At 44.9% G+C, this 55,740-nt stretch carries 58 protein-coding genes, 2 tRNA genes, 1 rRNA gene and 1 pseudogene; 1 reads left to right on the forward strand and 61 read right to left on the reverse strand.

Annotated features, from left to right (window positions below):
• Positions 1–284 precede the first annotated feature (284 nt).
• The 47 genes and pseudogenes from lysS to metG all read right to left on the reverse strand — a co-directional run bounded on the left by lysS (position 285) and on the right by metG (position 45,164).
• A complete protein-coding gene (gene lysS / locus LQ247_RS21495; RefSeq protein WP_023855967.1) occupies positions 285–1,784 on the reverse strand; it encodes a lysine--tRNA ligase in 1,500 nt (499 codons plus the stop codon).
• Positions 1,785–1,868: 84 nt separating this feature from the next.
• Positions 1,869–2,870, reverse strand: a complete 1,002-nt coding sequence (gene dusB, locus LQ247_RS21500; RefSeq protein ID WP_020449833.1) for a tRNA dihydrouridine synthase DusB — start codon at positions 2,868–2,870, stop codon at positions 1,869–1,871.
• Positions 2,871–2,886: 16 nt separating this feature from the next.
• On the reverse strand, positions 2,887–3,096 hold the full coding sequence (locus LQ247_RS21505) for a helix-turn-helix domain-containing protein (protein WP_031304995.1): 210 nt from the start codon (positions 3,094–3,096) through the stop codon (positions 2,887–2,889).
• The gene (gene folK, locus LQ247_RS21510; protein WP_020449832.1) at positions 3,048–3,548 is read right to left on the reverse strand and encodes a 2-amino-4-hydroxy-6-hydroxymethyldihydropteridine diphosphokinase; all 501 of its coding nucleotides are present in this window, start codon (positions 3,546–3,548) and stop codon (positions 3,048–3,050) included. Before folK ends, LQ247_RS21505 begins: the two co-directional genes overlap by 49 nt.
• Positions 3,545–3,907, reverse strand: coding sequence for a dihydroneopterin aldolase (folB, locus tag LQ247_RS21515; protein WP_023855968.1), 363 nt, complete (start codon positions 3,905–3,907; stop codon positions 3,545–3,547). Before folB ends, folK begins: the two co-directional genes overlap by 4 nt.
• On the reverse strand, positions 3,900–4,757 hold the full coding sequence (folP, locus tag LQ247_RS21520) for a dihydropteroate synthase (protein ID WP_035337486.1): 858 nt from the start codon (positions 4,755–4,757) through the stop codon (positions 3,900–3,902). Before folP ends, folB begins: the two co-directional genes overlap by 8 nt.
• 5 nt (positions 4,758–4,762) lie before the next feature.
• Complete coding sequence (pabC, locus tag LQ247_RS21525; protein WP_096747836.1) at positions 4,763–5,632, reverse strand: aminodeoxychorismate lyase; 870 nt, start codon at positions 5,630–5,632, stop codon at positions 4,763–4,765.
• Positions 5,629–6,213, reverse strand: a complete 585-nt coding sequence (gene pabA, locus LQ247_RS21530) for an aminodeoxychorismate/anthranilate synthase component II (protein WP_020449828.1) — start codon at positions 6,211–6,213, stop codon at positions 5,629–5,631. The genes pabC and pabA overlap by 4 nt, the downstream gene beginning before the upstream one ends.
• On the reverse strand, positions 6,210–7,640 hold the full coding sequence (locus tag LQ247_RS21535) for an anthranilate synthase component I family protein (protein ID WP_025809565.1): 1,431 nt from the start codon (positions 7,638–7,640) through the stop codon (positions 6,210–6,212). The genes pabA and LQ247_RS21535 overlap by 4 nt, the downstream gene beginning before the upstream one ends.
• 198 nt (positions 7,641–7,838) lie before the next feature.
• Positions 7,839–8,762: a cysteine synthase A gene (gene cysK, locus LQ247_RS21540; RefSeq protein ID WP_020449826.1), complete on the reverse strand. Its 924-nt coding sequence runs from the start codon at positions 8,760–8,762 to the stop codon at positions 7,839–7,841.
• Between the two features lie 75 nt (positions 8,763–8,837).
• On the reverse strand, positions 8,838–9,728 hold the full coding sequence (locus LQ247_RS21545; protein WP_026578991.1) for a peptidyl-prolyl cis-trans isomerase: 891 nt from the start codon (positions 9,726–9,728) through the stop codon (positions 8,838–8,840).
• Positions 9,729–9,780: 52 nt separating this feature from the next.
• The gene (gene hslO / locus LQ247_RS21550; protein ID WP_020449824.1) at positions 9,781–10,650 is read right to left on the reverse strand and encodes an Hsp33 family molecular chaperone HslO; all 870 of its coding nucleotides are present in this window, start codon (positions 10,648–10,650) and stop codon (positions 9,781–9,783) included.
• A gap of 11 nt (positions 10,651–10,661) precedes the next feature.
• Entirely contained in the window at positions 10,662–11,438 is a 777-nt protein-coding gene (locus LQ247_RS21555) for a type III pantothenate kinase (RefSeq protein ID WP_003178242.1), read from the reverse strand.
• A gap of 200 nt (positions 11,439–11,638) precedes the next feature.
• Positions 11,639–13,558 (reverse strand): ATP-dependent zinc metalloprotease FtsH, encoded by a 1,920-nt coding sequence (gene ftsH / locus LQ247_RS21560; protein ID WP_020449823.1) that lies wholly within the window; start codon positions 13,556–13,558, stop codon positions 11,639–11,641.
• Between the two features lie 96 nt (positions 13,559–13,654).
• Complete coding sequence (gene hpt, locus LQ247_RS21565; RefSeq protein WP_003178236.1) at positions 13,655–14,194, reverse strand: hypoxanthine phosphoribosyltransferase; 540 nt, start codon at positions 14,192–14,194, stop codon at positions 13,655–13,657.
• The gene (gene tilS / locus LQ247_RS21570) at positions 14,178–15,608 is read right to left on the reverse strand and encodes a tRNA lysidine(34) synthetase TilS (protein WP_144499167.1); all 1,431 of its coding nucleotides are present in this window, start codon (positions 15,606–15,608) and stop codon (positions 14,178–14,180) included. The genes hpt and tilS overlap by 17 nt, the downstream gene beginning before the upstream one ends.
• 102 nt (positions 15,609–15,710) lie before the next feature.
• Positions 15,711–16,745 (reverse strand): protein kinase domain-containing protein, encoded by a 1,035-nt coding sequence (locus tag LQ247_RS21575; protein ID WP_231006589.1) that lies wholly within the window; start codon positions 16,743–16,745, stop codon positions 15,711–15,713.
• Positions 16,714–17,451 (reverse strand): vWA domain-containing protein, encoded by a 738-nt coding sequence (locus tag LQ247_RS21580; RefSeq protein WP_020449820.1) that lies wholly within the window; start codon positions 17,449–17,451, stop codon positions 16,714–16,716. The genes LQ247_RS21575 and LQ247_RS21580 overlap by 32 nt, the downstream gene beginning before the upstream one ends.
• 76 nt (positions 17,452–17,527) lie before the next feature.
• Positions 17,528–20,017: a stage II sporulation protein E gene (spoIIE, locus tag LQ247_RS21585; protein WP_020449819.1), complete on the reverse strand. Its 2,490-nt coding sequence runs from the start codon at positions 20,015–20,017 to the stop codon at positions 17,528–17,530.
• Between the two features lie 210 nt (positions 20,018–20,227).
• A tRNA-Glu gene (locus LQ247_RS21590) sits at positions 20,228–20,299 on the reverse strand.
• 10 nt (positions 20,300–20,309) lie between these two features.
• Positions 20,310–20,383: transfer RNA gene (locus tag LQ247_RS21595), tRNA-Met, on the reverse strand.
• 150 nt (positions 20,384–20,533) lie between these two features.
• Positions 20,534–20,932 carry a S1 domain-containing RNA-binding protein gene (locus LQ247_RS21600; protein WP_003178226.1) on the reverse strand — a complete coding sequence of 133 codons (399 nt, stop codon included), beginning with the start codon at positions 20,930–20,932 and terminating at the stop codon, positions 20,534–20,536.
• Between the two features lie 79 nt (positions 20,933–21,011).
• Positions 21,012–21,389 (reverse strand): FtsB family cell division protein, encoded by a 378-nt coding sequence (locus LQ247_RS21605; RefSeq protein ID WP_025809568.1) that lies wholly within the window; start codon positions 21,387–21,389, stop codon positions 21,012–21,014.
• Positions 21,390–21,405: 16 nt separating this feature from the next.
• Positions 21,406–22,032 carry a spore cortex biosynthesis protein YabQ gene (gene yabQ, locus LQ247_RS21610; protein WP_020449817.1) on the reverse strand — a complete coding sequence of 209 codons (627 nt, stop codon included), beginning with the start codon at positions 22,030–22,032 and terminating at the stop codon, positions 21,406–21,408.
• Positions 22,029–22,337 carry a sporulation protein YabP gene (gene yabP, locus LQ247_RS21615; protein ID WP_011197470.1) on the reverse strand — a complete coding sequence of 103 codons (309 nt, stop codon included), beginning with the start codon at positions 22,335–22,337 and terminating at the stop codon, positions 22,029–22,031. The genes yabQ and yabP overlap by 4 nt, the downstream gene beginning before the upstream one ends.
• A 76-nt stretch (positions 22,338–22,413) precedes the next feature.
• Entirely contained in the window at positions 22,414–22,677 is a 264-nt protein-coding gene (locus LQ247_RS21620; protein WP_003178218.1) for an RNA-binding S4 domain-containing protein, read from the reverse strand.
• A 6-nt stretch (positions 22,678–22,683) separates the two neighbouring features.
• Positions 22,684–24,153: a nucleoside triphosphate pyrophosphohydrolase gene (gene mazG / locus LQ247_RS21625; RefSeq protein WP_020449815.1), complete on the reverse strand. Its 1,470-nt coding sequence runs from the start codon at positions 24,151–24,153 to the stop codon at positions 22,684–22,686.
• Positions 24,143–25,735 carry a putative polysaccharide biosynthesis protein gene (locus tag LQ247_RS21630; protein WP_231006590.1) on the reverse strand — a complete coding sequence of 531 codons (1,593 nt, stop codon included), beginning with the start codon at positions 25,733–25,735 and terminating at the stop codon, positions 24,143–24,145. The genes mazG and LQ247_RS21630 overlap by 11 nt, the downstream gene beginning before the upstream one ends.
• 224 nt (positions 25,736–25,959) lie before the next feature.
• Entirely contained in the window at positions 25,960–26,496 is a 537-nt protein-coding gene (spoVT, locus tag LQ247_RS21635) for a stage V sporulation protein T (protein ID WP_020449813.1), read from the reverse strand.
• A gap of 137 nt (positions 26,497–26,633) precedes the next feature.
• On the reverse strand, positions 26,634–30,167 hold the full coding sequence (gene mfd, locus LQ247_RS21640; protein ID WP_144499166.1) for a transcription-repair coupling factor: 3,534 nt from the start codon (positions 30,165–30,167) through the stop codon (positions 26,634–26,636).
• Positions 30,168–30,231: 64 nt separating this feature from the next.
• Positions 30,232–30,462: an anti-sigma-F factor Fin family protein gene (locus tag LQ247_RS21645; protein WP_003178210.1), complete on the reverse strand. Its 231-nt coding sequence runs from the start codon at positions 30,460–30,462 to the stop codon at positions 30,232–30,234.
• A gap of 56 nt (positions 30,463–30,518) precedes the next feature.
• Positions 30,519–31,085 carry an aminoacyl-tRNA hydrolase gene (gene pth, locus LQ247_RS21650; RefSeq protein ID WP_020449811.1) on the reverse strand — a complete coding sequence of 189 codons (567 nt, stop codon included), beginning with the start codon at positions 31,083–31,085 and terminating at the stop codon, positions 30,519–30,521.
• Between the two features lie 116 nt (positions 31,086–31,201).
• On the reverse strand, positions 31,202–31,828 hold the full coding sequence (locus LQ247_RS21655) for a 50S ribosomal protein L25/general stress protein Ctc (protein ID WP_020449810.1): 627 nt from the start codon (positions 31,826–31,828) through the stop codon (positions 31,202–31,204).
• A gap of 80 nt (positions 31,829–31,908) precedes the next feature.
• Positions 31,909–32,859: a ribose-phosphate diphosphokinase gene (locus tag LQ247_RS21660; RefSeq protein ID WP_020449809.1), complete on the reverse strand. Its 951-nt coding sequence runs from the start codon at positions 32,857–32,859 to the stop codon at positions 31,909–31,911.
• A 20-nt stretch (positions 32,860–32,879) separates the two neighbouring features.
• On the reverse strand, positions 32,880–34,250 hold the full coding sequence (gene glmU, locus LQ247_RS21665; RefSeq protein ID WP_144499164.1) for a bifunctional UDP-N-acetylglucosamine diphosphorylase/glucosamine-1-phosphate N-acetyltransferase GlmU: 1,371 nt from the start codon (positions 34,248–34,250) through the stop codon (positions 32,880–32,882).
• 301 nt (positions 34,251–34,551) lie between these two features.
• Positions 34,552–34,845 (reverse strand): septation regulator SpoVG, encoded by a 294-nt coding sequence (spoVG, locus tag LQ247_RS21670; protein ID WP_003178198.1) that lies wholly within the window; start codon positions 34,843–34,845, stop codon positions 34,552–34,554.
• A 180-nt stretch (positions 34,846–35,025) separates the two neighbouring features.
• Complete coding sequence (gene ridA / locus LQ247_RS21675; RefSeq protein ID WP_020449807.1) at positions 35,026–35,403, reverse strand: 2-iminobutanoate/2-iminopropanoate deaminase; 378 nt, start codon at positions 35,401–35,403, stop codon at positions 35,026–35,028.
• Positions 35,401–36,254: pseudogene (purR, locus tag LQ247_RS21680) on the reverse strand (pur operon repressor); the annotation flags it as partial. The gene ridA and the pseudogene purR, both read right to left, overlap by 3 nt.
• A 56-nt stretch (positions 36,255–36,310) precedes the next feature.
• Positions 36,311–37,180 carry a 4-(cytidine 5'-diphospho)-2-C-methyl-D-erythritol kinase gene (ispE, locus tag LQ247_RS21685; protein WP_025809574.1) on the reverse strand — a complete coding sequence of 290 codons (870 nt, stop codon included), beginning with the start codon at positions 37,178–37,180 and terminating at the stop codon, positions 36,311–36,313.
• A 236-nt stretch (positions 37,181–37,416) separates the two neighbouring features.
• Positions 37,417–37,602: a small, acid-soluble spore protein, alpha/beta type gene (locus LQ247_RS21690; protein ID WP_003178189.1), complete on the reverse strand. Its 186-nt coding sequence runs from the start codon at positions 37,600–37,602 to the stop codon at positions 37,417–37,419.
• Positions 37,603–37,758: 156 nt separating this feature from the next.
• The gene (gene veg, locus LQ247_RS21695; protein WP_003178187.1) at positions 37,759–38,019 is read right to left on the reverse strand and encodes a biofilm formation stimulator Veg; all 261 of its coding nucleotides are present in this window, start codon (positions 38,017–38,019) and stop codon (positions 37,759–37,761) included.
• Between the two features lie 224 nt (positions 38,020–38,243).
• Positions 38,244–39,125: a sporulation peptidase YabG gene (gene yabG, locus LQ247_RS21700; protein WP_023855980.1), complete on the reverse strand. Its 882-nt coding sequence runs from the start codon at positions 39,123–39,125 to the stop codon at positions 38,244–38,246.
• Positions 39,126–39,284: 159 nt separating this feature from the next.
• The gene (rsmA, locus tag LQ247_RS21705; RefSeq protein ID WP_020449803.1) at positions 39,285–40,163 is read right to left on the reverse strand and encodes a 16S rRNA (adenine(1518)-N(6)/adenine(1519)-N(6))-dimethyltransferase RsmA; all 879 of its coding nucleotides are present in this window, start codon (positions 40,161–40,163) and stop codon (positions 39,285–39,287) included.
• Complete coding sequence (gene rnmV / locus LQ247_RS21710) at positions 40,156–40,716, reverse strand: ribonuclease M5 (protein ID WP_020449802.1); 561 nt, start codon at positions 40,714–40,716, stop codon at positions 40,156–40,158. Before rnmV ends, rsmA begins: the two co-directional genes overlap by 8 nt.
• A 167-nt stretch (positions 40,717–40,883) precedes the next feature.
• On the reverse strand, positions 40,884–42,080 hold the full coding sequence (locus LQ247_RS21715; protein ID WP_020449801.1) for a G5 and 3D domain-containing protein: 1,197 nt from the start codon (positions 42,078–42,080) through the stop codon (positions 40,884–40,886).
• Between the two features lie 244 nt (positions 42,081–42,324).
• Complete coding sequence (locus LQ247_RS21720; RefSeq protein WP_231006591.1) at positions 42,325–43,092, reverse strand: TatD family hydrolase; 768 nt, start codon at positions 43,090–43,092, stop codon at positions 42,325–42,327.
• An 83-nt stretch (positions 43,093–43,175) separates the two neighbouring features.
• Entirely contained in the window at positions 43,176–45,164 is a 1,989-nt protein-coding gene (metG, locus tag LQ247_RS21725) for a methionine--tRNA ligase (RefSeq protein ID WP_020449799.1), read from the reverse strand.
• A 507-nt stretch (positions 45,165–45,671) separates the two neighbouring features.
• Between metG and LQ247_RS21730 the strand changes: the two genes are divergently transcribed.
• Positions 45,672–45,962, forward strand: a complete 291-nt coding sequence (locus LQ247_RS21730) for an AbrB/MazE/SpoVT family DNA-binding domain-containing protein (protein WP_085959887.1) — start codon at positions 45,672–45,674, stop codon at positions 45,960–45,962.
• Positions 45,963–46,011: 49 nt separating this feature from the next.
• On the opposite strand, the gene rsmI is transcribed toward LQ247_RS21730, so the two are convergent.
• From rsmI to rrf, 14 genes are all read right to left on the reverse strand, one after another.
• Entirely contained in the window at positions 46,012–46,887 is an 876-nt protein-coding gene (rsmI, locus tag LQ247_RS21735) for a 16S rRNA (cytidine(1402)-2'-O)-methyltransferase (protein WP_123032510.1), read from the reverse strand.
• Entirely contained in the window at positions 46,862–47,155 is a 294-nt protein-coding gene (locus tag LQ247_RS21740) for a GIY-YIG nuclease family protein (protein WP_144499162.1), read from the reverse strand. The genes rsmI and LQ247_RS21740 overlap by 26 nt, the downstream gene beginning before the upstream one ends.
• Entirely contained in the window at positions 47,142–47,885 is a 744-nt protein-coding gene (locus tag LQ247_RS21745) for a tRNA1(Val) (adenine(37)-N6)-methyltransferase (RefSeq protein ID WP_020449796.1), read from the reverse strand. The genes LQ247_RS21740 and LQ247_RS21745 overlap by 14 nt, the downstream gene beginning before the upstream one ends.
• A 64-nt stretch (positions 47,886–47,949) precedes the next feature.
• On the reverse strand, positions 47,950–48,312 hold the full coding sequence (gene yabA, locus LQ247_RS21750) for a DNA replication initiation control protein YabA (RefSeq protein WP_020449795.1): 363 nt from the start codon (positions 48,310–48,312) through the stop codon (positions 47,950–47,952).
• A gap of 14 nt (positions 48,313–48,326) precedes the next feature.
• Complete coding sequence (locus LQ247_RS21755; protein ID WP_020449794.1) at positions 48,327–49,154, reverse strand: PSP1 domain-containing protein; 828 nt, start codon at positions 49,152–49,154, stop codon at positions 48,327–48,329.
• A gap of 2 nt (positions 49,155–49,156) precedes the next feature.
• Positions 49,157–50,146: a DNA polymerase III subunit delta' gene (gene holB, locus LQ247_RS21760; RefSeq protein ID WP_020449793.1), complete on the reverse strand. Its 990-nt coding sequence runs from the start codon at positions 50,144–50,146 to the stop codon at positions 49,157–49,159.
• Positions 50,147–50,157: 11 nt separating this feature from the next.
• A complete protein-coding gene (locus LQ247_RS21765) occupies positions 50,158–50,598 on the reverse strand; it encodes a YaaR family protein (RefSeq protein ID WP_020449792.1) in 441 nt (146 codons plus the stop codon).
• Positions 50,599–50,609: 11 nt separating this feature from the next.
• Entirely contained in the window at positions 50,610–50,939 is a 330-nt protein-coding gene (locus tag LQ247_RS21770) for a cyclic-di-AMP receptor (protein WP_003178156.1), read from the reverse strand.
• Between the two features lie 74 nt (positions 50,940–51,013).
• Complete coding sequence (gene tmk / locus LQ247_RS21775; protein WP_020449791.1) at positions 51,014–51,652, reverse strand: dTMP kinase; 639 nt, start codon at positions 51,650–51,652, stop codon at positions 51,014–51,016.
• Positions 51,649–53,091, reverse strand: coding sequence for an aminotransferase class I/II-fold pyridoxal phosphate-dependent enzyme (locus LQ247_RS21780; protein ID WP_144499161.1), 1,443 nt, complete (start codon positions 53,089–53,091; stop codon positions 51,649–51,651). The genes tmk and LQ247_RS21780 overlap by 4 nt, the downstream gene beginning before the upstream one ends.
• 139 nt (positions 53,092–53,230) lie before the next feature.
• Positions 53,231–54,424, reverse strand: coding sequence for a toxic anion resistance protein (locus LQ247_RS21785; RefSeq protein ID WP_079289489.1), 1,194 nt, complete (start codon positions 54,422–54,424; stop codon positions 53,231–53,233).
• A 16-nt stretch (positions 54,425–54,440) separates the two neighbouring features.
• Positions 54,441–55,058: a 5-bromo-4-chloroindolyl phosphate hydrolysis family protein gene (locus tag LQ247_RS21790; protein ID WP_023855986.1), complete on the reverse strand. Its 618-nt coding sequence runs from the start codon at positions 55,056–55,058 to the stop codon at positions 54,441–54,443.
• Positions 55,059–55,270: 212 nt separating this feature from the next.
• Positions 55,271–55,462: a sigma factor G inhibitor Gin gene (locus tag LQ247_RS21795; protein WP_020449787.1), complete on the reverse strand. Its 192-nt coding sequence runs from the start codon at positions 55,460–55,462 to the stop codon at positions 55,271–55,273.
• 169 nt (positions 55,463–55,631) lie between these two features.
• Positions 55,632–55,740, reverse strand: a 5S ribosomal RNA gene (gene rrf / locus LQ247_RS21800); the annotation flags it as partial.

Here is a 55,740-nt window from a genome sequence, read left to right on the forward strand (position 1 = left end):
ACTACGCACATTCGCATGTACGATTTATTTAATGAATTAACAGGTACGTTTGTCTTGTTTAGTTTTCAAAGATCATTATTAAAGCGACTTTTATATTATATCCAATCTCGGATATTAAGTCAAGAACTTTTTTTAAGTTCTTTTTTTCTTTCGCCGCCGTTTTGCGGCAACGAATAATAATATACCACCGTATTTATGATTGTGCAATACTTTTTTGAGAAAAAATTTAATTTGTTTTAAATGCGCAGCAGCCGCTTGTTACACGGCTGCTGCCCAAACGTCATTTAACGATGTCTCATTTGCGGGAATAGTAAAACGTCCCTGATTGAAGGAGAATTCGTCAAAAGCATAATCAGTCTGTCAATGCCGATTCCAAGACCGCCGGTAGGAGGCATTCCGTACTCCAGTGCTTCGACAAAGTCTTCATCCATCATATGCGCTTCATCGTTTCCTTCTTCACGTTCTTTTAATTGAGCTTCAAAGCGTTCTTTTTGGTCGATAGGATCATTTAATTCAGTAAATGCATTCGCGTGTTCACGGCCGACGATAAACAGCTCAAAACGGTCTGTAAATCGAGGGTCTTCAGGGTTTTTCTTAGCAAGCGGAGAAATCTCCACAGGGTGTCCGTATATAAAAGTAGGCTGAATCAACGTTTCTTCAACTTTTTGCTCGAAGAACTCATTAATGATATGTCCTACTGACATGCTTTCAGAAATTTCAATTCCGTGTTCTTTCGCGAATGTTCTTGCTTCTTCTACCGATACTTCTTTCCAGAAGTCTACACCGGTGGCTTCTTTAACAGCATCGACCATATGAAGTCTCTTCCATTCAGGCTTGAGGTCAACTTCATAATCTCCGTATTGAACGGTTGTAGTGCCAAGCACTTCTTGTGCAATATGAGCGATAAGGTTTTCCGTCAAGCTCATAATATCTTTATAGTCAGCATAAGCTTCGTAAAGTTCAATCATTGTAAATTCAGGATTGTGCCGTGTGGAAACTCCTTCATTTCTGAATACACGTCCGATTTCATAGACTTTTTCCAATCCGCCGACAATCAGCCTTTTCAAATGGAGCTCGATAGCGATCCTCATGTAAAGCGGCATATCAAGCGCATTATGATGCGTAATGAACGGACGGGCAGACGCTCCGCCCGGAATCGCGTGCATCGTAGGCGTCTCAACTTCTAAGTATCCGTGGTCATCTAAGTATCTTCTCATCGATTGAATGATTTTGCTGCGCGTAATAAACGTATTTTTGCTTTCCGGGTTTACGATCAAGTCCAAATAACGCTGACGGTAGCGCTGTTCGATGTCTTTTAATCCGTGATATTTGTCCGGAAGCGGACGAAGTGCTTTTGTTAATAAATCAAAGGATGTAGCTTTGACAGACAATTCGCCAACATTCGTTTTAAACATGACGCCTGTAACGCCGACAATGTCCCCGAGGTCAGAGCTTTTAAACCATTCGTACTGCTCTTCACCGACACTGTCTTTCCTGACATAGATCTGAATCTGGCCCTTTAAATCCTGAATGTGCGCGAATCCCGCTTTTCCTTTTCCACGCTTTGTCATCATCCGGCCGGCAATCGTCACTTCAATTGCTTTTTCCTCTAATTCTTCTTTTGAGAATTCATTATATGATTCAATGAGATCAGTTGATTGATGGGTGCGGTCAAAACGCTGCCCGAAAGGATCTTTCCCGTTTTCTCTCAATTGATTCATTTTATCGCGTCTGACTTGCAGCTGGTCGTTTAATTCTTCATGGTTATGCTCTTCATGACTCATCATATATCACTCCGTTACTTTTAGTCTTTCAGGAAAAAAGCAGAAAAACTGCCAGTGAAAACTGGCAGTGAGCAGAGGTCGGATTTATCCTACTTTTGCATCCTGAAGCTCTTTTGCCTCGGCTTCAATCGTAAACGCGTCTAAAAGCTGAACGAGCTCATCCCTCGTTTCGCAATGATTAATTTCATTCCGGACCTTTGCGTTTCCTCTTATGCCTTTTAGATACCAGGCTGCGTGCTTTCTCATTTCGCGAACCGCAACATTTTCGCCTTTCAGTCCGATTAATCGGTCAAGGTGAAGTTTGCAGACAGACATTTTCTCACGCACTTTCGGCTCATCTTTCAATTCGCCTGTTTCTAAATAGTGAACCGTACGGTAAATCATCCACGGGTTACCCAGCGCTGCACGGCCGATCATGACACCGTCAACCCCTGTTTCATCAAGCATGCGTTTTGCATCTTGCGGAGTTTTGACATCACCGTTTCCGATTACCGGTATTGAAACGGACTGCTTCACTTCTTTGATAATATCCCAATTTGCCGTTCCTTCGTACATTTGCACGCGGGTCCGCCCGTGAAGAGCGACCGCTTTTCCGCCTGCGCGCTCTACAGCTTTCGCATTCTCAACGGCAAAGATATGGTCTTCATCCCAGCCCATTCTCATTTTTACGGTCACCGGCTTGTCAACAGCCTCCACTACTGCAGAAACCATTTCATAAATTTTATTCGGATCAAGCAGCCATTTGGCTCCTGCATCACATTTTGTAATCTTTGGCACCGGACATCCCATGTTTATATCAATAATATCCGCAGTTGTGTTTTGGTCAACAAACCTCGCCGCTTCGACAAGCGTTTCTTTTTCGCCGCCGAAGATCTGCAGGCTGAGCGGCTTTTCACGTTCATCGATATAAAGCATTCCCATTGTTTTTGCATTATTGTAAAGGATCGCTTTATCGCTGACCATTTCGGCGCAGACCAAACCCGCTCCGAATTCCTTAACCGTCAAGCGGAAGGCGGAGTTGCAGACACCGGCCATCGGCGCAAGCACAACCCTGTTTTTTAATTCTATATCACCGATTTTAAACATTTTTAGTCCTCCTTTCTTATTCTTCTGATGGAGATAATTCCTCCACTGTTATATTTAAAGTATTGGCTACATCCCTGAGCATGCTCTCCGACGGCATACGATTCCCGCGTTCTACTTCACCAAGCACAGAAACGGATATACCCAATGCTTTTGCAAACCCTTCTTGAGTATAACCCTTCAGCTTTCGATATGCACGAATTCGTCTACCCCAGATTTCTGCTTCCATACTCTTACACCTTCTTGATTTTTCGCATGATTGACAGCTCCCTCAAGCTCGGGATAAATCTCCAGCAGCGGGATGAGCACAAACAAACGTTCATGCATTCTAGGATGAGGAACGATAAGTTGCTCTGTCTCAATATTTTCACGATTATACAACAAAATGTCAAGGTCTGCAGTTCTCGGCCCCCATCTGATGTCGCGTTTGCGGCCGAGTTCTTTTTCAATACGCTGAGTCAAATCAAGCAATTCAAACGGTGAAAGAGATGTTTTAACAGCTGCAGCCATGTTTAAAAATAGATCTTGGTCTGTATACCCGACAGGATCTGTTTCATAAATCGACGAGATGTCTGTCACCTGTACAGACGGATGTTGATGGAGGAGAGAGACAGCTTTTTTTAAATATTCTTCCCGCTGGCCGATATTCGAGCCGAGCGCTATATATGCCGAATTGTTCATTGTCGTTTCCTCGTCATCTCGATGGCCACCGATTTATAGTGTCCCGGTATAGGCGGGTCAGGCTTGACGACTTTGACCGTGCATTCCTGAACCGCTTCAAAATGCTTCAGCACTTTTGCGGCAATCGTTTCTGCGAGGGTCTCCACAAGGTTGACCGGCTCTCCCTCCACAACCTCTTTGCACAGCTTATACAAATCAGCATAATTAATGGTGGCATCAATACGATCCGTTTTTCCGGCTTCGCTTAAGTCTAGAAATGCTGTCAGATCAACGCGGAATCTTTGGCCAAGTTTGTTTTCTTCTTTGAAAACACCGTGATATCCGTAAAACTCCATGCCCTCTACATACACTTTATCGATGATAAACGCCTCCTTTATCAATCATGGCATCCATCATTTTTGCCATCCTGGAAATTTGCTTGACGTCATGCACCCTGACGATATCGCACCCTTTTTGAATACCGAGGCATACCGTCGCGCCCGTGCCTTCCGCCCTCTCCTCAGGCGGCAGATCCAGAACACGGCCGATAAATTTTTTGCGTGACGTCCCCAATAAAACCGGGTATCCGAGTTCGCTGAATTTCTCAAGCTGGTTCATGACCGCCAGATTGTCATGATACGTTTTGGCAAAGCCGATACCCGGATCAAGTACGATGTGATGATCTTGAACGCCTGCTGATTTTGCAATGCTCACACATTCCATCAAATCAGACAGCATGTCCGGGATCAAGTCCTTATAATTCCGTTCCTCGCGGTTATGCATCAAGATAATCGGCACATTATGAGCGGCCGCAACCCGGGCCATGTCAGGGTCTGCTTTTGCTCCCCAGACATCATTGATAATCGTTGCACCGGCCTTAAGGGCTTCATCCGCCACTTTTGCTTTATAAGTGTCAACAGAAATCGGCACGTCGATTTCCTGAACAAGTTTTTCAATTACAGGTATGACCCTTGACAGCTCCTCATCAAGAGAAACCTTTTCCGCCCCCGGCCTCGTTGATTCTCCTCCGATATCAAGGATATGGGCGCCGTCTTCGATCATTTGCTTTGCATGAATAACGGCGCGGTCGATGCTGTTATATTTTCCGCCGTCTGAAAAAGAATCGGGCGTCACATTTAAAATCCCCATGATCAATGTTTTATCTTCATAAGACAATGTGTATTGCTTTGCGGTCAACTTCTTTGAACGCACCGCTGTTTGAAGCGCCATATCCTTCACCCTTTAATTGAAATATAGTCTTTTGCTGCTTTTCTATCGTTAGTGTATGCCTCTTGCAGACGTTTCGACAAATTTCCATCCTTTCCCGGAAATTGAGTGCTGCCGATTCTCCGGAATGGAACGATTTCCTGAACGGAATTGGTCATCCATGCTTCGTCCGCAAAGAGAAGCTCCTTTAAAGGGTATACCCCCTGCATAACTTCGATTCCCATATCTGCAAGGCGCTCGATGACATAACGCCGGGTGACGCCGCCTAATATGCCGGTATCAAGAGAAGGTGTATACACACAACCGTCTTTTCCCCAAAAAATGTTGGAAATGATCCCTTCGGCTACAGCTCCGCCTTCGGTAAGAAAAATCCCTTCTTTGGCAGCGTCTGGTCCGAGCTCTCTTTTTCCGAACAGATTATTTAAAAAGTGATGTGATTTCAAGCGGAACGGACCTTCTGGCGTATTGCGTCGGACCTGTAAAATGACACCCTCCTTTTCAACCGGAACCGATTCAGGATGAAAAGGATTCATCATCACCATAACACCGGGTTTTTTGTATGAATCAGGAAAAAGACCTGAGTCACCGGGACCGGCAGATATATTTAACCGGACCTTGGCATCCAGATTTGGGGGCTGATTCAACTGAAGCAGCCTGTCAAGAATGGCAAGCACTTCGCTTTTTGTCAGCTCAAGCTCAATTCTCAGCTGTTCCAAAGCGTTGTTCAGTCTGTCCATATGCCAGTCTAAAAGGAAGGGCTCCCCTTCATAAAGGCGGAACGTTTCAAATACCCCGATTCCGTATAAAAAACCATGGTCAAAAGGAGAAAGTCTTGCTTCCTCCTCCTTCACATATTGACCGTTCAGGTAAATGATCATGTGTTCACTTTCTTTCGGTAAGTCTCAATAAAATTCTTCAGCATTTCTTTTCCGGAGGCAGTCATAATCGACTCCGGATGGAACTGAACGCCTTCAATAGGCAGTTCTTTATGCCTGATGGCCATAATCTCCCCTTCTTCCGTCCAAGCCGATGTCACAAAACAACCGGGCAGCGTATCCGGTTTGACGATCAACGAATGATACCTCGTGGCCGTGAGCGGATGTTCCAAGTCTTTAAAGACCGTCAACCCGTCGTGCAAGATCTCGGAAGTTTTCCCATGCATTAACCGTTCCGCCCTGACGACATCGCCTCCGAAAACCTGGGCGATCGACTGATGTCCGAGACAGACCCCGAAAATCGGTATCTTCCCGGCAAAATGGCGGATCACTTCAAGGCTGATCCCGGCCTCATCCGGACTGCAAGGACCGGGAGATATCATCAAAAAGTCAGGCGACATATCCTCTATTTCCTGAAGCGTGATCTCATCGTTCCGCTTGACGACTAACTCCTCGCCAAGCTCACCTAAATACTGAACCAAATTGTACGTAAATGAATCGTAATTGTCGATCATTAGAATCATATCTCAGCTCTCCTCTGCTCTTTTTTCTCTTCTTCACTCAACTGCAGCGCCTTTTTCATCGCCAGGGCCTTTTTAATTGACTCTTTATATTCATGCTTAGGGTTGGAATCGATGACGATTCCAGCTCCGGACTGCATGAACGCCTGGCCCGCTTTCACATATATCGTTCGGATAACGATATTAAAGTGCATATCCTGATTATATCCGAACCATCCTATAGAACCAGTATAAAGCCCCCGTCTCGTCGGCTCAAGCTCCTCTATAATTTCCATCGTTCTAACTTTCGGCGCTCCTGTAATCGTACCGCCGGGAAACACGGCATGGATGACATCCACGGCATCGCATTCGTCCCTTAGTTCCCCGCACACATTAGAGACGATATGCATGACATGGGAATACTTCTCAATCACCATGAATTCATCGACCCTGACCGAACCGTACTTGGAGACCCTGCCGAGGTCATTACGCTCTAAATCAACGAGCATCACATGTTCGGCGCGCTCTTTTTCATTCATGATCAGTTCGTTCGCGAGCGCTTCATCCTCCGCTTCATCCGCCCCGCGGGATCTCGTCCCGGCAATCGGTCTTGTCTCAAGCCTGGTGCCCTTTTTCTTAATGAGCAGTTCGGGCGACCCGCAGATGATTTGAAAATCCGGGGTTTCCAAGTAGGACATGTACGGCGAAGGGTTGATTTCTCTTAACATTTTGTATACCTCATAAGGAGGCGCAGACAGGCGCTCCGACTGGCGAACAGAAAGGTTCACCTGAAATACGTCGCCGCTTGCAATGTATTGCTTCACCTTCTCAACAGCCTGAGAAAAGCCGGCTTCTGTAAATGAAGCTGCGAATGACGGGCTTTTATTATCATTTGATTGATGACCGCCAGCGGTCTTCGGATGTTCCGTCTTCCACATTTGCTCAAGCCTGTCCAGTTTCTCTTCCGAAGCGGCCGGCGATTCTTCAACGGTGTGGGTAATCACCCAAAGCTGCTGCTGCTTATGATCATAGACGGCTATATCATCAAATACGAGAAAGAATAAATCCGGCGTTTGCAGATCATCGATAGACAGGATTTTGAATTTCTCAATATATCGGGCATAGTCATAGCTTAGAAAACCGACAGCCCCGCCCTGAAAGTCGGGAAAATCTGCAACCGTCTCCGTTTTCAGCGTTTCAAACCACTGAGAAAACTGCTGAAACGGATCCCCCTCTTTGAATATGATGTCCCCTTTGTATTGAATCGTCGTGATGCCGTCTTTCCCTTTTGCTATTGCGACAGGGTCGAGCCCGGCTATGCTGTATTCTCCGCCTCTCGCACTTTCGAGCAGAACGCGGTATTGCTTTCCTTTCGACAGGCTTTCAAATTGCTCTAAAAACCGTTGATTGGAAAATGGGAACGCTCTGGCTACAGGCCTTCGTTGTCTCATCATATCATTCCTCTGCCGTTAGTCTAATGTCCTTATTGTAATGCATATCTTTTTTCTAGGAAAAGAGAATTTCATTTCCAATATAGAAAAAAGTCCTTGAGCATGTTCACTCAAGGACACCGAGCTTTTAAAAGGGCTTCGCCCGTGAAAAACAAAAGGCCGCCGACATTGTCGGCAGCCTCCCGTTTCAACTGGAGCCTATTCAAATTGATAAAGAGGCGTGCTTAAGTATCTCTCTCCGTTACTAGGAAGAACAGCGAGAACTTTTTTGCCTTTCCCAAGCTTTTTAGCGACTTGAAGAGCAGCACAGATCGCAGCACCCGAAGAAATTCCTCCGAGAATTCCTTCTTCTCTCGCCGCTTTACGGGCAAATTCAAAGGCTTCTTCGTTTTTCACTGTGATGATTTCATCGTAAATTTCCGTATTCAAGATTTTCGGAACGAATCCCGCTCCGATTCCCTGAATTTTGTGCGGACCTGGTTTTCCTCCGGAAAGAACAGGAGAATCAGTCGGTTCCACCGCGAAAATCTTGATGGACGGATTTTTTTCTTTCAGGACTTCTCCGGCACCTGTTATCGTTCCGCCGGTTCCGATACCTGCAATGAATGCATCTAAACCGTCTCCGAATTGTTCGGCGATTTCTTTTCCCGTTGTGCGGCGGTGAACTTCTGAGTTCGCAGGGTTGTTAAATTGCTGAGGCATAAAATAGCCGTGCTCCTCAGCCAGTTCTTCCGCTTTTTTAATCGCGCCTTTCATTCCTTCAGCACCCGGAGTCAGCACAAGCTCAGCTCCATATGCACGCAGAAGGTTGCGGCGCTCAGAACTCATTGTATCAGGCATAACAAGAATCGCTTTGATGCCCTTCGCTGCAGCGACCATGGCAAGTCCGATTCCCGTATTTCCGCTGGTCGGTTCAATCAGTGTATCTCCTTCTTTCAGAAGGCCTTTCTCTTCAGCATCTTCTATCATGGCAAGCGCAATCCGGTCTTTTACGCTGCTTCCAGGGTTCATATACTCCAGTTTCACATATACTTCAGCACTGTCTTCATCAACTAGTCGATTTAATTTAACGACAGGTGTATTTCCGATTAAGTCATAAACAGAGTTTGCAACGCGAACCATTTGAACACCTCAATTTCCGAGTAATTTTATTGGGATTATATCTAATTTATCAATATCAAAATATTTTGTCAATCTTTATTTTTTATCGTCATAAAACCAAGATACTTTCGCATCTTTCCAAAGTGTCTTCACCGAAGCTTTGTCGCCTAATTGATCCATCGCGATCTGCCTTCTGATTTGATTTTTCACTTCGCTGTAAGTGAAAGCTTGCCCCGGGAGCTTTTCTTTGAGCTGGATGATTGCATAGCCTTGGCTCGTTTTAATTGGTTCATCCACCCATTGATTTTCCTTTAGCTGCTCAGCTTTCTCTAAATATTCGGCCGGAATGTTTTCGTGCTGATCATTGACGAACCCGAGGTCGCCGCCGTAAGGAGACGTATACCGGTCAGTCGAATGTTCAGCCGCGGCCGCTTCAAAGCTGGATCCTTCCTTCAGCTCTTTAAGAACTTGTTCTGCTTCGTCTTTATCTTTGACAACGATATGCTTGAGGCGATAAGAATCATCGAATTTATATAAGTCCTTATTTTTGTTATAGAATGACTTCAATTCGCTGTCAGAAATGACAATATCTTTTGTCAGGAGCTCTTCTAGAAGAATATTATGCTTGATCTGCTCTTTCCATTCTTTTTCTGTTGTGGCTTCGTCTTCGTAGAAGGAATTGTATACAGCTTTAATCAGCAGAAATTCTCTTTCAATGTCTTCATCAGACACTTTGATCTTATTTTTTTCGGCCATTTGGGTAACAACGCGGTCGTTGATCATATCTTCAAGCGTTGATTTTCCATAGCGCTCTTCCATTTCGCTCAGCCATTCTTCACGCGTGATGCCGTTTTTTCCGATATGTGCAATGACTTCTTGAGCGGACGGTGAAGAAGCAGTCTGCGATTTCGTCAAAACATACGCGATCACGATACAGTTGACAAAGATCGCACCTAAAATAATCGGCCAAAGTGTTCTTGATTTCAATATGGTGTCTCCCCTTTCCCCATTGTAAAAGACCCGCTACTGCATAGCGGGCTTATATTTCATCTCGAAGCGCTTCAAGCTCTTCCTTTGTAAACAGATACTTCTCATTGCAAAAATGGCATTGAGCCTCAGCTTGGCCATCTTCATCAATCATCTGTTGAATTTCATCTTTGCCAAGACCGATGATGCCTCCTGAGAAACGCTCTTTTGAACAATTGCATGTAAACCGGACAGGAACGGTTTCCAGTATTTCCGGTTCTTCTCCCAATACCGCAGCCAGCACTTCCTCAGGTGTCAAACCTTTCTGAATCAGCTTTGAAATGGGCTCCACTTGAGAAAGGTTTGTTTCAAGCTTCGTGATTGTTTCATCGTCCGTGCCCGGCAGCAGCTGAAGGATAAATCCGCCTGCAGCTAAAATCGTATTGTCGGGGTTGACGAGCACCCCTACACCCACCGAAGAAGGAACCTGTTCAGAAGATACGAGATAATATGTAAAATCCTCGCCGATTTCTCCGGAAACGATCTCAACCTGGCCTGTAAATAAATCGCGGAGACCGAGATCTTTTACTACGCTTAGTGTGCCGGACGTACCGACGGCTCTTCTGACGTCCAGTTTGCCGTGTTCATTTAAGTCAAAATGAACGTGCGGATTGGACACGTAGCCCCTGACATCTCCTTTTGCATTTCCGTCAGCGACAATCGCGCCGATCGGTCCGCCTCCTTCAATCTTGACGGTAAGCTTGTCTTCGCCTTTCAGCATGGCACCGAGCATGACAGCCGCCGTCATCGTTCTTCCTAAAGCGGCGGAAGCGGTAGGCCATGTGTTATGCCTTCTTTGGGCTTCATGAATCGTTTCTGTTGTATTCGCTGCATATGCTCTCACTTTGCCGTCATATGCGATGGCTTTCACTAAATAATCCATACCTCATCCTCCTATACACTTTCAACACGATTCCGTTCATAAATAAGCTCTAGTCCCTTCAATGTAAGGAACGGGTCAACGATATCGATGCAGTCCGATTCGTCTGCTATCAAGGAAGCAAGACCTCCCGTCGCAATGACTTTCGGATTTTTCTTGGACTGCCATTTCATCCGTTTGACAATGCCTTCAACCTGTCCGACGTAGCCGTAAAGGATTCCGGACTGCATCGCGCTGACCGTACTTTTGCCGACAATATGATCGGGCCGTGCAATTTCAATTCTGGGAAGCTTGGCAGCTCTCGAATAAAGCGCTTCAGTTGAAATCGTGATGCCCGGCGCGATCGCACCGCCCATGTACTCCTTGCGCTCGTTAATATAACAGTACGTCGTAGCGGTTCCAAAATCAACGACAATCAGGGGGCTCCCATAGAGATGAATAGCCGCCACTGCATTTACAATGCGGTCTGCTCCGACTTCTTTCGGATTATCGTATTTTATGTTTAATCCTGTTTTCATTCCCGGACCGACAATCTGAGGCTCGATCTGAAAATATTTAATACACATTCTTTCGAGGGAGAACATGATCGGAGGTACAACTGATGAAATAATAATTCCTTCGATCTGGTCAAACATCAGTCCGACATAATCAAATAAAGAACGAAGAAGCATGCCGAATTCATCTTCCGTTTTATGGCGGCTTGTCTCAATCCGCCAATGATATTCGAGCTCTCCTTCGTGGTAGATGCCAAGGACGGTGTTTGTATTTCCCACATCTATAACAAGCAACATTCTGATCACCACTTTTGACTAGTTTCTCTTACTTGGGCATAAAACATTCTACCATCATACAATACACGATGCCGATTCTGTTTGTAAACGAATCAAATCGTAGTGAACAAAGATTTTCCAAAGAGGTTTTTTAACCATAAAAAAAGAAAACTGCCAAAAGCAGAGCTTGGCAGTTTTCCTGAAGAGGCGGAAATAAGTCGTTATTCTTTCTCATCCTCGTTTTTTTCTTCGTCATCTCGTTTATTGATGTTGACTTTCACATCGTCTGTCTTTTCCTGATCATCCGAATATGTGCGATCAGGAAGTCTTCCGTGCTCAGACAAATGTTTGATTTGCTCAGCGTCGAGCGTTTCAACTTCCAGCAATGTTTGAGCGATCAGCTCAAGTTTGTCGCGATTTTCAGTAAGGATTGTTTTTGCACGTTCATAACATTCCTTAATGAAGCGCTGAATTTCTTTATCGATTTCATACGCAATCGCGTCGCTGTAGTTTTGGTCATTGTTGAAATCGCGTCCCAAGAACACTTGCCCGCCTTGCGATTGTCCGAATTGAAGAGGACCGAGCTTTTCAGACATACCGAATTCAGTTACCATTCGTCTGGCAATGCCTGTAGCGCGCTGGAAGTCGTTATGGGCACCCGTGCTGACCTCACCGAAGATGATCTCTTCAGCTACACGGCCTCCAAGCAAGCCGACGATCTTATCGAGAAGTTCGGGTTTGGTTTGGAAATAACGGTCTTCCTTAGGAAGCATAACGGCGTATCCGCCCGCTTGGCCGCGCGGTACGATCGTTACTTTATGCACCATATCCGCTTCATCCAAGACAAGTCCGATTACAGTGTGTCCCGCCTCGTGATAAGCCACGATATTGCGTTCTTTTTTCGAAATGACCCTGCTTTTCTTTGCAGGTCCGGCGATGACGCGGTCTGTCGCTTCATCGATGTCTCGCATATCGATCTTTTTCTTATCTTGACGCGCTGCTACGAGAGCCGCTTCATTTAAAAGGTTTTCAAGATCTGCACCTGAGAATCCAGGCGTCCGCATCGCGATCGCTTTTAAGTTTACGGATTCATCAAGCGGCTTGTTTCTTGCGTGTACTTGAAGTACAGCTTCACGGCCTTTAACATCTGGGCGGTCAACTGTAATTTGACGGTCAAAACGTCCCGGACGCAGCAATGCAGGGTCTAAAATATCGGCGCGGTTTGTCGCAGCGATAATGATGATTCCTTCATTGGCGCTGAATCCGTCCATTTCAACAAGAAGCTGGTTGAGCGTCTGTTCACGTTCATCGTGCCCTCCGCCAAGACCTGCTCCCCGCTGGCGTCCGACAGCATCAATTTCATCGATGAAAATCAGACACGGTGCATTTTTCTTAGCGTTTTCGAATAAGTCGCGAACACGTGATGCACCAACCCCGACGAACATTTCAACGAAGTCAGAACCGCTGATGCTGAAGAAAGGCACCCCTGCTTCTCCGGCACAAGCTTTCGCCAGCAATGTTTTACCGGTACCCGGAGGTCCGACCAAAAGCACGCCTTTCGGAATCCTTGCTCCGAGTTCAGCGAACTTGCGGGGATCCTTGAGGAAATCAACGACTTCCACAAGCTCTTGCTTTTCTTCATCCGCTCCTGCCACATCTTTGAATTTGACGCGTTTCTTTTCTTCTGTATAGAGCTTCGCCTTGCTTTTTCCAAAGTTCATAACACGGCTTCCGCCGCCTTGAGCCTGATTAAGCAGGAAGAAGAAAAGAATGAAGATAATAACAAAAGGGATGATGGTGGTAAAGAACGTCATCCATCCATTTGCTTCCTGTGCAGGTTCTACTTGTATCTTCGTTTTTTTCACTTGATCAATGATTTGATCTGCCCCTTTTCCTTCAGGAACATGGGTCAGGAAATATTGATCTTTCTCATAGGTCGTCAGCTGTCCCCGAACCTCGTACACGCCCCTGACAGGCTGGATGGAGACATTTTCAACCTTCCCTTTATCTAGGTTTGAAACAAAGTCACTATACGTCATATTTTCTGTTTTCGGATTTGCGGTTTGGAAGTAGCTCACAACTCCGATCACAACTAATAAAATAAGTAAATAAAAAATGGTATTACGGAAGACCCGATTCATTCCTTACCTCCTCCCACAGTAAGCACAACTATGTTCAATAGTATCATAGAAAATCGTTCCAATACAACAGATATCCCTTTCGCTAACAAGCCCGAATCAGCTCTCATAAACCGCAGGTTTCAGCACTCCGATGTACGGAAGGTTACGATAGCGTTCAGCATAATCGAGACCATATCCGACAACGAATGCATCGGGAACTTCAAAGCCGACGTAATCCGCTTTGATATCCGCTTTTCGTCCGCTTGGTTTATCAAGAAGGGTTACGATCTTAATCGATTTTGCTTTGCGGTATCGGAAAAGCTCTACAAGATAACTCAAGGTCAGCCCACTGTCGATGATATCCTCAATAATTAAGATGTCACGGCCCTCTACAGATGTGTCCAAATCCTTAATGATTTTTACCTCTCCGGAAGAAACCGTTGAACTGCCGTAGCTTGATACATCCATGAAATCCATTTCCAAATATGTATCAATATGCTTCAAAAGATCAGCCATAAACGGCATGGCTCCCTTTAACACACCGATTGCCAGCGGAAACTTGCCGCTGTACTCTTCTGTCAGAGTTGCGCCCAGCTCCTTGACTTTCTTTTGGATCTCTTCTTCTGAGATCAAGATATTTTCAATATCCTGTTTCATTCTTTGCTAGCCCCCTACACTTTTCATGCTGTCTATATTGTAATACAATGCGATCATTGTTTGTAACATCAAGTTCCTCAAAAATGGTTTTTTTCAGACCAGGTATCCAAATAATGTTTCCAACCGCGTCTGTTACAATGGGCCAGCTGTCTCTTTTCGCAAGAGGCACTTTTTCATCAATAAATATATCTTTAACCTTTTTTGAGCCGTTCATCCCTTTAAGTTTGATTCGGTCTCCGTTTTGCCTTGTCCGTACATAAAGGGGGAATTGAACCTGCTTGGGACTTGTTGCAAAAACATCGTTTCCTTGCAGCTTCCGGGTTGAACCGGGTCCGCTCACATGAAGGGAGGAGCCGTCGGGAAGCTTCAGTTCTTCTTCGTCTGCCCCGCTTATTTCATAATGATAGGAAACATTTTCACATTGTAAACGCTGAAATGTAAACAAACATGTATGATAAGATTTTGCAACTTTTAGCCCATTCGGAAAATCAAGGGAACCGGATGGTCCACCTTGTGAAATCCAATCCAGAAACACTTGAATATGATGGGCTGAAAACGCTGATGGAACGTTTTCATAAAGATAGTTTAATATTAGATGAACTCCCCTTCTTTGTAAAGGCATAGGGAGCGCAAGAAGCCGATCGATGCTGATTTCGACACCGGAACTTGACTTGCTTGTGATTACTGTATTCATTTTGTCTTTCGTTAATGCCTGTAAGTATAATTCGTCTTCTGTCAGGAATTCACTTACGGATTGAAACCTTTTATGGACATCTTCCGACTCTTTCTTCAGAAAAGGGAGAACATGGTGCCTGAACCGGTTCCTTGTGTAATCATCCTCACTGTTGCTCGGATCGGTTCTATACGGTATTCGATTCTCTTTGCAGTAAGCCAAAAGATCATCCTTTGACAGCCTTAGAAACGGCCTAAGCAGCCAGCCGCTGTCAAAACGGCGCTTTGGCTGAATTCCAGCAAGCCCGAGCCCGACAGTGCCTTTTGCCATCTTCATCAGCATCGTTTCCACCTGATCATCGCCATGATGAGCCAGAACCAGGTATTCAGCCCGGCGCCTTTTCATTAATTCTTGAAAAAACGCATACCGGCATTCTCTCGCAGCAGCCTGTTTATTCAGATTGTTTTCCGCGGCAAATGTCAGGACATCGATTTGCACCGCCTCGCATTGTATGCCTTCCGCCTCGCAGTAGTCCTGAACGAACCGCATATCATGCTCAGACTCTTCGCCTCTGAACATATGATCGACGTGTGCGGCAATCAGCGTCGCCGAGGCAGGAACCGTACGTTGCAGAGCATGCAGCAGCGCCATCGAATCAGGCCCGCCGGAGACGCCTGCAACCAGTGTCGCTTCATCAAATGACAGTTCGTATTTTCTCATGAAATCTTCAATACTTTTCACAATGTCCTCCCACTAAGAGCAGGGTGTATTTCAAAAGATATAAATATCCTAACACTTTCAATCGGTCCCTGCAAAGAAGAGCTATCCGCCAGCAAAGCAGAGCTAAATAAAAAAGAGAACGATATACGCAAAGTAAAGGGCAAGAACGCTTACGACGATCAGCAGCGTTTCAAAAACACCGCCGGATTTAGAACTGTTTCTTTGCTTTCTGCGCCCGCTTCTTAACATTTGCTGCTGAGGCGTCCCCCGCTTATGCCGCGAGCCTTGAGACGGGGCGGATGCCGATGAAGAGCGGGCGGTTCTCGACTGGCGGCTGCTTTGCATTCTGGCCGGCCGTCCGATTGCCAGGAGGTCTCCCTTCATTTCATCAGCTGTTCGATAGCTTCCTTTTAAAGCAGAAGCAAGAACCGGCTTATACCGCTTTAAAAACGGCTGTCCGTCGATGACTGACATAAGCTGTTCCTGAGGTCTTGCTGTCTTTTTAAATTCTTTTTTCACCGCACAGTTCACCATAATCATGGCGACTGAAAACAGATCATACGAAGGCTCAGCCTTACGGGTTCCAAATTCCCAATAGCCTCTGTCAAAAAACTCTGTATATTCCTTGATTGCCCGGCCTTCTTTTGTCGTCCCGCCCACATCAATGCAGCGGATTTGCGGCGGCGGGCCCGTCACGATTAAATTCTCGGGCTTTAAATCTCCAAACACCCATCCTTCGCGATGAATGGCCGACAAACTTGAGAGAAGCTGGCTGATTAGCACCGGTATCCATTCCTCGCCTTTTTCGTTTACATATCTTAAAAGAAGCGGACCTTCAATATATTCCATGACATAAAATGAAAGTTTTTTGCCCGCACCCGCAACCATCATGTCATCCACATCAAAAAAAGAAGGCCCCATTGCTTTTGCCTGGGCCTTTGAGAAAGATTTCAGAACATTCACTTCCGAGGTAATGGACAGGCTGTCATCGCTCACTTTTAATGCAACGCGGCCCTTTCCCGAATCGGCCAGATATACAACGCCATTCGCCCCTTTTCCAAGCTGTCTGATGATCTTGTAGGAATGATTGTTCCACTTTCCAACAACGGCTGCACCCGGCTTTAGACTAGCCGCCAAACTCGTCGAAGTGTTTTTCATCGTCTTCTAACATTCTCCTTCTTGAGCCGATTTTGTTAAAATGCTGAATCGCCTCTCGTATTGCGGGTCCTGTCGGCGTAATGCCGCCGGCTGAAAGCTTGGAAAATATTGAAGAAAGAGATTCAAACTTCGGGGTCCAATCAAGCACAAGCTCGACCTCTTGTTTTTTCCCGGGAAATATAAGCATCGCAAATTCATTTTCGCCGATTCTTGAATTGAGACTGATGGAAAGGTCTATCAATGCTTCTTTAACAGTCGGCAGCTTCGGATTCATGCTCGCGCTTGTATCGACAAGAACCAATACATGAAGATGTACGGTCTCGCCGAGCTCATCTACGACTTCCATAACTTCACCGCGTTTATCAGGAGGCAGTTCATCCATTTCGGTATGCTTGCCGAGAATTTGTTTGAGCTCACTATTGACAACGCCTTGAAGGGTTTGCGTCATCGCCTTTTTTGTCACCATTTGAACGGTCTGCGACAGCTGCGACGCGTAAACAACCTGGTGAACTCCCCCGCCTGCGAGGGCGATCCCTTCAACTTCTTTCATCGCCTCCTGATCCATTTCATGCTCGTCCATAATCCCAATCACATTCACGGTAATTCCCTGCTCCTTCGCAAAGGCGGCCATGGCCTGCGGGTCTTCGCCGCGGTTTGAACAGCCGTCCGTCAAAAGCAGGATTTGATTCAAGTGCCCCTTTTTCATCGTTTTTATTCCTCCTGGACAAAGATATCTTGATTTAGTTCCATCATCGCCAGAAGAAATTTGATTTATACGAAGGCTAAGAAATCTCTTGATTCTTTTGGAAAAAAGACGGCGCCGGAATGGAGGCCCACTTTGGCGTATTATGGTCCAGCTTGATAACAATCACCGTCATATCGTCCTCAATCAGACCCGACCTTGTCCGAATCACTTCTTCCATGATCAAGTCGGCGATTTCCTGCGGCTCCTCGGTTTTCAGAGATTTCAATTTACGCTTCATCCACAGATCATGATTTTCAACATGTCTAGGCCCTTCAAAGATTCCGTCGCTCATCATAATCAAAAGGTCTCCCGCTTTTAATTGCTCGCTGACTACATCAACATCGAATTCTGTAATGATGCCGATCGGCAGATTGCTGGCCTGCACTTTGATAATCTGATCGCCTCTTTTAATAAAGCTCGGGGTGGAGCCGATTTTCAAAAACTTGCAGCTCGCATCCTGAAGATCGATGACCGATAAATCCAATGTCGAATATATTTCATCTGTCGTCCTTAATGAAAGAATGCTGTTGATCGTTTTAATCGCCACTTTTTCGTCGATGCCCGACTGAAGAATCTTTTCCAACAGCTTGATCGTCTCATTGCTTTCAAAATGGGCCCTTGCGCCATTTCCCATACCATCGCTGATGGCGGCCGCATATTTGCCGGTGCCGAGCTCCATCATATTGTAGCTGTCGCCGGAGACAAGCCCTCCTCCTTTTGCTGCATGTGCGGCTCCCGTCACCACCCTGTATGACTTCGCCGAACCGAAAGCAACATGACAATATCCATTCGGATGGCCGGCGCACTGTTCCGCTTTGACGATAATTTGTTCTTCCAAAATATCGGACAGCATCGGAGCGATGATTTTTTCACACTCCCCGTGGCCGTTGCAATACGGGATACTCATTTCGATATCGATATTTCCCTGCTCTAGGCTGTAAATTTCGACTTGTTGAATTTCAATGCCGAAATGCTGCAGCGCATCCCGAATTTGTTCTTCTTGAATAAAATGCTGCTCCCTCTCCCTTTTTATTTCCCGAGAAAAGTCCGCCATGACCTGAGAAACCCCGAGCAGCTGCTCTGCGACGAGACGCCTGCTGTCATGCACCTTTTGTTTTAATGTCTGGTTTGCCCTAAAATGAGACAGCTCGTCTTCCATCAGCGCTTCTACTTGCTTTGATTTGGAGCAGTGCTGATGAAACTCCTTTTTCAGCTTGCGGTTTTTAAAATATTGCTTTTCTTCTGTTTCCTGCATAACTCGTTTCATCAAGTCATATGTTTTATCAAAGTTCTGAACCCAGCACTTGTTTTTCTTATAACAGGACTGGCAGGAGTGTTCTGTTACCGTGCTCAAAAACAGATCGATCTCTTTTTCTTTTCCTTCATCATCCGGAACCGAATGATAAAAGGTAGCGAAGCTTTCGGATAATGCGTGAAAAACACTCGAAAACTGATCGACCTTCTGCGCGGTGACATCGCGGATTTTTCTTGCATATTGCTGCTGTTCCTGAGCGTGTTCAGTCGTTCCCGGTATATACTTAGCCACTTTTTTCGTAATCGACTGAGGGGTTAAAAGGAACAGGCCGATTGCAATCAGTGATTCATAAAGCGTCGGCACAAGTTCAGCTGAACCTTCTCCGTACAGAGAAATCAATAGAGATCCGATCAATAAGCCGACCGCAGCACCGAACTTTTTTCCTTCTTTTAACAAACCGCCGAGAAGGCCTGAAAAAGCCAGCAGGCTCATCTGATATAAATTGCCGATATTTGAAAGGCTGAGGATCAGCCCGGTCACAACACCGACTGTACAGCCGATGCTCGCGCCCCCGATGAACGCGAAAGCGAGCACGACATAACGGGCCAATATCAGTTCAGCCTGCATGCCTTGAAAAGAAACGCCTGTCAAACCTGTGAGAACAGAAGCGATTAAAATCATAAAACAAATGATCTCTTCAATTTTCAGCGACTGTTTCGCCCGCTTTGATGTAACAATCGGCAGGCTTTGCAAAAAAATCAGTGTGAGGATAAACGATAACCCGGCTTCAACAAAAGCCATAATATAGTGATAACCCGAAACCGTTCCGTATTCGGCATATACAAATCCGCATCTTGTCACAGCCATCGCTAAAAAGACGACGACAGGCAGCGTTCTGACGCGATCTTTTATAATAAGAGACGTCATTTTGGAACATATCGCAAATGCAAACAGAGCCGCAAGCACGAACAGCGAATGCTGAGGCGATATGCTCAGAGCCCCGGCAAGAAGTGCCAGGCATGCAAGAAAAGCTTTATCTTTTTTAATTAAAAGCATCGCTCCGAAAAATGGAAGAGCAAAGGGAATGACCTCTGACAGAATGAAGGCTCGTCCCAATAAAAAACCGATGATCATATAGATCAGCCCTTTATAAAAAAAGAGGGAATATAAATGCTGCATTACAAGCTTCGTCGTGCTGCCAATCCATGAATACAATTTTTGAACAACAGGTCCAGCTATTGGGCTGTTCACTCTTCTTTCCGCTTTTTCCATGCTCTCATCTCCCACTCGTTTATTCGTTGCTTGCCATTATAACGAAAGATGAAATAGGATTTTGTCAAAAGAAGGTAATGAATTCAAAGAACTGTTCGACGCTTTTTGTAGCATGCTTCAATCACTCTTGATAAGTCGAGTCCATTCCCGTTATTTTGCGTATTTTTATGCAGCAAAAAAACCGGCTTCAGAAGAAGCCGGTTTCCGGAATGACCCGTACGGGATTCGAACCCGTGTTACCGCCGTGAAAGGGCGGTGTCTTAACCACTTGACCAACGGGCCTTCATATAAGTAGCGGCGGAGGGGATCGAACCCCCGACCTCACGGGTATGAACCGTACGCTCTAGCCAGCTGAGCTACACCGCCATGTTGTTGATTTCTTTTAACGCACAAGTTCTATAATACAAAGGATTGTCCTATCCGTCAATAGAAATTTTAATAAAAATTTTATAAGACAATAAAAAGGCATCCGTTGGGATAAGACGAATGCCTTTCGTATATATAGAAAGCAGCAAGTTAACCTCTTCTTGCTCCGCGCCCTCCACGTTTTGATTCCGTGTTGCGTTTTAGAGACGATAAGCGATCTTCACTGTCTTTTAAAAACTTATTCATTTTCTGTTCAAACGTTTCTTTAGAGCGGAAATCATTTTTAGGTCTCGCAGGTCTTGATGATTGAGGACGGTCTACAGCCTTTTTGATCGACAAGCCGATTTTCCCATCTTTCTCAACATTGATGACTTTAACTTCTACTTGATCACCAACCTTCAGATGATCATTAATGTCCTTCACGTAGTTATCGGCTACTTCGCTAATATGAACAAGACCTGTTGATCCTCCAGGCAGTTCAACAAACGCTCCGAAATTTGTAATACCTGTTACTTTCCCTTGCAACTTGCTGCCAACTTCAATCGACATAAAAAAAGTGCTCCTCCTTAGACTTAAAAAAGATCATTTGTTTAATTATACATAAAGAAAAAATTAAGTGTCAACAAGGCTACTTGCTCTTATCTTCAAACTTGAAGATGATTTCGCCATCTTTTGAGAGGTAATAATCCTTTCTGGCAAGCTCTGCAACGTAGTCCTCATCCTTTAATTTCACAATCTCATCTTTCAAATCCGATTTTTTTGCTTCCAGTTGTTCCAATTGTTTCAAAAGGTCTTCTTTCTTCTCTTGCTTCGCGCTGATATCCGAAGTCTGCGACCAAAGCGAACTGACAATCACAATCGCCGACAGCAGCACAACGGCGCCGAAAACCATCAACCGTCTGTATAGACCGCGTCTTTTTCTTTTCAGCTGCTGCTGTTTTCGCTCCATCTGCTCTTTGTATTCGTTCTGTATTTGCGATATGTTGCGTCTCGTGGGATCATTCATTCCAGACGGCCTCCCCTCATTTTTTTAAAAGTTTTGCCTTAATTGTTATGAATAGTTTCTTCCCCTTTTCGAAAAATCCTGCTCCTTTTTGCAAAAAGCGTCTCAACAATCCCCGAACCGGGGCGGGAAGAAGCCTGCAGCATTGATATAGTATAAAATAAATCGGATATCCTGCAAATTTTAATATCTTATATAAACATACCGCAAAAAAACGAAAAAGAACATAGATATTTCTCATTGTAAAAAGAATGATGGCAAAAATAGCTTGAAACGTCCATACAACAGGCCGAAACACCATCATCTGCATCATCTTTGAGACCAGCCTGGAGATGAATATGAAAAAGGAAATCATCCATTCCAAAAGCTTGATATAGATCTGCTTAAAAAGGCTTTGATAAGCGGCAAATCCAAGCATGACCGCCAGAAAGATATAAATTCGGAATTCCCCTTCATTCACGCTCAGCAAAACATAGAAAAAAAGGAGACCTTGTACCACCCAAAACAAAAAGTCATGGAGAAACAACAGCCACCTTGCTGTTTTTGAGCGAACGACAAAACGGGTGTAGGTGTCAAGGGAAGCGCCAAGCCATGCCCCCATTCCGGCCATGGCCAGCATCGTATAGAACTGAGTGGTCAGCGTCATTTAAACAACTTGCTAAAAAATCCTTTAGCTTTCTCCCCCTGCTGCTCATCCAAATAGACGAGATCAAGCACTCTTCCCTTGATGGAGACAACGCCTTTTTCCACATCGAGATTCTTCATCTGCAGGTTTTCGCCTCTGACTGCCAGCATGCCCATGACCGTCTCAAGTAAGAATTCCTCATTGTCAAAGCTCTCGACCTGTTTGACACCGGATATATCCAGCAGCTTGCGGCCCTTCATCGTCACATTATGTTCAGGACCAGATGCCCCGCCGGAAGGGTTGTGCTGATCATAATATACATTCATCGATTCATCCCCCATATCCTCATACTAAAGATTCGATACTGCATTGTATGAGACGGGGGATTTTTTTAGAACAAGCCTATTCTCCTCCCAGCTTCTCTTCTTTGAGAACGGTATACATATCAGCGGCTTCTTCTTTTTTTGTCGTATCCTTCAATTCATTGACTTTGACGGTTACAAGCTTTTGGCCAAAACGCACCGCAAGCTCGTCTCCCGCTTTGACAACAGAGCTTGCTTTCGCCTGCTGGCCATTGATCGAAATTCTTCCCTGGTCAGCCACTTCTTTTGCAAGCGTCCGTCTTTTAATCAGCCTTGATACTTTGAGAAATTTGTCGAGTCTCATCACTTGTCAGCTCCTTTCAATGTCTTTCGCTTCATTCCACAATTCGTCCATTTCTTCAAGCGTCATACTTTCCAGATCCTTGCCCATGCGCTTTGCAGATTGTTCAATATGCGTGAACCTTCTGTAAAACTTGGCATTTGTCATCGCCAGGGCTTCTTCCGGTTCAATTTTATAAAACCGGCCGATGTTGACGAGAGCGAATAAAAGGTCGCCGAACTCTTCTTTCATTTTTTTGCTGGACTGTTCGGCTTCGGAAATTTCTGAAGAAAATTCTTTCATTTCCTCGTGAACTTTATCCCAAATATCCTGGACATTCGACCAGTCGAATCCGGTCTTTGCCGCCTTTTTCTGAAGCTTGTTCGCTTTTGACAAAGCAGGCAGCGGCTTTGGAATGTCGTCGAGAAGGGATGGATCGTCCGCTTGTTTCTCCTGTTTCTTGATCTCTTCCCAGTTTACCATGACGTCGGCCTCATCACGAACAGATACTTCTCCGAAGACATGCGGATGCCTTCTGATCATTTTTGCCGTAATGCCGCGAATCACATCGTCTATTGTAAAAAGACCGTCATCCTCGCCGATCTGCGCATGCAGCAGAACTTGGAGCATCACATCGCCGAGCTCCTCAACAAGGTGGTCGGGATCTTCTTCATCAATCGCCTCGAGCACCTCATAGCATTCTTCAATTAAGTATTTTTTGAGCGATTCATGGGTTTGTTTCCGATCCCACGGGCAGCCGTCCGGTCCGCGCAGCTTCCTGATGACGCTGCGGAACATCGAAAATTCCTGGTACAGAACCTCCTCGTCTTTGACCGGCGGAACGTAGACGCTCGTTAAATTATTGATACCCACACTTCTGTCCAATTCGTAAAGAGGCACTGTCCGAATGTCTTGCATACTGCTTCCGGCCGCTGTGACAATGACGACTTCATAGTCATCAGGGAGCTTTTCCATCAACGTCAGTTTGACCTCTGATGCCGTCATTTGATCATATACCTGGCAAATAATCAAATGATGACGGAGCTCGACTTCGTCAGCGGAAAACCGGACGGCGTCGACAAACTGAAACCCGTCAATCGGATCGATCTGCAAAGCATTTAATGTCGCATCAATAAAGCTGTGGCCTCCCTCGACAACGACATCGGCCTGATGAGCGCCCCGTCTCTCGAGCAAAAGCTGAACCGTTTTTTCAGCGACGAACGGATGGCCTGGAACGGCATAGAGCACATCGCGTTGCTTCGCCTCCTCAAACAGCCGTTCTACGATCTCCTCGTAAACATCTTCGAATTGATCATGCTTTTCATAGACCTCATCAAAAAAATGAATCTCAGCTATTTCTTTTTTCAGGTCTTCTATTAACGGATGGTCTTTCGTCCTGACATAAAGAACCTCCGCTTGTGTGAGCCGTTTATATACACCGAGGGTTAATTGATTCATATCGCCTGCCCCCAGGCCGACTACCGTGATTTTACCGGCCATGCCTGCCGCCCCTTTCTCGTTTTAATGTCAGGAGCTTGCTGCCAAAAGGTACAAGCTCAAGTTCTTTTTCTGAAAACACGCGTAATGTGAAGATACCGGACAAAAAGACAATGCCGCCGACGAATACGGCGCTAAGACTTTCCGCCGCCGCGATCCATCTGTTTTCATGAGGTATGGCCGCTTCAAAAGCAAAAAGCCACACCGCCAGAGCGGCCGACATGATCACAGCCGACAGCAAAACTCCCGCTATCCTGTATTCCGGCAACTTGATCCAGCCTTTCCTTTTCAGCTGAAAAAAATTGAGTCCAGCGACAGCAGCGAATGACATCATAGTCGCAAAAGCGGCGCCGGAAATGCCGAAACCGGGGATCAGGAACTCGTTCAATACGGCTTTCACAAAAAAGCCGCAGCAGACGGAAACAGCTGGAAGACATGTATTGCCGAGTCCTTGCAAAACAGCAGTCATCGTGATCGCCAACGATGCAAACAGAATCGACACGCTGAAAATCTGCAGCGCAGCCGTTCCATCGCTGTTCTTAAACAGCATGACATTCACCGGCTCCAAAATGCATATCAGACCGGCGGCTGCTCCAGTGCCGATGACGAAGCTCATTTTTAGCGAATAACGGATCTTTTCCTCCAGAACCGCCGTTTCTCCATTTTTCTTCGCTTTTGTAAGGGACGGGACAAGAGCTGTCGCAATGCTCGCAGCAAAAACGGTTCCAAGCTGCAAAAGCGGCTGACCTCTGTCATACACCCCTTTTGTATGTTTCGCCTGAAGTTCGTCCATTCCTTGTCCGGCCAGCAATGAATACAAGTTCAATGCGTCGACGAGCTGGATGAGAATCAGCATGAGGCCGGCCGTGCAAATCGTAACCGAGTACAGACACAGCTGCTTCAAAATATCGCCTGTACCGGCCTCTATCCCGGCGGCAGCGGGATGCTTTTCACGCTTGGCCCAAAACACGGCGAGAATGAAAAACGCCGCAAGGCCGCCGACAAGGGAGCCAAAGGCAGCCCCTGCCCCGGCGTCATATAAGGAAAAGCCGTTTTTGACGAGCCACCACGTCAAAATGAGGATCGCCCCGACCCTGAGTGTCTGTTCTCCAATTTGAGAAAGTGCCGTCGGAAGCATCCGTTCGCCTCCTTGAAAATAGCCTCTAAGCAAAGACACGAGCGGCAGCAGCAAATAAGAAAACGACACCGCGCGGATCACCCCGTCAAGGTCGGGATCACCCATAAACCCTGCGATGGCTTCGGCTCCGGCAAACAAGAGAAGAAAAAAGCCAAGGCCCACGACCGACAAAAAAAACATAGACACCCGGAGAATTTTTGCCCGGTTTGCCGTCCCGTAATCATTCAACAACTTTGAAATGATGACCGGGAACCCGGAGGTGGCAAGCATCACAGATATTCCGATCATCGGATACACCTGCTGAAAAATATAAAAACCGACATCTCCAACTATATTTTGAAAAGGCATTCTATATACAGCGCTTAATATCTTTGATAATATCCCCGCCAATGATAAAACAAAGGCGCCTTGCCAAATCCATTGTCTTTGGCCTTTTAAAAACCCCATTCCTTTAAGCTCCTTCCAATGCGCTTTCTCTCAGCTTTCTAAAAAGCGCACGAAACGTGCTTATTATACCATATTCAAGACTCATACCCCGCCTGCAACTGTGAACTAAAAAAGAACAGCCCAAAAGGTGCTGTTCCAACTGCTGATGCTGATTCAAGCTGAGAAAAACGCTTTCGGCATTCCAGCTCGTTCGAGCAGGAATGTCAAAATAAAAGGAATGAGACCTATTGTTCCATTTGACGGGCCAAAAAACCAGCGGCGGTTTCAACCGCTTTATGTTCCACTTCGCCGATTGACTGGTCTTTCGAAAAAATGACAACCGCTCCGATCGGATCGCCGTTTGCAACAATCGGACCGACGGTATAAGAAGCAACCTCTTCGTCAATACCATCAATAAGCTGAATTGTCTTGGCGTCTCCTTCCAAAACAGAATTTCGCTGATCCATCGCCTTTTCGACCATGTCGCTGATCGATTTGTTTAAATAGTCTTTTTTAGACCCCCCGGATACTGCGATATACACATCCCGGTCGCAAATCAGCACGGAATGGCCCATGCTGTCATAAAGCGCATCAGCATACTCCTTTGCAAAGTCGCCGAGCTCGCTGATCGGAGAATATTTTTTTAAAATAACCTCCCCATCCCGGTCCACAAATATTTCCAAAGGGTCTCCTTCACGAATGCGCAAAGTTCTGCGGATTTCCTTCGGGATCACGACCCGGCCTAAATCATCAATTCGACGTACGATACCAGTTGCTTTCATCTCTGCTGCCTCTCTTTCATTTGATGATATATCTGGTGGATATAAACAGAGCTGTGTACTTATGTAACACTCTCCACTCTTGATTGGTTTTAGTATCCTTCACATCAAATGTAATATACGCGAGAAACAACAAATTTTTATGATGAAGCGATCGTTTGCTTTTTAACGTTTTGAAGGCCTTTCAATATTTCGAGAAGCGTTTCCAGCCACTCTTCCGGATTTCGGTTTTTCACTTGAATCGAAATTTTCAATTTCTTTCCTTCCATCCCGAGGCCGATCTGTCTGCCGTACTTACTGCCGAGTTCAAACAGTTTTTGGCCGTCTATTTCGGCACTAGCTTTTTCGTCAATCGTCAGTCTGACGGCGTCTTTATCCTGCTTGATCAGCTCGACGCGTTCGGTGATGGCATATACCTTCGCCTCTGCGATGGCGAATAAATATTCGACTTCTTTCGGGTATTCGCCGAAGCGGTCGATCATCTCGTCTTGAAGCTCGCTCTTTTCTTCAATGGTTGAAATCGCTCTGAACCGTTTATACATATCTATTTTTTGCTTGCCGTCTGTCACATAAGTCTGCGGAATATATGCGTCAAGCTCCAAATCGATTTCCGGTTCAAATTTTTCAGCTTGCGGTACATCTCCCTTGCGAGCTTCTATTGCTTCCTTGAGCATTTGCGAATATAAATCAAAACCGACAGAATCAATGAACCCGTGCTGCTGCGCACCTAAAAGGTTTCCGGCGCCGCGGATCGTCAAATCGCGCATCGCGATTTTAAATCCTGACCCGAGTTCTGTAAATTCTTTAATCGCCTGAAGCCTTTTTTCGGCCACTTCCGTAAGGACTTTGTCCTTCCGGTACGTAAAGTAAGCGTAAGCTACACGGTTTGAGCGCCCGACACGGCCCCTCAGCTGGTACAGCTGGGAAAGCCCCATCTTATCTGCGTCAAATACAATTAGGGTATTGACGTTTGGAATATCAACGCCCGTTTCAATAATCGTTGTGCTGACGAGCACATCCGATTCTCCCTCTAAGAAATTCAGCATGACCGATTCGAGTTCGTTTTCTGTCATCTTCCCATGGGCATACGTCACCTTGGCATCAGGCACAAGCATCGAGATTTCTTCCGCTTTTCTTTCAATATCCTCCACCCGGTTGTACAAGAAGTAAACCTGACCGCCCCTGGCCAGCTCGCGTTCTATCGCTTCTCTGACTAGGGCCCCGTTGTATTCGACAACGTACGTCTGTACAGGGAAGCGGTTTTCCGGAGGCGTTTCAATGACTGACAAATCTCTGACACCGAGCATGGACATATGAAGGGTTCGAGGTATCGGAGTTGCCGTTAACGTCAAAACGTCGACATTCGCTTTAATGCGTTTAATTTTTTCCTTGTGCGTGACACCAAACCTTTGTTCTTCATCGATGATAAGCAGTCCAAGATCTTTGTACACGACATCCTTGGACAACAGCCTGTGAGTGCCGATTACGATGTCAATCGTTCCGTTTTTTAAGCCCTTGATCGTTTCATTTGCTTCTTTTCTCGTCCGGAACCGGCTGAGCAAACCGATATTAATCGGGTAGTCCTGGAAACGTTCCAATATCGTTTCATAGTGCTGCTGTGCGAGGATCGTAGTCGGCACGAGGATCGCGACCTGTTTTCCGTCTGCAATCGCTTTAAAGGCGGCGCGGATCGCCACTTCCGTTTTGCCGTAGCCCACATCGCCGCAAAGGAGCCGATCCATCGGTCTTTCTTTTTCCATGTCTCTTTTAATCTCATGGATCGATCTCAGCTGGTCCTCTGTCTCCTGATAAGGAAATGCGGCTTCAAACTCACGCTGCATTTCATGGTCGGGAGAAAACGCGTAACCTTTGCTTGCTTCCCTTTCGGCATAAAGCTTGATCAAGTCATCGGCGATATCCTGGACAGAGCTTTCAACCTTTTTCTTAACCCGTTTCCATTCGCTTCCCCCGAGTTTATAAAGCTTCGGCTCTTTGCCTTCGGAACCGACGTATTTTTGCACCTGATCAATTTGGTCAACCGGTACGTAAAGCTTGTCGCTTCCCTGGTAGTGAATATTCAGGTAATCCTTATGAATGCCGTTGATCTCCAGCGTTTCAATCCCTAAATACTTTCCGATACCGTGGTTCACATGGACGACATAATCGCCGATCTGAAGCTCCGAGTAGCTTTTGATCCGTTCGGCATTGGTCAGTTTTTGTTTGCGCGCCTGCTTTTTGACACGCTTTTTAAACAGTTCTTCTTCGGTAATGACGGCCAGCTTGATCATCGGAAGTTCAAAGCCGGATTGAAGACCGCCTTCCATAATGTAAATCTGGCCTTGGGCAAGCGCTGCATCCTGGTCGGCCTGGGCGGCTTCGATCTCATAATCGGACAATACAGACGCAAGTTTTTCGACGCGTTCTTTGCTGTCCCCTAGAAAAACCGTTGTATATTTCGATTTCTTAAACCGTTCAATCTCATTTTTGAGCACATTCATTTGTCCGTGAAAGCTCTGCATTTGCTTGCTTGAAACATTGACGATGTTTTGCGGACTGGTGTGCTGCACATGCCTTAAAAACAGCGAGTAATACAAAATCGGGCGGGACTGTTTTGAAATGAGGCTGTGAAAAGGAAATGACATTGCTGTATCATGAAGGATTTTCCCTTCTTCCAGCAGGCTCGTAATCCATTCTGCCTCTTCCTTTTGAAGCTGGTCTTCCATTTCATGAATACGGCTGATCTCATCTAGTATCAGCAAAGTATTTTTCGGGAAATAATCTAGTAAACTAGCAGGTCTCTCATAGAAATAAGAAAGGTATTTAACCATTTCCTGGCCGATATGACCTTCCTTGAGCAGCTCTTTATCTTCCGCGATATTTTGATCGAGAATTTCCTTTTGTTTATCAAGCTTCAGCTTTTTAAGACTGTTGGCAAGACCTTTATCGATTTGTTCAAGCGCTCTTTGCCGATCTTCATCCCGCACGATCAGTTCCTTCGCAGGGCCGATCGTTACTTCATCGCGCGTTTCCAGTGAGCGCTGATCATCCGTATTGAATATACGAATCGAGTCAACTTCTGTATCAAACAATTCAATCCGGACAGGGTTTTCTTCGGTCAATGAATAGACATCGATAATCCCCCCGCGAATACTGAATTCGCCTGGAGCCGCCACCATATCCGTACGCTCATACCCCATTTGAACAAGCTTCTGAAGCAGCTGTTCCGGGTCGATGTCGCGCCCCGTCTCAATGCGAATCTGACTGTTTTGCCATACTTCGACAGGGGGCAGCATTCTTCTGACGGCTGCTGCCGGAGCAATAACGATAGGCGTTTCACCGCTTGCAAGCCGATTTAAGACATCAAGCCTTTGCGAGCGCAGCTCAGGGCTTGCCACCGCAATTTCAGAAGAAATCAATTCGTTGACAGGATATAAAAGGACAGGCTGATCTTTTATCAGCCCTGTCAAGTCATCTGTAATTTTTTGAGCCTGATAAAGGTTATGCGTAATTAAAAATACCGGCCGTCTCGTTTCTTTTGTAAGAGCGGCTGTAAATAACGACCGGGCAGATCCGGAGAGCCCCGCAAGCAGCTGTTCCTTCAGCCCTTCGTTTAAGCCGTTGACGATGGATTTAAAATCATCGCTTTTTGTGATATAGGATTGAATATTGTTCAAATGAGCCCCTCCTCTCTTCCTCAAATAGAAAAATGCTTTGGTCTAGTCTCTACACCAAAGCTATTTATTGAATAAACGAATGATATTGGTGATAATCCGGGTTTCGCTCAAGCGCTTCTTGACAATCTTCACATATCGTCTTCACGTGTAAATCCCCATTATCCATATAAGAAATCATATCGTTTCTTTCATCGTTTGTTAAGTGGTTAAAGCCTAACTGTTCACTGTTTACATAAGAATGATCAAGACTTCCGACTTTAACGCCGCAATGCCGGCAATAATAATGTAAAGCCATAAAGGAACCTCCATACCGAGTCTTTTTAAAACTAGTATGTTCCGTTCCCTTCTGCCTTATACCTTAGCATTAAATTCATTCATGACTTCTAAAAAAGGTTTTTCCAGAGAAGCTTCACAGGCCTTGGCCGATTGTCTGACGGCCTCTTGTATCACCGGCTCTTCTTCATCTGTAAAAGCGCCAAGCACATAATCGACGATTTTCATGCCGTTGACCGGACGGCCGATTCCGATTCTGATCCGGTTAAACTCAGTTGTTCCCAGATGCTGAATCATCGATTTGATGCCGTTATGGCCTCCTGCGCTTCCTTTCGTCCTCAGACGGATTCTTCCGGTCGGAAGATCCAAGTCATCGTAAATCACTTTCAAATTGTCAACAGGGATCTCATAATAGTCCAAAAGCGGCCTCAAACATTCTCCCGATAAATTCATATATGTAAGCGGCTTAACAAGTAGAACCTTTTTGCCGGAAACAAATCCGATTCCGTATTGACCGTTGAACTTTGTTTTATCAAGCGGAATGTTCCACTCTTTTGAAAGCTCATCGATCGTCATAAATCCTACATTATGTCTCGTATTTTCATATGTTTTACCCGGATTGCCCAATCCTGCAAACACAAGCATTATTCTATATCCTCCCTTAAGCAAAACCCTGCCTCAGCATACTGAGGGGGAGCATCCTAATTTCCCCTCATTCTAGCACAAAAGACGTAACCGCGGGAGGATTACGTCTTACGTACTTATTCTTCTTTTTCCTCTTCAGTGCCTTTTTCTGGTTCCTCAACGTCTTGAGCGGCTGATTCGGCTTCCGTTTCTTCCTGCTTTTGAGGAGGAAGAATGGATGCAACAACTTCATCAGGCTCATGGTTGTATGAATAATCGCCTTTAGACGGAATATCGCCGACGGTTAGAACATCGTTGACTTCGAGACTGGAAATATCGACCTCGATCGTTTGCGGAATGTTCTTCGGCTTCGCTGTGACAGACAGCTCGTAAAGCGGCTGCTGAAGAACACCGCCCTGTTTAATCCCCTCTGCTTCACCCGTAAGGTTTACAGGAACCGTCGCCTCCATTTCCGCTTCCATATCAACCACTTTAAAATCGGCATGTACAATTGAATCTTTTAATGGATCCGTCTGCAGCTCAGTCACCATAACAGAGTGCTGGTCTCCGTTTATATCCAAGTTGATAATCGTATTTTTGCCCTCAGCTCGCAAAATTTTTAAAAGCTCAATACTGTCTAACGCAACGGATTTGTTTTCCAGGTTTCTTCCGTAAATGACACCCGGCACATACCCGGATTGCCGGATCTTTCTTAAAGAAGACCGTCTGGAATCCGTTCTTTCTTCCGCTTTTAAAATTGCCATGTTCAGCACCATCCTATCGTTAGATTGGTCTTTCTAAAACCATACCCATAACGACAAAACTTTAAACCAGAATCAGCAAATTAATCGAACAGGAAGCTGACAGATTGTTTTTCATGCACACGAATAATCGCTTCTGCCAGAAGCGGTGCAACAGAAAGCTGCTTGAACTTCGCGATTTTCTTTTCTTCAGGAAGCTCAATGCTGTTGGTCACAACGAGCTCTTTAATTTTCGAATTGTCGATTCTTTCGATCGCCGGACCGGAAAGAACCGGATGTGTACAGCATGCATACACTTCCTCTGCGCCGCTTTCGACGAGCGCATTAGCCGCAAGCGTAATCGTTCCTGCCGTATCAATAATATCATCAATTAAAATGGCTGTTTTCCCTTCAATATGTCCGATGATATTCATAACCTCGGCTACATTCGGCTTAGGTCGGCGTTTATCGATAATCGCAATCGGCGCTTTCAAGCGGTCCGCCAATTTGCGGGCACGCGTCACACCGCCGTGGTCAGGGGACACGATCACGACATCCTTGAAATTTTTCTCTTCAAAATAATTACCTAAAATCGGAACACCCATTAAATGATCGATCGGTATATCAAAGAAACCTTGGATTTGCGGCGCGTGAAGATCAAGTGCAATCACACGGGTAGCTCCGGCGGTTTCCAGCAGGTTTGCCACCAGTTTGGCTGTGATCGGCTCACGGGAACGGGCTTTACGGTCCTGACGGGCATAGCCGTAGTAAGGCATCACGATATTAATCGTTTTCGCCGATGCGCGTTTCAGCGCATCCACCATAATCAAAAGCTCCATAATATGCTCGTTCACCGGTGCGCTTGTCGATTGGATGACATAGCAGTCGCAGCCGCGGATGCTTTCTTCAATATTAATTTGAACCTCACCGTCGCTAAAGCGTTTAACAGAACTCTTCCCCAGCTCAACTCCGACGATATCTGCGATTTCCTTCGCAAGACCCGGATTTGAGTTTAAAGAAAAAATCTTCAAATTGTCGTCTTCATATTTAGACATGGTAAACCTCCGATTTAGGATTATTTTTTGTGTATGTTCTCAGCGTAGTCTTCTTTGTTGACTTGTCTTGCTCTGGCAATAGACAAAGCCCTGCCTGGTACATCGTCGGTAATCGTTGAACCCGCAGCTACGTATGCGCCTTCGCCGATTGTCACCGGAGCGACCAAATTGGAGTTGCAGCCGATAAATGCCCCATTTTCAATCTTCGTTTTGAACTTATGTTTCCCATCATAATTTACGGTAATCGACCCGCAGCCGAGATTGACATCCGTTCCGATTTCCGCGTCCCCTATGTAGCTTAAATGAGATGCTTTGCTGCGATCACCAAATTCCGATTTTTTCACTTCGACGAAATTCCCGATCCTTACCTCATTGCCGATCTTTGAATCGGGTCTGATATGAGCAAACGGTCCAATTGTAACATCGTCACCGACTTCACTGTTCACGACAACGGACTGCTTAATAACCGTTCTGCTGCCGATCGTACTGTTTTCGAGTTCGCTGTTCTGTCCGATGACCGCGTCCTCACCGATGACAACCCGCCCTTTAATAACGGTGCCGGGATAAATCACGGTATCTCTGCCGATGACGGCTTCCGGTGAAATATATGTGTTGTCAGGGTCGATTAAGCTTACGCCGTTTCGCATGTGGCGTTTATTGATCCGCTGCTTCATATAAATTTCCGCTTGTGAAAGGGCGACTCTGTCATTGACTCCGAGCGTTTCCTGGAAGTTGCCAGTCTGATAAGCGGCTACAGTTTCACCTTGATTTTTCAAGATCTCAATGACATCCGGAAGATAATATTCCCCTTGTACGTTGTCATTGGAAACCTGCTCGATCGTTTGAAAAAGAGCTTCGTTGTCAAAACAATAAGTTCCTGTGTTAATTTCTTTGACAAGTCTTTCCTCGTCTGTTGCATCTTTATGTTCGACAATTTTTGCAACATCGCCGTTTTCATTGCGAATAATGCGTCCGTAGCCTGTCGGATCCTCCGCTACAGCGGTTAAAACCGTCACTTTTGCTGCTTTTTTCTGGTGCTCAGTGAGCATGGCTTCCATCGTTTCGGCAGTTAAAAGGGGTGTATCTCCGCAAATGACGATAGTCGTTCCTTTTTCGCTTCCAAGAATCGACTTGGCCTGCTTAACGGCATGGGCTGTTCCGAGCTGTTCAGCCTGCAGGGCATATTCGCTTTTTTCCCCGAGCTGTTTTTTGACATCTTCGGCTCCATGTCCAACTATTGTGACAAGTTTTTCTAATGATAGCTTGCGAGCTTCGTCGACAACATGCTCGACCATAGGTTTTCCGCAAACCGGATGAAGAACTTTATAAAGCTTTGATTTCATTCTTGTTCCTTGACCAGCTGCTAACACAACTGCAAACCGCTTATCCATGTATTGGCCTCCATTATCCCTATTATCCATAGAAAAATATATCCTAAATATGAGTTGATTTCAAGCAAGCCAAAATGAGAAATCAGAAAATCAAGACAGCATATTTTGGATATTCAGAGTATATTTAGGATTCACTGATCAGGGAGACAAATTGATTCCTTCGGGATGGGATTCTCAAACCGCCATATGTTTTACCTCCTGTTTCTGTTATACGCAATCACAAACCATATATTGTCATTTTATTATGATAAGATTATTTTTTTTCAAAACAAAAAGGGCTTATCCATAAGCCCTTCTTTTTTTAAGAAGCTCCAGCTTCTTCATATTCTATTTCCTCAACGTCACCCAAACGATGATATTCATTTAACACCGCGTCCTGAATTTTTCCGCGGGTGCTTGAGTTGATTGGATGAGCGATATCACGAAATTCTCCATCAGGTGTACGCTTACTTGGCATCGCAACGAAAAGACCATTGTTTCCATCAATTACACGAATATCATGCACTACAAATTCGTGATCCAGCGTGATGGATGCAATCGCTCTCATGCGACCATCGGTATTCACGCGGCGTAATCTTACGTCGGTAACTTCCACAGTAGTTCACCACCTTTTCCCAATATAAAAACATTAGTGTAACTATTCAACGGTTTTTTTTGTTTTCCTGCATAATTAAAAATATTTTTGTAATATTGGGATAAAAAAACACTGAATTGACAAATTTTCCAAACAAAAAAGATGATTTTGGAGACCAAAACCATCTTTTCGGAGTTTTTTCTATTTTACTAATGCGACGACTTCTATTTCAACGAGCGCGTCTTTCGGCAGCCTTGCCACCTCAACACATGATCTCGCCGGTTTGTGGGTATCGAAGTACTGTCCGTAAACTTCATTCACCTCTGCGAACTGATTCATATCCGCCAAAAACACAGTTGCTTTGACGACAGTCTCCAGAGAGGCGTTCGCTTCTTTCAGCACGGCTTTTAAATTGCGGAAAACTTGATGCGTCTGTTCTGTGATGTCTCCAGTCACCATTTCACCCGACGGGGTCAGTGGAATTTGCCCTGAACTGTAAAACATATTATTGACAACAATTCCTTGTGAATACGGTCCGATCGCCGCCGGTGCTTCTTTTGTCTGAACAACCTTTGTCATCTCAAACTCCCCATTTCCTATTCATTGTCTGCAAAAAAACGCTGAAAGTTTCCGTTTTGGATTTCCACCTTTTTTTCCTTCATATCAATTTCAGAAAGAGTCAAAAGGGACATGTACTCATCGACCAGCCGCTCCTTGACTCCCTGAGCCTCCACAAGAACACCGATGCCTGCTACATGGGCATTGAATTCCTCGAGAAGATTGATCATACCGTTGATCGTTCCTCCCGCTTTCATAAAGTCGTCTATAATCAAAACGCGCGAGCCCGTCTGCAAGTTGCGTTTTGCAAGAGACATCGTCTGAATGCGGTTGGAAGATCCAGACACATAGTTAATGCTGACCGTTGAACCTTCAGTTACCTTATTGTCTTTTCTGACGACCACCGTCGGCACATCAAGGTAGCTGGCTACCGCATATGCCAGAGGAATTCCTTTTGTCGCCACCGTCATCACGACATCGATCTCCCTGTCTGAAAAAGCTGAAGCAAAAATCTTGCCGGCCTTCGTTAATACAGAGGGCTTGCCAAGGATATCGGTTAAATACAAATATCCGCCGGGCAATATCCGTTCCGAATCGATCAATGACTCACCGAGCGACTTTACAAATTCCTCCGCTTCATCGCGTTTTACCTTTGGAATGTATTTAACGCCGCCTGCTGCTCCCGGCACGGTCTGAAGCGTCCCGATCCCCTGCTGCTCGAAGGTCTGCTTAATAATGGTTAAATCTTCACTAATGGATGATTTAGCAGATTGATACCGTTCTGAAAAGAAGGTTAATGGCACTAAGACATGCGGATGGGTCAACAAATAATTTGTCAGATCCACCAATCTGCCGCTTCGACGAAACTTCATGCACTTACCTCCAAAATCCGAATATTTTTAAAAATAATATAACTTAACATACGGATTTAATCAAGTTCATTTTGTTCTCCGATCATCCGCACCGCATAAACCTGATCGCAAAACCCTCTTAATCCGTTATAGATTCTTTGTACTTTTGATTCGTATTGAACCAATCCGAACACAGTGGGGCCGCTCCCGCTCATCAGCACAGCATCGGCGCCAAACCGCTTCATTTGATTTTTGATCATCGCGACTTCGGGATGCATATTCAATGTAACAGATTCGAGAACATTGCCGAGTTTGTCGCACATTTTTTGAAAATTCTTCTCTTCGATCGCAGAAATCATACCTTGAACATCCGGATGTTCAATCTCATCGACTTTCAGCTGCTTGTACACTTCTGCAGTTGATACGCCGATCGTCGGCTTTGCCAGCACAACCCAGCAGTGCGGCGGAGTCTCGATATGACGGATTTTCTCTCCTCTTCCCGTTGCAAGAGCCGTTCCTCCATGTACGCAAAAGGAGACATCAGATCCGATCTCAGCGCCAAGCTCAGCCAGTTCATTCATCGAAAGCTTCAAATCCCACAGCCGGTTCAGCCCTCTGAAGACGGCAGCCGCATCGCTGCTTCCTCCCGCAAGCCCCGCAGCAACGGGAATCACTTTCGTAATAAATATAGAAACACCTTTTTTAATGCCGTATCGTTCTTTCATGAGCATTGCAGCCTGATAAGCAAGGTTTCGCTGATCGTCGGGAACAAAGCGGTTATGCGAAGAAACCGTTACTTTATCTTCTGCCAGCTCGGTTAATTCAATCCGATCCGCCAAATCAATTGTCGTCATGACCATCTCTACTTCATGATACCCATCTGGACGTTTGCGGCGAACGTCGAGCGACAAATTAATTTTAGCCGGCGCCTTCTCTAAAATACGCAATCCATTCACCTACTTCTCCATCTAAACATAAGTATCCACATTGTAACATATTTTGAAGTACAGGACGTACAAATGCATGCGCCCGTGCAGGACACCGCGCTCTTAGCATGCGGTCATTCCCGCAGATCGCGATTGCCCCCTTCAGCGAATCCTCAAGGCGTTTGCAGCACCTGATCGGCTGAATGCAGATCAATGAAAAAAACGGAGGACAGAAGCGCCCTCCGTATGTCACTGTTTTAATGATTTTGCTGGTTTTGAGCCATATGCTGTTCGGCTAATTCAATGGCCCTCTTCACCATGTTACCGGCGTCTCTGGCCCGAATTCCGCCCCAGCCCTCGGTTTTTACCGTGTCGTAAAATCCAAGATCCTTAGCCAATTCATTTTTGAATTCCTCTGACATGATGCTTCGACGTCTGCCCATGCGAAACAGCCCCTTTCAAGTATCATACCATCCGTCTGACTCATCATAAAACAAGTGACATGTATTAGCTTTGCTCGATTTGTGCAGAACTTCCCCGAAAAATTCTGGATAAAAAAAGGCAAAACAAAAAGCAGCAAACATAAAGTCCGCTGCTTATTAAAGGGCTACTGAGCTGGTTTTATCATCAGAAAATCTCAATTCAACCGTCTCAGTAAGAATATCCGCATAACTGTATGAAACTCTTTCAAACGAATTCTCGTCTTGGTCTAGTTGTATCACAAAAACAGAAGGGTACGTCTCAGCTAAAATGCCCGAACGCTCAATCGTTTTTCGGCGGCCACCGTTTGCTTTTAACGTCAGCCTTTTTCCCAAATGTCCATCAAGCGATCTTTTAATATCGGACAACGTTTTCGCCATTGCATCCACCTCACTATATTCAGTATACACCAGAAGCCCATTTTTGTCAAATAAAATTTAAATTATATCAACGTTCATAAGCCTCTGTCAATAAAATATTTGTGACAAATTATACGCCGACTTTCCCTTATTTTCCTCATTTTTCGTTTCATTATGTATGTTTTTTTAAAAAAAGGTAAAAACATTCGGCTCCATGGCAAAAACCCGCCATCCGGCGGGCTCGTTTAATCGTTTTCTTTTGTTTTATATGGCATTCCGATTCGCAATACGCCTCGCGTCTCAATGCCTCCGAGTCCCTTTTCCCTCGTCAGGGTGTTTCTGAGCACTTCCCAGACGTTAATGCGGTCCATAAACGGAGTGAAGCTGATTTTTGCGACTATATAGACCGGATCAAGCGCATGGATGTTGACTCTTGACGGAGAGCTTGCAAAATTTGCACCGGCTCTGATCAGTGATTCAAAATGGGACTGGCATGCGCCGGCAAAAATGACAAGCTGATCAAGATGGGGAATTTTTTTTCTCGCTTTTTGAACGGTTTCGATAAAATCTTTTGAATGCCTGTAGGCATCCAGATTGTTAATATCACCCTTCTGCTTAGAATAGGCATCGTGTCCGGTGATGACGAGAAGATCCGGGCGGTACTCATCGATCAGTTCCTCGATGACCGATGACATTTTCTTTTCATAACAATGAATGCCGTATACAGGAACCCCGATCTTTTCATAGAGCGCCAGACATTTTTTTAAATAAGCCGAATCCCCGTCTAAATGAAGGACTCTTCCAGGCATATGAAAGTACTGCTGTTGATTGTTATATTGGTTTGTGGCGCGGTACTCATGTTTATTGTGAAGGAGTTTGTAATCCTGGCGGAGAAGATCGAGGGATTCTTTCATTCTCGATTCTTCTTCCCGCTTTCTCATCTGCCGCTCAGCCTCGCGGACCATTTCCAGGTCCGTTAAATATGCGTCAGCGATTAATCTGACCTCATCTCCGTGCAAAACGGCCACAGGTTCTCCATTTGCCGATTGATCAATTCGTATAATTCGAAATAAGATATCTCTTCGATAAGATTTTCTGACGACCATATCGCCTATTTTAAATTGCATGCTTTTCACTCCACACATAGACTAAGCCCCATCCTGATGAATATAAAGCAATGAAAAGTAAAGGTGCTTCTTTAGCCTATGTTCCCGCCCTTCAAGTGGTGAACGGATGACAAGCCTGATCAGGCTTAAAGCCCGGCTTCAAATAAAAAAAGCCCTCCATTAAAGAAGGACTGCTCTCAAGCGGTCAGATAAGACGGCGAACTCTTCAATGCTCAGCGATTCTCCGCGTCGTTTTCCGTCGATTTGTGAATCCTGAAGCGCTCTTTCAATTTTTGATTTATTCTCTTTGCCATTCGGCAGGTTGTTAACGAGGTTGTTGAAAAGCGTTTTTCGGCGCTGTGCAAAGCTGGATTTTACGACTTGAAAGAAAAAGGCTTCATCTTGAACCGCGACAGCCGGTTCTCCCCTCAGCGTCAGCCTGATGACCGCGGAATCCACGTTAGGCTGAGGGACAAATACAGTCTTTGGCACATTCATGACCGTTTTGGCTTCGGTATAAAACTGAACCGCGATGGAAAGGGACCCGTATTCCTTTGTAGAAGGTTTCGCAGCCATTCGGTCCGCCACCTCTTTTTGAAGCATGACGACGATCCCTTTCAGCGGCAGATTTTCTTCTAAAAGCTTCATGATGATCGGAGTCGTGACGTAATACGGGAGGTTGGCGACAACCATCACCTCATCGCAGTCTTGAAACTGCTCGTCCATTACCGCCCGGACATCGGCTTTCAGGACATCCTGGTGAATGACAGTCACATTATCATACGGAGAAAGCGTATCTTTTAAAATCGGCAGGAGCCTTTGGTCGATTTCGAAGGCCGTCACTTTCTTCGCACGCTTTGCCAGCTGCTCGGTCAATGCCCCGATCCCCGGACCGATTTCAATCACGCCGGTACGCTCCGTCACTCCCGCATGGTCGACAATTCTGTCCAATATGTTCGTATCAATCAAGAAGTTCTGCCCCAGGCTTTTTTTGAATGAAAATCCGTATTTATTGAGAATTTCCTTAGTTCTAATTGGGGTGGCGATATCTTTATTCATGCTCTTCCTCCCGCAGCACAACATCCAGTGCGCTTAAATAATCACTCTTTTTGATCTGAAACATTTGCAGCCGCTTTTGAAGCTGTTTCCCATTTGTATAGCCGATATTCAATATCTCGCCGAGCCGCTCCCGCCTTTGTTTTGCCAGAGGGCCCCCGATCAGGCCGGCTTCGATTAAATCCCGAGCCTCAATCTCAGGTTCCGTCGCCTCCATCTCCTCCTGAACGGTTTTTAAGCATTCGCGGATTGCCTCAAGCGAAGCATGTTCAACACCGATTCCGCGCTTATTTTTAGGCTTTGCCAAATGCTTGGGTAAAAATGCATGCTTGCAGCCGGGGACTTTTTCTGCAATCGTTTTTCTGATTTTTTCCCCCGGGAAATCAGGATCGGTTAAAATAATGACCCCGCGCGTTTCCTGGGCAAGCCTAATCCGTTTGATGACGTCTTCCCCTATGGCAGATCCGTTCGTTTCAATCGTATCAGCATCAACAGCCGATTTGATTTTTGCTGTGTCATCACGGCCTTCGACAACAATAATTTCTTTAATCTTCATTTCTTCCTCCGTATAGTGAAAAACCTTTTATTACATTTTTAAAATTATTGAAACCTTTTTGTAACAAAACCGTCTAATTAATTAGAAAACAAGATGGATCTATTATAACCAAAAAAACAGAGGGCGCAAAATCCCTCTGCTTATATAAGAAGCGTAATAAATGATATTTAGTTCAACACCTTGATTTTAACTCTTTTGTTACCCCAGCGGTAAGCTGTAGACTTACTCGGAAAGAATACATCGATTTTACGGCCTTTGATGGCTGAGCCTGTATCGGCTGCAACCGCGTAGCCATATCCTTCTACATGTACTTTAGAACCCAGCGGAATGACGCTCGGATCGACAGCGATCACTTTAGCACCCGGATTATTTTTCAAGTTAACGCCGGTCGCAGTGTGGCCAGAGCATCCGTTGCAGCTTGCCGTATAAGCTGTAGAGGATACATAAAATTCTTTTCCTGAGGATTGATTTCCGCGCGATACATTCGCGCTGACTGTAGCCACTGCGGCTTGCTTTGTACCGACAGCAATGATTTTGGCTTTGCTTTCAGCGGCTGTTTCCTCTTTAACCAGTTCTCTGGAAACTTCCTTGCCGTTTTTCATAACAACGGCATAGTGCTTTTTAAGCTTGCCATGTTTACCGTCCCGTACAACTTTTTCTTTCCCCTTTTCAAGTGAATCGTCCTCTTTTTTGCGGACTTCAAAAGGGATGTTCTCTTCCACTACATCGGTGACTTTTTTGATACGAGTAATGTGAATCGCCTGATCTTTTGTCAGCTTTTTATCAAGCGCAGGCTTAACTTCATCATCGCCTTTTATGCTGATCTTATGATGTTTTAAAAAGTCAGCGACCGTAGTCGAAGTCGTCCATATATCTTTATCTTTACCGGCATCCTTTACGGTTACTTTAAAAGCCCTTTGCAAAGTCAGCTTCATGTCTTTCGTTATTTCTTTATCAACTGAGGGTTCAATTTGATCGTGTTCCGCCAACTCTAGATTTAAATCTTTCAGCAGTTTGCCGACAGTACCCGCTGTTGTCCAGATTTCTTTTTCCTGTCCGTCGACCGCGAAATGAACAGGTTTTGCGGCAACATACTCAACATTCGTGTTCGCCGTTAATTTTGTATCTTCAGCGGGAGAGATGTGATCTTCTTTCCTCGTCTCGATGTCTAAGCTTTTCAGCAGTTCACCTACGGTTTCCGCATTCGTACGAACATCCTGCTTTTTCCCGTTTATCGAAATGGTGACTTGCTGTTTAGCGAGCTCATGTGCTCCGTAAGCAGTTCCGCTTCCTGCGACAAGCAGTCCAGCAGCAATCAGTATCCATCTGCTTTTGCTAAGCTTTACGGAAAACAGCTTTTTCATTTTTTGTATGATGAAAAACGCCTCCTTCTCCTCGGGGAGATTATATAGAGTATCTACAAGCCTGTCAACCCTCCTCTCTATTTCTCCGCAAGCCCGCCATCTCTTTTATTATGGGAAAACCACCTCATAAAAGAAAGAAAGACTTGTCGACAAAGATATCCTATGAGTGCAAACAGACATGTAGAACTTTTTAGAACCGTCCCCCGAAGAGACAAGCTTGAACAAGGCTCGATATCAAATCGTGTCAGCTGATGCCGAAAAGTTTTTTTGCATTTTCTGTGGTGATGGCCGCTACTTCTTCATAAGTCATCCCTTTCAATTCAGCAATCTGTTCGGCGACAAGCTTCACATAGCTTGGTTCATTCCGCTTTCCTCTGTATGGATGCGGCGTTAAATACGGGCAGTCCGTCTCAATTAAAAGTCGGTCATTTGGTATTTGTTTGACCACTTCCTTCGGCTTTTTGGCATTTTTAAATGTGACGGGACCGCCGAAAGATAGGTAGAAATTCATATTTATGCACTCTTGTGCAATTTCGGCGCTTCCGGTATAACAGTGCATGATCCCGCCGACTTCCTCGGCCCCTTCTTCCCGCAAAATAGAAACGACATCCTCTGTTGCATCACGGTTGTGAATCACGATTGGCAAGCCGACTTCTTTTGCCAAAGCAATCTGTTTTCTGAACACCTCTTTTTGAACGTCCTTCGGCGACTTATCCCAATGATAATCAAGTCCCATTTCACCGATCGCCACAACTTTTTCATGGGCAGAGAGGTCTTTGATCCAAGCCAAATCTTCATCGGTCATATCAATTGCATCAACCGGATGCCACCCGATGGCAGCATAAATAAAATCGTATGCTTCAATCAATTCCATTGCGCGCTTAATCGTCGGACGATCGAATCCCACAACAACAATGTGCTCCACTTTTTCTTCCTTTGCCCGAGCAATGACTTCTTCCAAATCCTCATTAAATTGCTCGGCATTTAAATGTGCATGTGTATCAAATAACATCAAAATGCCACCTTTTTTAGATATTGTCGAAAAACAAAAGGTGTTCGACGAAATGTTACACGTGGAACACCCTTTGCCAACATTTATTTGATTCGCGTTCCGTTTGATAATGAACTGTCTACCGCTGCAAGCGACAGAACGCCGTTGTCTTCTCCAGCCAATATCATGCCTTGAGAAAGTTCTCCTCTTAGTTTGACCGGTTTTAAGTTTGTTACACAAATGACTTTCCGGCCGACAAGCTCTTCAGGTTTGTAGTGCTTGGCAATTCCTGAAACGACCTGGCGTTTTTCAAAGCCCAAATCAAGCTGAAGCTTTAACAGACGGTCCGCTTTTTTGACGGGTTCGGCATGGATGACTTCAGCCACTCTCAGCTCCGTGCTCATAAAATCGTCTATCGTGATTTCCGGAAGCCTTTCAGTTGCTTTTTCCTCTTGTTTCGGTTCTTCTTTTGGAGCCGTTCCCTGCATTTTTGATTTGATATAAGCGACTTCATCTTCCGCTTCAAGACGCGGGAACAACGGTTCTCCTTTTTGTACTTTGACCGATTTCAGCTGGCCGAAGCTTTTAATGCTGTCCCAGGTTTTCAATGACGCATCCGTAACACCGAGCTGTGCAAAAATCTTTTCAGGCGTCTGCGTTAAGAACGGCTGCAGCAATACAGCAGTGATGCGCAACGACTCTGCCAAATGGTACATGACCGATTGAAGATCTTTTTCTTTGTCCTTATCTTTTGCCAGTACCCATGGGGCTGTCTCGTCAATGTATTTATTCGTTCTGCTGACAAACTGCCACAATGAAGAAAGCGCTACAGAAAACTCCATATTTTCGATCGCCTGTTCGTACGCTTCAATTGTCTTTTGTGAGAATGATGACAACTGTTCGTCAAAAGCGGTAACCGGGCCTTCGTATGACTGAACCCGGCCGTCAAAGTATTTGTTGACCATGGCGACCGTTCTGTTTAACAGGTTGCCTAAATCATTCGCTAAATCATAGTTAATCCGCTCGACAAATCCTTCCGGTGTAAATACGCCGTCAGAACCGAACGGCACTTCGCGAAGAAGATAGTAACGCAATGCATCAAGTCCGTATTTGTCGATTAATGTGACTGGATCGACCACATTTCCTTTTGATTTAGACATTTTTCCGTCCTTCATCAGCAGCCATCCGTGGGCAAAAACTTTTTTCGGCAGCGGAAGGTCCAATGCCATTAGCATAATCGGCCAGTAAATGGTATGGAAACGGACGATCTCTTTACCGACAAGATGAACGTCTGCAGGCCAATATTTTTGATAATTTTCATCGTTTGCCGTATTAAAGCCAAGTGCCGTAATGTAATTAAACAGCGCGTCTATCCAAACATAGATGACATGCTTCGGGTTGCCGGGCACTTTTATTCCCCAGTCGAACGTCGTCCGGGAGACAGCCAAATCCTCAAGACCCGGTTTGATAAAGTTGTTGATCATTTCATTTTTGCGGGATTCAGGCTGAATGAATTCAGGATTTTCTTCATAGAAAGCGAGCAGCCGGTCCGCATATTTTCCCATGCGGAAGAAGTAAGATTCCTCTTTGATTAACTCAACGGGATGGCCGCTGTCAGGACTTTTTCCTCCGATTACCTCGCCTTTTTCGTTTCGCTCAACATCAACGAGCTGGGTTTCGGTGTAAAACGTTTCGTCAGGTATGCTGTACCAGCCTTCATATTCATCAAGATATATATCACCATTGTCAAGCAGCTTCTGAAAAACCTTTTCGATCACGTTTTTATGACGTTCCTCTGTCGTCCGTATGAAATCGTCATTGGATATGTCGAGCTTTTTCCAAAGCTGCTGAATGTCTTCTGCCGCACGATCGACCAATTCCTGCGGAGTAATATTTTCCTTCTCCGCCGTTTGCTGGATTTTTTGTCCGTGCTCATCTGTACCTGTTAAGTACCTGACATCAAAGCCTCTCAGTCTTTTATACCGAGCCATCGCATCACCGGCAACGGTTGTGTAGGCATGTCCAATATGTAGCTTTCCACTTGGGTAATAAATGGGTGTAGTGATGTAAAACGTATTTTTTTCTTGCGGCATGATGGAACCTCCCAATTAAAATGTCAAAAAACTCCCGCCCAAAGGACGAGAGCGGCATGTGTATTCATTCAGTATATACTCAATATATAATCCCTCTTTATATGATACCATCTTAGCCTTCAAGTTCAAGAAAATATACATTGTCGATCCATCATGAATACGGTCGATTACAAATTTTTTAACAGAAAGAAATATTATACTTCGACAAAAAAATGCTTTCATTGTCGAATAATGTCGTATATAATCGATATGAGGAAAAACCTTAGTTCGAAAGTCTTGATTTAAGGGCTTTTTTTTGATTGATCCTACTGTTTTATCATCTTCATTTCCCTTGTTACATCAGTTCTTCCAAGGTCTTTTGACTATATGATCTAATTTTTACAAACAATAGAAAAGAAAATGATTGACGTTTATTGGAAACCTTGTTATGCTAGGACTGTAAGGATTTTGTCGAATAATGACGAAGATAATAAACACCTATAAAAATAACAATCTTTCGGGAGGAGAATGAATATGAAATCTACAGGTATTGTACGTAAAGTTGATGAGCTAGGACGCGTGGTGATTCCGATCGAACTTCGCCGTACGCTTGGAATCGCGGAAAAAGACGCTCTTGAAATCTATGTAGATGACGAAAAAATCATCTTGAAAAAATATAAACCAAACATGACTTGCCAAGTTACAGGTGAAGTTTCTGATGACAACCTTAAACTTGCAGGCGGTAAATTGGTTCTTAGCCCTGAAGGCGCTGAGCAAATCATTAACGAAATTCAAGCACAACTTCAATCTCAAAAATAATTATTTTGATTATACAAAAACCGCTCTTGCCGAAGCAAGGGCGGTTTTTTTAGTTTTGAATATGATAAGCGTCATAAATCTTCCGTTTCGGAACGCCGCGGTCTACCGCGGTTTTTTTAATGGCTTCTTTTGAATGATATCCTTCGCTGATATAATGCTCGACATGTTCTTTTTCTGAAAGGTTCTCCCACCAGAACGATTCTTCGATCGTTTCTTCACGGCTTCCCTCGATCACAAGGCAAAACTCTCCGCGCACCTGTTCCTGTTCAGCCCATGTGAGTGCTTCTTCGATCGAACCTCTGATAAACTCTTCAAATTTTTTCGTGAGTTCCCTTGTCAATGCGATTTGCCGGTTGCCGAATACCTCTCTGATGGCTGACAAGGTTTCTTTCAGCCGATGCGGGGACTCGTAAAAAATCATCGTCTCCTGTCTGTTTTTCAAAGCCTCGAGCTGTTTTTTCCTTTCCCGTTTGTTACGGTCCAAAAAACCGAAAAAGAAAAACGGCTGCGGCGCAATGCCTGAGGCTATCAGTGCGGTCAAAGCGGCATTTGCACCGGGCAAAGGCACGACATAGCCGCCCATTTCGATAAAATCGCGGACGATTTCAGCCCCGGGGTCAGATATTGTCGGCATTCCGGCGTCACTGACCAGCGCGACATTTTTACCTTCTTTCAGCCATTCCAAAATTTTGTGTCCGCTGCTTTCTTTATTGTGTTCATGGTAGCTGACAAGCTGTGTCTCGATTTCGTATACATGGCACAATTTCTTCGTCTGCCTCGTATCCTCCGCAGCGATAATGTCCGCCTCTTTCAACACAGAAACCGCTCGAAATGTCATATCCTCCAAATTGCCGATGGGTGTCGGAACGAGATATAACATGCCCATGTCTGATTTTTGGTCAAAGCTCTTTTGCCGGTTGATAATCAACACCCTCCCGTCTTTTTTCTTCTATATAACGTTCTTTGTTCTTTCTCGATAATTTTTTAAAAAAGTATTCGGCCTGCATCGCCTCTCGCTTTGTTGAAAAGCGCTCTGCATAATGGAGTTTTACCGGCAGCCTTGCCCTCGTATACTTCGCGCCTTTCCCGTCATTATGGGTTTTCAGGCGCTTCTCGATATTGTTTGTATAGCCGGCGTACAAGCTACCGTCCCGGCACGAAAGCACGTAAAAATAATGGCTACTCGTCTCCATATAAAATCTTCCTTATTTCAGGTGTATATTGATCTTGTTCATCATATACGAATAAAGGAGGCAGAATTTTCAGGTCAGGCCGGCCGTCTTTTATTCCTTCCACTAAAATGGTGTTGGCCTCTTTACTTTTTTTCGGGTAAACAAACTGGACGCGCTTCGGCTCGATTTGGAAGGCCTTCATCAATTCAAAGATTTCGAGCAGCCTCCCCGGCCGGTGAACGAGAGCGAGTTTGCCGCCCTGCTTTAACAGCTTGCTGCTGACGCGAACGACGTCTTCAAGCGTGCAGTAAATTTCATGTCTGGCAATGGCCAGATGTTCATTTAAGTTTTGCTCCGTTTTTTGCGGCGTCTTGAAATAAGGAGGATTGCATGTGACGACATCAGCTTTATTATATCCGAGCACCTGCGGCATATTGTTCAAGTCGTCCCTGATGAGATGAATCTGTTTTTGTAGGTTGTTGTATTCCACGCTGCGGAGAGCCATGTCATACAGCCTTTCCTGAATTTCCACCCCGGTGATGGCGGCTTTTGTGCGGGTGCTGAGAAGCAGCGGAACAATCCCGTTCCCTGTGCACAGATCAATGATGTTTCCTTTTTGTATCGGAACATATGCAAATTTCGACAGCAGAACGGCGTCTAAGGAAAACGCAAAAACTGTCGGGCTTTGCACGATTTTCATATCTTCTGCAAGTAAATAATCCAGTCGTTCATCGTCTTTTAATTGAATCATGTCTTTTCCCTTTCCTAAACACATTGTACCGTTAAAAAGGCTTCCGTTCCGCCGGAAGCCTTTCTTATTTTTTATTTAAGAACGAGAGGCAGAACAGGCAGTCTCCTTCTTTGCGAACACTTCCGTAATGGATGTTGCAAATATGGAAGCCCTCCTGATACAGGCGCGCCAAATTATCATGGCCTTCTCCAATATCAGCATGCCCTGTCTTTTCTGCTTTTATCTCTTTTTCATCGGATTTTGCGTTTTTTAGCCTTTGATCCGTTTCTTCCAGCCTCTTGCGCAAATGCTCGTTTTCAAGCTGTAAATGATTGTTTTCTTCAATCATTTCCCCGATATGCTGCTTGAGATCTCCAAGCTGGCGGTAAAGGGACCCGATTTGTTCTTCTAAACTTATCACTGTATCAAACAATTCTTTTTTATCCAAGGTTTCACACCTCGTTAATCTGTGGTTTGTGCAGATACGACACCTTCTTGCAACAGCTCATCCCACGTATATTCAACGACTTTGTCACAGTCTGTCAGTTCAACTTGGAGAATGCGTTCAAGAATATTCAAGCCGACGACTTTTGCCGGGCCGTTGGACGTGGCGATCACTTCCCCAATATCCGGAAGCTGTTCTTTTGCTGTTTCGTATTCATCGTTTTCATATTTCAGACAGCACATCAGCCGTCCGCATAGTCCGGAAATCTTCGTCGGATTCAGCGACAGATTTTGATCCTTTGCCATTTTAATAGACACGGGCTCAAAATCACCTAAAAATGTGGAACAGCAAAGCATTCTTCCGCACGGTCCGATGCCGCCCAGCATCTTCGCTTCATCCCTGACGCCGATTTGCCTCAGTTCGATTCTCGTTTTAAAGATTGACGCCAAATCTTTGACGAGTTCTCTAAAATCGACTCTTCCGTCAGCCGTAAAATAAAAAATGACTTTGTTGCGGTCAAAAGTGAATTCCACATCGACCAGCTTCATCTCAAGGCCGTGCTCGTTAACCTTTTTCTGGCAGACATCAAAGGCGGACAGCGCAGCTTCTTGATTCTCTTCAACGATCAGGCGGTCGCGCTCATCCGCAACTCTGATCACTTTTCTTAAAGGCAGCACGACATCGTTCTCGTCTACTTTCTTGTTGGCGATGACAACCTGCCCGTATTCAACACCGCGAACCGTTTCGACGATCACACAGCTGTCTTTATCTATCTGAAATCCGTTCGGATCGAAATAATATATTTTGCCCGCTTTTTTAAAACGGACACCAATAACGTTGTACAAGCTTATCCCTCCTGCAGCATTAAAACCAAGTGCTCCATTAATCCTTGAGCATTCACATTGGAATAAAGCCGTTTTTTTGCTTCTAAAACAGCAAGTATCTGGTTTGTCACTCTTTGTTGTGTTGTTTGCAGCGCATGCTGTTTTAATGATTGGAATAAGTCCTGAAATAGTATTTTATCTTCATGTCCCAACTGAATGGACAACACGTCGCGATATATAAATAAAAGCATATCAAGACCCATTTCTTGGTGGTCTTTCTCCTTGAAAAAGGGCATCCACTGATCTTGAATATAGAAAAAAGCATGTCCTTTTCGCTGGTGTAAGACTTCATACAATTTTATCACTTTCGCTCGCGACTCTGCAAACTGATCATTTCGACTCAATTCGAGCGCTTCCGATAAATTGTTTGTCATATTCGACAAAAGGGCAGCAATATTCGGTGAGACCTCTTGTTTGATCAGTTCCTTTTCAATTGATTCGGGCTGCAACGACTGAAAGGATAAAACTTGGCATCTCGATATGATCGTATCGAGCAATTTTTGCGGCTGTTCCGTTAAAAGAACAGCGATTGTATCGCTGCTCGGCTCCTCTAAAAACTTCAGAAGGCTGTTCGCCGCATTGACCGTCATTTGATCGGCATGGGAGATAATGTACAGCTTTTTATGCGATTCCAAACCGGTCTTTGAAAACTCTTCCTGAAGCGCCTGAATTTGTCCCTTTTTAATCGAAAGTCCGTCCGGATGCACGACGTGAACGTCCGGATGGTTTCCTGATTCAATCCGCTGGCAGTTCCGGCACGACTCACATGGCTCCGCCCCGTCTTCAAGGCAAAAAAAGCTTTTTGCCAGAAGGGTTGCCGCGTCTAATTTGCCCGTCCCTTTGCGCCCTTCAAATAAATAGGCATGGGCAAGCCGGTTTCTTTCTATACTATTTTGCAAAAGCTTCATGACCCGTGGCTGAAGCTTCTGCATTTCTGTCCAGGTTGTAGCCATACCATCACTCTCTATGTGTAAAGGTTTATCAGTAAACCCTTGATTTCGCCAATCTGTTCTAAAAGTTCGATAGAAGATTTTTCTTGGTCCATCAGGTCCTCTGTTAATTGCACAAGCTTTTCGTCCAGTTCTTTTACAATGCTCAATGTCCGGCTGTTTCCGTACAGATCGAAGCTTCTTGAATTCTCCACCGTCAGCCCGTTTTCAACGGTCTCTTTTACAAATCGTTTGATCAAGCCTTTGAATCTGGCCAAATCCTTGAAGTTCCTCGACTTTGATAAGCGTTTTCCGAACGCTTCAATATCTGTTAAAAGCATTGTCAGCTGTTCAACTCGTAGCTTGCCGCTTTGTATATTCATCTTCTCTTTAAATGAAGCAGAAACGTTTTCTCCTCTTGCAGGCGGAGTCTGCTGTTTCTCTATCATTGTACGCAGTTCTTGACTTATTTTCATATCCTCAACCCTTAAAATTGATGGAATTGCTCGATCGGCAGTACAAAAACGGTTGCTCCGCCCACTTCAACTTCAACGGGATAAGGAACATATGAATCGGCATTTCCGCCCATTGGAGAAACAGGGGCAATCAGCTGATCGCGCTTGCTTCCGTTTTCTTTTATCAAGCTTAAAGCTTTGTCTACTCGAATATCATCTACACCCAACATGAAGGTTGTGTTTCCCGATTTCAAAAAGCCGCCGGTTGACGCCAGTTTAGTCACGCGAAAATTGTGATCGGTTAAAGCCTTTAAAAGCCTATTGCTGTCTTGGTCTTGAACAACAGCGATAATTAACTTCATATGAAAAGCCCCCTTTTGGATGGAAACACTTAAGGATACTCTTGCTACCATTATAACAATGAATGGTAAACAGGTCACAACTGATTTTCTTTTAATGCTTCCTTAATGATGTTATTTACCCTTTTTAACACATGTTCAACATTCTGACTGGCATCCACGATCCGAAATCGGCCGGGAAACCGGTTCATAACTTCTTTATAGCCTTTTTGAACAAGCTGATGAAAATGGAGTTTTTCCAGATCAAGCCGGTTCTTCTCTCTGGCATGATTTATATTGATCCGCTTCATTCCCTCTTCCGGGTCGATGTCGAAATAAATCGTCATATTAGGCATCATATTGCCGATCGCAAATTGATTAACAGAAAATACTTCATCAATGCCGAGTCCCCTGGCATACCCCTGATAAGCAAGTGAACTGTCGATGAACCGGTCGCATAAGACGATTTTTCCTTTTTCAAGCGCCGGTTTTACTTTTTCGACAAGGTGCTGCCTTCTTGCGGCTGCATATAATAAGGCTTCGGTTTTTGGATCCATAGCCGTATGACTTGGATTTAAAATAACCTCGCGAATTCGTTCAGATATTTCAATGCCGCCCGGTTCTCTTGTCGCGAGAACAGAATAGCCGTTTTTCGTCAATTGGTCTGCCGCAGCCTGAAGGATTGTCGTTTTCCCCGCACCTTCAGGCCCTTCAAAAGTAATAAATAATCCGTTCATGATTTCTCCTCTTCTATATATACAGTTAATTGCTTTTGTTTGAGCTGATTGCTGCCCTGAATGTGTACATTCAGGTCGACGAGCCGCGTCAGCCGGCTGATCGTCTCTTTTGTTATTCTCTCACCCGCCATAATCAACGGAATACCCGGAGGGTACGGTATGACCGGTTCCGCGCTTATTCTGCCCGCGGCTTCCGTAAAAGGAACCGATTCTTTTTTGAAGGCTGACAACTTGCTTTTCCGGTAAGGCAAAGCTGTGACTTTTTCAGAAGGGATTCCGATTCCGGCAGGATAATTGTGTTGAACAGCTGTATCTCTGATTTCTTTGCTGATTGTGCTGATCAGTTCCGGCGCAGGCTTGTTTTTTCCTTCAAGCGGCAGGATCAACAGGACTTGCCTTTCATCTGCCAATTCAGGATGGATGCCGTTTGCTTCAAATATGGATTTCAGTTCAAAACCGGAGTGGCCATACGCTGATCTGACAGACAGCTTAAGCGGATCTTGCTGGATACCGGCATCAGCCGGCTCGACGATCTCGGCTCCGTTTATTTGAGAAAAGGCTTCTCTCATGTTGAGGAGCTCTTTCTCAATATCGGCTGTTCGATTTGTTTTCAAGATATTTTCGGCGTATGCCCTAGCTATATCCAAAGATGCCATGATTGGATAAGAAGGACTGCTGCTTTGAAGTACAGAGAGATAATATGCCAGTCTGTCCCTGTTCATCCTGCGGCTGTTAATATGCAGATAAGATCCCATTGTCATCGCCGGGAGCGTTTTGTGCGCAGACTGAACGACAACATCGGCGCCCGCTTTCAGCGATGACTGGGGAAATGGATGGCCCAGCACAAAATGGGCGCCGTGAGCCTCGTCGACTAGAACGGGAATGTCGTGTTGATGGGCCTCTTCTATGATCGGCTTTAGATCAACAGCATGTCCGTAGTAATTGGGATATGTCAGCACGATTCCTTTAGCGTGCGGACATTGTGAAATTGCATCTTTTGCCGTTTCGTACAATATATGTGTGGGAACGGCCATCGCCTCATCAATTTCCGGCGTCAAAAAAACCGGATGGGCGCCTGAAAGTTCAATCGCATGAAATACAGACTTATGGCAGTTCCGCTGAACAAGTATCGTGTCACCCGGCTGACAAACAGCCATGATCATCGCCAGATTCCCGACGGTCGAACCATTGACGAGAAAAAAACTTTCTTCCGCGCCATAAAGCCGCGAAACTAAATCCTGCGCTTCTTTGATGACGCCTGATGGCTCATGCAAATCATCCAGACCCGTCAGTTCAGTTAGATCAACTTTGAGAATCGTTTCGAAAAAGGTTTTCGCTTCATCAAAAAAGACATCTCCATTGTGATGTCCCGGAACGTGAAAAGAATAATGATGTCCTTCAGCATGGTTCACCAATGCTGTATATAAAGGTGTCTTCATATAACCGATCCTTTAGTCATCTTCTCTATTTTCTTCGTCACCCTCGTGCTCCCGGGTGACGGTATGACATTCTGCATTTATTATACCCTTCAAGGCGGATTACATAAAGGGCGGACGTTTTGGTAAATGTTTATCTTGCTTATGATAAACGGTTTTGGTTTTCTTTCATGTCCAGCAGCTTAGCCTTGAGACCATCTTCCATTGCCCTTATTTCTTCTTCTGCCTGAAGGCGCTTTGAACGGCCTTCTTCTTGAATTTTAAGCGTCTCCTCAAGCGTTCCGATCAGATTGTCCTGCACTTGTTTCAATGTTTCGATATCGATAAAGCCGCGCTCATTTTCCTTGGCAGTTTCGATCGTGTTGGCCTTCAGCATCTCGGCATTTTTCAAGAGCAGTTCGTTTGTTGTGGCTGACACCTTTTTTTGAGCTTCTACGGCTCGGCGCTGCCTCAACAGAGTAAGCGCAATAGCAACCTGATTTTTCCAAAGGGGAATTGCTGTCATAATCGATGATTGGATCTTTTCCGCCAGCACTTGATTTGTGTGTTGGATCAAACGGATTTGCGGGGCGCTCTGCAGTGTAATTTGTCTGCTCAATGTTAAATCATAAACCCGCTTTTCCAGCCGGTCGGCAAACTGAATCATATCATTTACATCCTGAACGGCCATATGATGATGTTCTGTTTTCGATTTCTCTTTTAATTCGGGTATGGTTTGATGTTTTAATTCTTCAAGCTTCAGCTGACCGGCTGCAATATAGACATTCAGCGCTTCATAATATTCTTTATTTTTTTCATACAGCCGTTCGAGCATCTTATTATCATTGATCAGCGCGCTTTTGGAATGCTCAAGTTTTACGCTGATTCTGTCTATTTGGGCGCCGGTTTTTTGATACCTTGATAAGACTTCTTGAACAGAATGGGATACTCTTCCGAAAAAACGGAAAAAAAAGTTCCTTTTTTCAGTTTTCAATTCATCAGGGCTGACCTGTTCAAGCTTTTTCATTAGGTCGCTTAAGACCTGCCCAATTTCACCAATATCTTTTTTTTGGACGTGCTCAAGCATCTCGTGTGAAAAATTCAAGAGTTTGGATTGAGCTTGCGTTCCATACAGAGTCATGCTGTCATGTTGTTTTGGATCGATCTGTTCGGCCAGTTGGAATGCCTGCCGGCGTTTTTCTTCGGATAACGTATCAACCAGATTTACTTGCTGCCCGCGGTGTTCTTCCTCCATGCCGGAAACAGACTTTTCTCCTTGTCCAAAAGGATCGGAAAGCAAATCATCAATTTTAAGCTGTGCGCCAGTTTTGTGTAACGATGGTTTATATTCGCTCATTTTCAGCTTTCCTCCGTCAGCCTTTTTTCATTGAATGCTTTGCGACGTCCAGTTCAAACTCCAAGTGGTCAATGTCTGTTTTCAGCAAGTCATAAAGGTCGTCTTCCAATTGCTTGGCAAGCTTATCGATCATCATGCGTGTTTCGCTTAAAGAAACTTCAAGCTTCGCATTACGTTTTGGCTGTGACGCCAAAAACGCATGCTTTTCCGTCAGTTCAACAATTGAATCAAGGCTTTGATAATAAAAGCGTTCAACCTGGTAAAAACGCTTTGGTTCGTTCTTTGTAATGCTGTAAATTTTTCTGACGATACGGAGAATTTCTATATTTTGTTTAATCGTTTGAATGTTTTTGACTGCGAATAAGGCTTTTCTTAACCGGGCGATTTTCAGCTTAGCTTCCCGCAGATTTTGCTTTATATAGGTATATTCCCGCCGTGTAAGCTGGTTTTCTTTTAAAAACAAATAGGTTCCGTACCATTTCCCGCCAAGATAAACGGCAACCCAGGTTCCGGCTGCATAAGCGGAAGACAGCAGAAAAGTCTGGTTAAGCGCGAAGAAGCTGGTGAACCAAAGGAGCACGGACAATGCACTTGCAGCAGTTGCACGAAGCATAAAATGAAGAATCGGTTTCATTACACCACTACTCCTAATATATAAATTTCTTTTTTTATGATAAATCGGTCGTTTCTTTATACTAATTTCTAATACGGATATCGGCTAAACAAAGTTTCAGCTCGAAAATCATGGTGTATAGCAAAAAAGACACCTTAACCGTGTCTTCATCACTTTCATTATACCTTTGATCCATACAGACTTAAAGGCTTAAAAAAAAGACCTAAAACGGTCTAAGAATATAATGGCGGTGTCCGGAGACTCTTTAATTTTTTGACATAGTCAGAGTACTCAGGATCTGATGTTGATGTAGATATAATCTTTTTCTCACAATCCGAACATAAAAATTTCGTATAAAGGTGAATGCCTTCGGTTTTATTTTCCTCACAAATGATACACGTTTCCCCATGATTAGACTTACTCATCCATTCCACCTCCATGGGTTTCAGTATGCCCAAAGAACAACATTTGTATACAAAATTAAGAATGTTTTTGAAGGTTAGATTAGTATATGTAGTCAGGAAAGGTTAGGTGTTTGTATCAATGAAGTTCCGACAAAAAAAGACCAGCTTATATAAGCTGGTCTTTTTAAGTGCTTGGCGGCGTCCTACTCTCACAGGGGGAAGCCCCCAACTACCATCGGCGCTGAAGAGCTTAACTTCCGTGTTCGGCATGGGAACGGGTGTGACCTCTTCGCTATCGC

This window comes from Bacillus sp. BS3(2021), from assembly GCF_021043345.1.
GTDB lineage: Bacteria > Bacillota > Bacilli > Bacillales > Bacillaceae > Bacillus > Bacillus paralicheniformis.

What these genes read in the sequence shown, in the direction of transcription:
- lysS (WP_023855967.1), bottom strand. Translation starts at nt 1,784, where the DNA reads ATGAGTCATGAAGAGCATAACCATGAAGAATTAAACGACCAGCTGCAA.
- dusB (WP_020449833.1), bottom strand. Translation starts at nt 2,870, where the DNA reads ATGTTTAAAATCGGTGATATAGAATTAAAAAACAGGGTTGTGCTTGCG.
- LQ247_RS21505 (WP_031304995.1), bottom strand. Translation starts at nt 3,096, where the DNA reads ATGGAAGCAGAAATCTGGGGTAGACGAATTCGTGCATATCGAAAGCTG.
- folK (WP_020449832.1), bottom strand. Translation starts at nt 3,548, where the DNA reads ATGAACAATTCGGCATATATAGCGCTCGGCTCGAATATCGGCCAGCGG.
- folP (WP_035337486.1), bottom strand. Translation starts at nt 4,757, where the DNA reads ATGGCGCTTCAAACAGCGGTGCGTTCAAAGAAGTTGACCGCAAAGCAA.
- pabC (WP_096747836.1), bottom strand. Translation starts at nt 5,632, where the DNA reads ATGATCATTTACCTGAACGGTCAATATGTGAAGGAGGAGGAAGCAAGA.
- pabA (WP_020449828.1), bottom strand. Translation starts at nt 6,213, where the DNA reads ATGATTCTAATGATCGACAATTACGATTCATTTACGTACAATTTGGTT.
- LQ247_RS21535 (WP_025809565.1), bottom strand. Translation starts at nt 7,640, where the DNA reads ATGAGACAACGAAGGCCTGTAGCCAGAGCGTTCCCATTTTCCAATCAA.
- cysK (WP_020449826.1), bottom strand. Translation starts at nt 8,762, where the DNA reads ATGGTTCGCGTTGCAAACTCTGTTTATGACTTAATCGGAAATACACCT.
- hslO (WP_020449824.1), bottom strand. Translation starts at nt 10,650, where the DNA reads ATGGATTATTTAGTGAAAGCCATCGCATATGACGGCAAAGTGAGAGCA.
- LQ247_RS21555 (WP_003178242.1), bottom strand. Translation starts at nt 11,438, where the DNA reads ATGTTGCTTGTTATAGATGTGGGAAATACAAACACCGTCCTTGGCATC.
- ftsH (WP_020449823.1), bottom strand. Translation starts at nt 13,558, where the DNA reads ATGAATCGGGTCTTCCGTAATACCATTTTTTATTTACTTATTTTATTA.
- hpt (WP_003178236.1), bottom strand. Translation starts at nt 14,194, where the DNA reads ATGAAACAGGATATTGAAAATATCTTGATCTCAGAAGAAGAGATCCAA.
- LQ247_RS21575 (WP_231006589.1), bottom strand. Translation starts at nt 16,745, where the DNA reads ATGAAAAACACTTCGACGAGTTTGGCGGCTAGTCTAAAGCCGGGTGCA.
- LQ247_RS21580 (WP_020449820.1), bottom strand. Translation starts at nt 17,451, where the DNA reads ATGAAAAAGGGGCACTTGAATCAAATCCTGCTTTTGACGGACGGCTGT.
- spoIIE (WP_020449819.1), bottom strand. Translation starts at nt 20,017, where the DNA reads ATGGAAAAAGCGGAAAGAAGAGTGAACAGCCCAATAGCTGGACCTGTT.
- LQ247_RS21600 (WP_003178226.1), bottom strand. Translation starts at nt 20,932, where the DNA reads ATGTCGATTGAAGTTGGCAGCAAGTTGCAAGGGAAAGTAACAGGTATT.
- LQ247_RS21605 (WP_025809568.1), bottom strand. Translation starts at nt 21,389, where the DNA reads ATGAATGATCCCACGAGACGCAACATATCGCAAATACAGAACGAATAC.
- yabQ (WP_020449817.1), bottom strand. Translation starts at nt 22,032, where the DNA reads ATGACGCTGACCACTCAGTTCTATACGATGCTGGCCATGGCCGGAATG.
- yabP (WP_011197470.1), bottom strand. Translation starts at nt 22,337, where the DNA reads ATGAATGTATATTATGATCAGCACAACCCTTCCGGCGGGGCATCTGGT.
- LQ247_RS21620 (WP_003178218.1), bottom strand. Translation starts at nt 22,677, where the DNA reads ATGAGACTCGACAAATTTCTCAAAGTATCAAGGCTGATTAAAAGACGG.
- mazG (WP_020449815.1), bottom strand. Translation starts at nt 24,153, where the DNA reads ATGGCCGGTAAAATCACGGTAGTCGGCCTGGGGGCAGGCGATATGAAT.
- LQ247_RS21630 (WP_231006590.1), bottom strand. Translation starts at nt 25,735, where the DNA reads ATGGGGTTTTTAAAAGGCCAAAGACAATGGATTTGGCAAGGCGCCTTT.
- spoVT (WP_020449813.1), bottom strand. Translation starts at nt 26,496, where the DNA reads ATGAAAGCAACTGGTATCGTACGTCGAATTGATGATTTAGGCCGGGTC.
- LQ247_RS21645 (WP_003178210.1), bottom strand. Translation starts at nt 30,462, where the DNA reads ATGGCTTTACATTATTATTGCCGGCATTGCGGCGTTAAAGTCGGAAGT.
- pth (WP_020449811.1), bottom strand. Translation starts at nt 31,085, where the DNA reads ATGCTTGTGTTTGCAGGATTGGGCAATCCGGGTAAAACATATGAAAAT.
- LQ247_RS21655 (WP_020449810.1), bottom strand. Translation starts at nt 31,828, where the DNA reads ATGGCAATTTTAAAAGCGGAAGAAAGAACGGATTCCAGACGGTCTTCT.
- LQ247_RS21660 (WP_020449809.1), bottom strand. Translation starts at nt 32,859, where the DNA reads ATGTCTAAATATGAAGACGACAATTTGAAGATTTTTTCTTTAAACTCA.
- glmU (WP_144499164.1), bottom strand. Translation starts at nt 34,250, where the DNA reads ATGGATAAGCGGTTTGCAGTTGTGTTAGCAGCTGGTCAAGGAACAAGA.
- ridA (WP_020449807.1), bottom strand. Translation starts at nt 35,403, where the DNA reads ATGACAAAGGTTGTTCAGACAAAAGAAGCACCGGCGGCGATCGGACCG.
- LQ247_RS21690 (WP_003178189.1), bottom strand. Translation starts at nt 37,602, where the DNA reads ATGGGCAGACGTCGAAGCATCATGTCAGAGGAATTCAAAAATGAATTG.
- veg (WP_003178187.1), bottom strand. Translation starts at nt 38,019, where the DNA reads ATGGCGAAAACGTTGTCCGATATTAAAAGATCGCTTGATGGACATTTG.
- yabG (WP_023855980.1), bottom strand. Translation starts at nt 39,125, where the DNA reads ATGCAATTTAAAATAGGCGATATGGTCGTCAGAAAATCTTATCGAAGA.
- rsmA (WP_020449803.1), bottom strand. Translation starts at nt 40,163, where the DNA reads ATGAATAAAGATATCGCCACCCCAATTAGAACTAAGGAAATTCTCAAT.
- rnmV (WP_020449802.1), bottom strand. Translation starts at nt 40,716, where the DNA reads ATGAAGATTAAAGAAATTATTGTTGTCGAAGGCCGTGATGACACAGCA.
- LQ247_RS21715 (WP_020449801.1), bottom strand. Translation starts at nt 42,080, where the DNA reads ATGAAAAAGCTGTTTTCCGTAAAGCTTAGCAAAAGCAGATGGATACTG.
- LQ247_RS21720 (WP_231006591.1), bottom strand. Translation starts at nt 43,092, where the DNA reads ATGTTATTTGATACACATGCACATTTAAATGCCGAGCAATTTAATGAG.
- metG (WP_020449799.1), bottom strand. Translation starts at nt 45,164, where the DNA reads ATGCCGCAAGAAAAAAATACGTTTTACATCACTACACCCATTTATTAC.
- LQ247_RS21730 (WP_085959887.1), top strand. Translation starts at nt 45,672, where the DNA reads ATGAATATGAAATCTACAGGTATTGTACGTAAAGTTGATGAGCTAGGA.
- LQ247_RS21740 (WP_144499162.1), bottom strand. Translation starts at nt 47,155, where the DNA reads ATGGAGACGAGTAGCCATTATTTTTACGTGCTTTCGTGCCGGGACGGT.
- LQ247_RS21745 (WP_020449796.1), bottom strand. Translation starts at nt 47,885, where the DNA reads ATGATTCAATTAAAAGACGATGAACGACTGGATTATTTACTTGCAGAA.
- holB (WP_020449793.1), bottom strand. Translation starts at nt 50,146, where the DNA reads ATGGCTACAACCTGGACAGAAATGCAGAAGCTTCAGCCACGGGTCATG.
- LQ247_RS21765 (WP_020449792.1), bottom strand. Translation starts at nt 50,598, where the DNA reads ATGAAAATAAGTCAAGAACTGCGTACAATGATAGAGAAACAGCAGACT.
- LQ247_RS21770 (WP_003178156.1), bottom strand. Translation starts at nt 50,939, where the DNA reads ATGAAGTTAATTATCGCTGTTGTTCAAGACCAAGACAGCAATAGGCTT.
- tmk (WP_020449791.1), bottom strand. Translation starts at nt 51,652, where the DNA reads ATGAACGGATTATTTATTACTTTTGAAGGGCCTGAAGGTGCGGGGAAA.
- LQ247_RS21780 (WP_144499161.1), bottom strand. Translation starts at nt 53,091, where the DNA reads ATGAAGACACCTTTATATACAGCATTGGTGAACCATGCTGAAGGACAT.
- LQ247_RS21785 (WP_079289489.1), bottom strand. Translation starts at nt 54,424, where the DNA reads ATGAGCGAATATAAACCATCGTTACACAAAACTGGCGCACAGCTTAAA.
- LQ247_RS21790 (WP_023855986.1), bottom strand. Translation starts at nt 55,058, where the DNA reads ATGAAACCGATTCTTCATTTTATGCTTCGTGCAACTGCTGCAAGTGCA.
- LQ247_RS21795 (WP_020449787.1), bottom strand. Translation starts at nt 55,462, where the DNA reads ATGAGTAAGTCTAATCATGGGGAAACGTGTATCATTTGTGAGGAAAAT.